Origin of the sequence: Chryseobacterium sp. 2TAF14 (genome assembly GCF_052115105.1) — a bacterium.
Taxonomy (GTDB): Bacteria; Bacteroidota; Bacteroidia; order Flavobacteriales; family Weeksellaceae; genus Chryseobacterium.
In genome coordinates, this window is the sequence record NZ_JBFRGA010000011.1 from 1 (window position 1) to 43,277 (window position 43,277).

The following is a 43,277-nucleotide window of genomic DNA, read 5'->3' on the forward strand; positions in this document are numbered from 1 at the left end:
CCGTAACCCCATGCATTGAATCCTAAATTAACTTTCTGATCCCCTTTTCCGGTATAAGCTTGTGCGCTAACTGCCATTCCGACAAAAACCATCAACATAAAAACCAATTTCTTCATAGATTTTTAATTTTAAATTATTACTAATGACAATTTGCAGCAAATATAAAACCGAAACCATTTAAAAGCTGTATTTTTATACAAGTTTTGAATTTGAAATATGAAAATTACAGGATTAAATCAGGATATTATCTGGAAAAATAAAACAGAAAACTTTCAATTGATTGAAAAACAGCTACAAAATCAAGAGGCAGATTTATTTCTTCTCCCGGAAATGTTTTCTACAGGCTTTTGTATGGATGCTGCTGAAGTTTCAGATAAAAATGAAGAATCGTTGGAGTTTTTAAAGAAAATTTCAAAAGATAAAAATACAGCATTCTCAGGAAGTGCTTCTATAAAAGTGGGTGATCAGTTTTTTAACAGAATGTATTTTGTGAAACCTAATTCTGAGGTGACATTTTACGATAAAAGACATTTATTTTCCTTTTCAGGCGAAGATAAAATCTATACACCCGGAAAAGAGAGAGTAATTGTAGAATATCTTGGAATTCGTTTTCTGTTGCAGGTTTGTTATGACTTGAGATTTCCTGTTTTTGCGAGAAATAATGATGATTATGATGCTATTTTATATGTTGCCAACTGGCCTGAAAAGAGAGTCGGAGCATGGGAACATTTATTGAAAGCTCGCGCAATTGAAAATCTATCGTATGTTTTTGGCTTAAACAGAATCGGAACCGATGGAAATGATCTTTTTTACCAGGAAAGTTCTCATTGTTTTTTTGCTGACGGTAAAGAAATTTCTCAGAAAAAAGGCAATTTGATTTCAGCCGAATTAAATTTAGATGAACTTAAAGATTTCAGAAATCATTTTCAGTTTTTGAATGATCGGGATACTTTTGAAATTAAATAATTTAATCTTTGGTTAAGCGCAAAGAAAAACGAAGATTATTGATAATATATTGAAATTAAGTTAAACAAAGGCGTTTCACTTATTTTCGAAAAACAAAGACAAAATATAGCTTAAATTTTAATTATTAAAAACTTCTTTTCGCTTTCTTAATTTCCGCAATGCTTTTCTCCCTAAAATTACAATAACAACTATCGTTACAATTGCCAGAAAAGCAGCAATTATCGGAGCAACCATTGCTAAAGTTGCCATAATTCCTGCTCCTGCAGTTTCCGTAGTTCCTACGATGGGATTTCCTAAACCGCCTGTTGTCGCTGTAGAAGCTGCTCGAATTCCTGCAAATCCGGAACTGATTGTTGCTGCCATTCCTCCTCCTGCAATTAAAGCCAATCCCCACTGTGGAAATACTCCCAAATCAGCAAACTGACTTGCAAAAAGTACAGAACCAGCAATCGTTGCCATCGGAACAGAAACCGTATCAAGCAAATGATCTACAATCGGAATATAATAAGCTAAAATTTCCGCTAAAGTGGCAATTCCTGTCGTAATCAGCGCTGGAAGACCAGAAAGCCATTCAAAACTTTCATGAGTGGGAATCCATTGAAAATAAGATGCTAAACTCACCGCAAACATAGGCAAGAAAACTCTAAAACCGGTTGCTGCAGCAAGCCCGATGCCAATAAAAGCACTCAAAACATACGGAAAATAGGGAATTTGGTCTAGCATAAGTCATCAATTGTTTGCTTAAAGCTACAAAAAATATAAACACTTATTATTCAAATTTTTAAGTTTGATGTTTGTATGAGAATGAATGAGGTTCGGCTCCGAAGAGCCGAACCTTTGTAAAAAATATTAAAAAAAAGATTGCGCTCCTCCGGAGCGCAACATTTATAAGAAACAATAAATTATATTAAACCTTACTAAGACTTTTTCTGAGCGTTACAAAGTTTAATAAACTCCTCTTCAACATCCTGAAATTTTTCAGGCAACTCATTTGAAATCCAGAACAACATCGCAATCGTCTTTTCACCAAAACTTTCTTTAAAAAGATCTTTATTTAAACGGTAACATTCTCGCAAAAGCCTTTTCACACGATTTCTGTACACTGCTTTTTTAAAATATCTTTTAGAAACCGAAACTCCTAGTTTTACGTTTTCGGCTTGTAGATCAGGATGATTTTTAAGAATAATAATGCGCAGATTCCCACAACTTTTCCACTTACCTTTGGCAAAAAGTAAAGTGATCTCATTATCTTTTTTAAGTTTTTCTTTGGTTGGGTATTTAAAATCAGACATTAATCTTTTTTCACAAGATGATTGATAACTTCTGCGGCTGCGTACAATCCGAAAATGGCAGGAAGAAAACTTATAGTTCCGTAGAAAGATCTTTTAAAATTGCTTCCGTCGGTCATTTTTAAGCTTTCTTCGTCCTGAATTTCATCTGAAAAAACACAACGGATTCCTTTATCTATTTTTTCTTTTTTCAGTCTTTTCCTGATTTGCCTTGCAAGATGGCAATGTTGCGTTTTGCTGATGTCTCGAACTATAACTTTAGAAGGATCAGATTTTCCGCCCGCTCCCATTGAGCTTACGATTCTTATTTTTCTGCGCTTTGCAGCAATAATTAACGAAGTTTTCGGACTAACACTGTCAATACAATCAAGCACGTAATTAAAACTTCCTGCATCAAGAACTTCTGCCATTCTTTCAGGGCTTAAAAATTCATTGATTTTTACCAGTTCAAGATTCGGATTAATATCCATTAATCTTTCGGCAACAACATCTACTTTGTGCTTTCCAACGGTAGAATGCAAAGCAGCAAGCTGTCTGTTAATATTCGTAATATCTACAGTATCACCATCTACAATCGTCATTCTTCCGACACCCGCTCTTGCTAAAAACTCGGCAGCAAAAGAACCTACTCCACCTAAACCTACAACCAGAACTGCGGCTTTGTTTAATTTTTCGACGCCTTCTTCTTTTATCAGTAATTCTGTTCTTTCAAGCCAAACTTTATCCATGTTGAATCGTTTCTAAATTTTCTAAAATCCGTTCGTTAAGTCTTTCTAAAGAAATCCCTTTTAATTCTGAAACTTTTATATATAATTCTTCGATATTAAAATCTTCATTATCGGTTTCCAGAAATATTTTATCTAAAGGAGTTGTCTTCAAAACGTTCTGCAAAGATAGATTATACAAAACAGGTTTTCCAAAACTCAAATAAAATTTATTTTTAAGCAAATCATCGGCGACACTTTGTTTTTTATTAAACCCATGAATAATCATTGGCTGATTTGCTATTTTCCTGAAAGAAATCACTTCGTAGAATTTTTTTACGCAATGAATAATTAAAGGTTTTTTAAAGTCATTTGCGATATCAATTTGCTTTTTGAAAACTTCTTCCTGAATTTTTTGTTCTACAGAAACCAATCCGTCAAGACCGCATTCACCGATTGCAAAACAATTTTCAGTAAAATTAGATTTCAACCAACCAAATTGCCTTTCAATATTTTCTTCATTAATATCTTTCGGATGAATTCCAATAGAATAAGGAAAATCGGCCGGAATCTGCTCAATATCCAGATTATAGATTCCGTTACTTTTATATTTCTTATGATGATGAAAATCAAAAAAATCCATATTCAAAAATACTACAATTACTGTAAGACTGAAAATTATTAAACATCTGTTTACAGATATGTTAAAAATATCTTAACTTTACTAAAAACCTACTCATGGGAAAAAAATTTTCTGAGAAGCAAATTCACATTCTTGATATTGCCGAAGAACTCATCGCTAAGAAAGGATATGAGGGAACATCTGTACGAGATATTTGCACAAAAGCCAATATTAATGTCGCAATGATTTCGTATTATTTCGGTTCTAAAGAAAAAATGATGTCTTATCTTTATCAGTATCGGGTTCTGAAAACCAGAGAAAATTTCTCCGAATTTGCAGACACCATTAAGGACGGCAGACCTGAAATGCAGATGAAAGAAATGATCAAATATATTGTGAGTCAGCTTTTCAGATACAATTATTTTCATGGTTTTGTCACTCAGGAACTTCGTCATACCGAGAATCTTAAAGATGAGCTGCTCGATTTTTACCAGCTTTTTGTAAGAAAATTGGATGAAGTAATTAAAAAAGGGGTAACATCTGGGGTTTTTACATTTACGCCAAAACCGGAAGATATTCTTACCACAATTATAGGTTCTACTTTATTTGTTATCCGAAATAAAAATTTCTATGAACTGTATGTACCCCATAAAGATGAAGAATCATACGCAAAAGAAGCCGAAAAAAAGGTGAGAATGAATCTCTTAATGAATGTTTTTGCTGTTTTGGGATACGCAGCAGACTAATTTTACGTTAAATAATCATAAAAAAAAATCTTTTAGCAAAAAAGTTCTATTTTTGCAAATTAATAGTTCGGTAAACCCGAAAACTGTTACATTTTATATGAAAAAGTATATTTTAGGTATTTTCGCTATTGCTGTTTTGGCATCTTGTAAAAGTCAGCAGGAAAAAGCGTTGAGAAGTGCAGACAAAAACTTTATTCTTAAAGCTGCAAACGAAAATTTTGCTAAAAAGAAGTGGAAAAATGCATTGGCGCTTTACGACAGGCTTCCCAATCTGGTTGCAGGTACAGATGATGCACCCAATGTGGTATTCAATTCTGCTTATGCCAATTATTATGATAAAAACTACAGACTGGCCGGAAATCAGTTTAAAAACTTTTCGGTAAGCTTTCCGCAGGATAACAGAAAAGAAGAAGCGGCATACATGTCTGCATTGTGCTACTACAACGGTTCTATGGATTATAACTTAGATCAGTCGAGTACAGAATTGGCAATCAATGAGCTTCAGGAGTTTTTAAACACCTATCCAAATTCTGAAAGATCAAAAAACATCAATACCATGATTGATGAGCTTTCTTATAAACTGGAATTTAAAGCTTACGAAAATGCTAAGCAATATTACAAAATGGCAGATTACAAAGCTACTGTAACGACTTTCGAAAACGTGTTGAATGATTTTCCAAGCACCAAGCTTCGTCCGAAAATCTACGATTATATAATGAAGGCGCGTTATTCTTTGGCTGTAGGCTCAACCTACGAATTAAAAGACGAGCGTATAGAAAGTGCTTTAGCTTTTACCAGACAGGTTGAAAAAGAGCTTCCAAATACAGAATATTCTAAAACCGCTTTAGACTTAAGACAAAAACTTGAAAAAGAGAAAAAGGATTTTGTTGTCGCTAAAAAGCAGATGGACGAAAAAATTGCAATACTTACCGCAAAACAGAAAAAGATTGCAGATAAGCTTGCAGAACAGACTAAAACAGAACAGCAAATAAAAGATCAAATCTCTAACGAGAAGAAAGCAATGCAGATGCAGAGGGACAGTGCAGCGTTACAGACACCTCCACCTGCAGCCACTTTCAAAATCCAAAGATAATTCGTAAATTTGCCACCTTATAAATAAAATAATTTTCTCAAAATGAGCGTAAAAGATACAAAAGCAGAAGTAAATACGATTACTTACGATAAAGATAAGATTGAAGATAAAGTAGGCTCAATCTATGAAGCTATTGTGATCATGGGGAAAAGAGCAGAGCAGATCAATGCAGAAATCCGTACTGAATTACACAATAAATTAGACGAATTTGCTGTTCACAACTCTACTTTGGAAGAAGTTTTTGAAAACAGAGAGCAGATTGAAATTTCAAAACACTACGAAAAGCTTCCGAAACCAACATCTATCGCAATCCAGGAATGGCTTGAAGACGATGTGTATTTCAGAAAAACTGAAGACAGAAAATAATAAATTTTATTTTTATAAATCTAAGGTCATAGAAGATTCGGTTCTTTTATGACCTTTGCTGTTTTGATGTATAAGATAAAGTTTTTTATTGAACCATTAAGATTGTATGAAGGAGTTAGAATATGAAGTTGAGCGCTTTTTTAGCTGTTTTACTTTTTAAAAATCTATTTGATTTTTCTTAAAAAAAGCTGAACTTCTTAAATTATTTAATGGTTTCGAATATTCAATCAAAATATTTAATTCAAAAGAGCTTCTAAGAAAAAATAAGTAAATTAGTACTTTAAAAAAATTTACATGAGTATTTCCGGGAAAAAGATTCTCATTGCCGTTTCTGGCGGAATAGCTGCGTACAAAATACATTTCCTCATCAGAGACTTGGTAAAAAAAGGCGCCGAAGTTCAGGTAATTATGTCTCCAGATGCAGAACATTTTGTAACCAAACTCAGTCTTTCAACGCTTTCAAAAAATCCTGTTTATACAGAATTTTACAGTGATAACGGAACATGGAACAGTCATGTTGAAATGGCACTTTGGGCAGATCTGATGATTGTTGCGCCTTGTACAGCAAACACTTTGGCAAAAATGATCCACGGCATTTGCGACAATCTTTTGATCGCAACGTATATGTCGGCAAAATGCCCGGTTTTTATCGCTCCTGCGATGGATCTGGATATGTACCAACATCCTTCAACCAAAAATAATCTGAAACTTGCCGAAGAATTTGGTCACACTGTAATTCCCGCGGAAAGCGGAGAATTGGCAAGTGGCTTAATCGGACAAGGAAGAATGGCAGAACCGGAAACGATTGTAAAAAACATTGAAGAGTTTTTTAATTCTGATCAAAAAAAATCTTTAGAAGGAAAAACGGTTTTAATTACAGCCGGACCAACCTATGAAGCCATTGATCCCGTTCGTTTTATAGGAAATCATTCTTCAGGAAAAATGGGCTTTTCTTTGGCCGAAGAATCAGCTAAAAGAGGAGCGAAAGTGATTCTGATTTCAGGACCAAGTTCTTTAAAATCCAAACACGAAAATATTGATTTACATCGAATTACCTCAGCAAAAGAAATGCTCGATAAGGTTTTTGAATATTATGACAAGATCGATATCGGAATTGCAAGTGCCGCAGTTGCAGACTATGCTCCGAAAATAATCGCTTCAGAAAAAATTAAAAAAAATGAAGATACTTTTTCTATTGAATTAATCAAAAATCCGGACATTCTTAAAACAATGGGCGAAAAAAAATCGCACCAGTTTTTGGTAGGATTTGCTTTGGAAACTCAGAATGAAGAAGAAAATGCGAAGGGAAAACTGGCAAAGAAAAATCTGGATATGATTGTCCTGAACTCGCTGCGTGACGAAGGTGCAGGTTTTAAAAATGATACCAACAAAATAAAAGTATTTACCAAAACAGAGAAAATGGAATTTGATTTAAAATCAAAAGAAAATGTCGCCAAAGATATTCTCGATTGCATTGAAGCTCAGTATTTAAAATAAATGTTATAAATTTCCGTTTTCAATTTTTAATCTGTCAAATGAAAAAAATAATCATCCTCTTTTTTCTGATTGTCTTCAATTTCGGTTTTTCTCAGGAAATTCTGGCTACCGTTCAGGTAAATTCCCAGAGCTTAGGCGGAAGTAACACCCAGGTTTATAAAGCTTTAGAAAAAAGCCTTAGAGATTTTATCAACAATACTAGCTGGACCGGTAAAAAGCTTCAGAATTTCGAAAAAATAAAATCAAATTTTGCGATTGTTCTCAGTGAACGAGACGGAAACAGATATAAAGGAGCAATAGTTATTCAGGCGGTTCGTCCTGTGTTCAACAGCTCCTACGAATCTCCTCTTTTGAATCTTAAAGACAACAGATTTGGTTTCGAATATGCCGAAAATGAAAATCTTATCTTCAACGAAAGACAGTTTTCAGGGAAAAACCTGATTGATGTGATCAGCTTTTATGTTTACCTGATTTTGGGTTACGATGCAGACAGTTTTCAGTCGATGGGCGGAACTCAGTGGTTTTCAAAAGCTCAGCAGATTGCGCAAAATTCTCAAAACAGAAATTACGAAGGCTGGAATCAGATCAACGAGCCGAGAAGCCGTTCTATTCTGATCGGAGAAATTCTTAATCCGAATATGAGCCAATTGCGTTCTACGATTTACACTTATCACAGAGCCGGTCTAGACGGTTTATTCAATCAGGATCAGACGCAGTCTAAGAAGATTATCTTTGATGCTTTAATGCAGCTGAAAACTTACGAAAACTCTTTCCAGCAGAATTATTTTTTCAATCTTTTTATCGATAATAAGGCCGATGAAATATTCAATATTTTCAGTTCCGGAAACAACGGTGCGGTAAACATCGGTACTTTGAAGCAGCAAATGATTATTTTCTCTCCAAAAAACACAGATTCTAAGTGGAATAAGTGGAAGTAACAGGCATAATTCTTGAATTCTGATTTCTAAATTTTATATTTGCAGTAACAAACGTAATCTGTTTCTGATCTATGCTTTCAAGAATTTACATTAAAAATTTTGCGCTTATTGATGCTCTCGAAGTATCCTTAAAAAACGGTTTACAGGTAATTACCGGTGAAACAGGTGCGGGTAAATCGATTATTCTCGGTGCGCTTCGATTGATTTTGGGCGAAAGAGCAGACATCAAATCAATTTCAAAAACAGAAGAAAAAAGCATTGTTGAAACAGAATTTGAGCTGAATAACCAGTTTAAAAAATTCTTCATCGAAAATGATCTCGATTATGAGCATCAGACGATTATCAGGCGTGAAATTTTACCTTCAGGAAAATCACGAGCTTTTATCAATGATGTTCCTGTGACTTTAGATATCCTGAAAGAACTGACTTCTCAGTTGATCGACATTCATTCCCAATTTGAAACCTCCAATCTTTTTACTTCAGAATATCAGTTTAAAATCATTGACGGGCTTTCAGAAAACAAAAAACTGATCGAAGATTATCAGCAGGATTTTTATGAGTTTCAGACTTTAAAAACGCAGCTTAAAAAGTTTCAGACGCAGCTTTCAGAAAATACCAAAGAAAGCGATTACAAACAATTTCTTTTGAGCGAGCTGGAAGATTTGAAAATGGATGATGTAAATTATGAAGATTTGCAAAACCAGCTTTCCGTACAGGAAAATGCCGGAATGATCTCAGAAAATTTAGGTCAGCTTTTATCCAGATTTCATCAGGAAGAAATAGGAATTCTTTCCTTTTTTAATGAAGCAAAAACTAAACTTTCTAAAATTGCCGAAGTTTCCACCAGTTTTGCAGAGCTTAATGAAAGGTTTGAAACTTCTTTTGTAGAAATTAAAGATATTCTTTCAGAGCTGGAGGATGAAGCTGATAGAATTGAAATAAATCCCGAAACTTTAGCCCAGCTTTTAGAGTTCAATAATAAAATAAATACGCTGTTTCTTAAACATAATGTTTCTGATATCGAAGATTTAAAAGAAATCAGAGATCAGCTTTCGGGCGAACAAAGAGGAACGGTCGAAATTGAAGCTTACATCGAACAAATTCTTGAAAATATTTCTAAAAAAGAAAAAGCCCTGGAATCTTTAGGCCAGAAACTTTCAAAGAACAGAAAAAAAAGCATTCCGGTTTTCATTAAAAAAGCTGAAGATTTACTTAAAAAACTTGGACTTGAAAAAGCAAAAGTTGATATTGAAATTACGGATGCTTCAGAATTCAACCAATTCGGAAAAGAAAATATTCAGTTATTATTTCAGGCCAATTCAGGATTTCCTTTAAAGCCTATTCAGACAGCTATTTCAGGAGGTGAAAGATCGCGTGTAATGCTTGCCGTGAAAAAAATTATTGCAGAAAGTGATGAGCTTCCAACCTTAATTCTAGACGAAATCGACACCGGAGTTTCAGGAAAAGTAGCCGAAGAAATAGGAAATCTGATGCGCGAAATGTCTGAAGACATGCAGCTTATCGTAATTTCTCACTTGGCGCAGGTTGCCGCAAAAGGAAATAACAATTATAAAGTAGTGAAACAGGATATCAACGGAAAAACGCAGTCAACCATCATCCCTCTCAACGACGATGAAAAGCTGAACGAAATTGCGCAGCTTCTTTCCGGAAGTAAAATTACCGAAGCCGCATTAACCCAGGCAAAAGAATTGATCGGATAATACTAGTTTTTAGTTGCTAGTTGCTAGTGAAAGAATTTTCTTAAAACAATCTCAATTGCTGTTCTTTCGTACCGGTAAAACCTTCGGTGGAAAGCTTGGGAAATTCTTTCCCGTCAAAAAATTTTTTTCTTCCGATTTTGAAAGTATTATGAATCATTTCTGCAATGTTTCCTTCGCCTTTTTGTCTTTCAAATATTCTTTTGTCACCCAGTTTTCCACCACGCATCGAACGTATTAAATTTAAAACCTTTTGTGCTCTGTCCGGAAAAGCAGCTTCGATCCATTTTACAAAAACAGGTTCTACAGTGTCATTTAATCTCACTAAAGTATAGCCGAAACTGTGAGCTCCCACATCAGAAATTGCTTTTAAAATCGTCAAAGGCTCATCGCTGTTCAACCCCGGAATAATGGGTGCGACCATTACGTTAACAGGAATTTTATTTTCAGAAAGTATTTCTATTGCTTTGAGCYTATTGTTTGCCGTACTTGTTCTGGGTTCCATTTTCCTGCGCAAATCTTCATTGATTGTAGGAATACTTAAAGAAACAGAAACCAAATTCTGTTCTGCCATCGGTTTCAGAATATCGAGATCACGGAGAACGAGTGCATTTTTTGTAAGAACATTTACGGGATGCCTGTAAGCGAGACAAACCTGCAGTAATTGCCTGGTAATTTCAAATTGTCTTTCGGCGGGCTGATAACAATCGGTGTTTCCGGACATCAAAATTGGTGCGGGTTTGTAGCCTCTTTTTCTGAAAAATTTTTCTAATAATTCCGGAGCATTTTTCTTAACCATAATTTTTCTTTCAAAATCGATTCCGGCGCTGTAACCCCAATATTCATGCGTTGGTCTTGCAAAGCAGTAAGAGCAGCCGTGCTCGCAACCCTGATAAGGATTCATGGAATATTCCATCGGCAGATCTTCGCTTTTCACCTGATTTACAATCGTTTTGGGAAACACTTCGGTGAAAGAGGTTTTGATCAGTTCGAAATCTTCATCTTCAGGCTCAAAAGTATATCTGTCGAAACGGTTGATTACATTTCGCTGAGCACCTTGTCCTTTTATGATATTTTCGTTCTGCATTTCTGATGTAAAATTATAAACCTTTATGATGAAAATAATAAGTTTTAACACTAAAGTTTTCCACAAAAAAAATCCAGCATACTAATTTAGGATGCCGGATTTTTTTTTAAAATCTATCTCTATTTACTACTTATTTCTTCTTTACTTTAATGCATAAAACTCGATACCATGATCGTCTTCAACATTTTTTTTATCAAAGTGTCTGTGATAATCTGAATAGTAATCGTTATATTTTTTACTTTTTTTACCYAAAATTTTCTTTACGCTTAAAAAACTTAGCACTGCCAAAAGACCTACTCCTCCTGCCAGTAAAACTCCTACTTCTTTTTTCATGTTTTTTACGATTTTGTATTGTGTTATATCAAATAGTGTACCTTTTTACAGTTATGTAATAACAAATTTTGTTAATCTATGCCCTGTTTTTGTTAAATCTGAATTAAAGTAAACTTACTAAATTATGGTTTAATAATTGTAGTATCTTATAAAAATATTATTATGGAAAATCCCGACAACATTGACAGAATGACCACCTTGAGCCAGGTAATGGAAACACTTAGAAAAAGAGGTATTCACAAAGAATTCAGAATGAATGAGGCATGCGAAATGAAGTATGAAAATTCGGAAAAAAATTATCTGCCGCACGAATTGACCATTCTTAAAACCTATCGCTTCGAAGGCGACAGCAATCCTGCAGATAATGTCGTTTTATATGTCGTACAGGCAGATGATAAAAATTTCGGAATTATTATTGATTCTTACGGCGCAGACAGCAATTACCCGGGTCCCGAGTTTGATAATTTCATACGAGAAATCCCGATTCAGGAAAGCGACGAATATTAAATTGGAATCGTCAATCTACACATACAAACTCCCGAAATCATTCAGTTTTGGGAGTTTCTTTTTTCTTGAATATTTTTTTGAACAGACCTTTCTTTTCTTTTGTCTTTTCAGGCTTTTTTTGCTCTGTTGGCGTGTTCTTGGTCGTTGGTGAAGCAAGCTCTTTCGAAATATCTTCTTTTGCCTGCTTTACAGATTTTTTCACATCCTGTACTCCGCTTTTTACATCTTTCACAGTATTTACAGCTCCTTCAACGGTCTTTTTCGTTTTATCGACATTTATCCCGATCAATGTTTTCTTTAGACCGTCTTCCACACCTTTCCAGAACATATTAAAGAAAGATTTTGTAGGATCTCTTTCTACATCTTCTACAATTACAGACTCGGGAAACTTATCAGAATCTGTTTTAATAAAGACATTGGCAACAGCGCTTAAAAAACCTTTCTTCTCCTTGCTTTTTTTGTCTAAAATAGAAATTTTCAGATCTTTATGTTTTATATTAAATGTTCCACCAATTCCTTTCGGGTTCCCTTTAAAATTAAAAAGCATCTGCTGAATCGTACCTGTTGCAGAAATGCTCATGTAAGGAACTACAAAAGCATTCAGAGCTGTTGCAGGAATATTATCCAGGTTTCCGGCAATAGTAAAATGATCACCCTGATCTGCCGTATTGAATCCCCAGTTTACCGAAAGTGGCGAAGATTCCATAAACGTTGTGTTGATTTTAATTTTTACCTGTGTAGGTTTTCCTTTCATCTTTGCAGAATTCAGGTTTTGAACATTCATGTTAAAGTTGCTGAAAGTCAGTTTTCCGGGACCGCTGCTTTTGGGTGTATCTTCTTCGTATTCTAAAAGAGAATTTTTCAGATGAAGATTGGCAACATACATCGGGATTTTGATCGATCTCAACATTCTCGAATACAACGGTTTTATTTTCGGATCATCTGCAGGAATTTTAGACCTGAAAATATTGGCATCTGCAGAATTTATGATAACATTTGTTGCCATGATCGATTTGTTTTCAGAAAAAAGATCCCAATTTCCCTGAGCAGAAATCTGTTTTACTTTAATATCATACAAATCACTTTCCACAGGAATCATTCTGATAAACTGCGACCTTGAAACCAAAGGCGTCATTGCAAACTGATTGATCTCAATTTTATTCTTATTTAAAGCTAAAGCTGTCCCATCCATTTTGTAGAACTTTGTTTTGTAGGCAAAATTCTTTGTGGAGAGCGCATAATCTTTCACCTTTACTGCAATTCCGTTTTTTGCGGAATTTTCTATCAATTCCAGTTGATTGACCGTTGCATTGAGATCGTTAAAAGTTAGAGGCTGGTTTTTGCTTTCGTAAGTAATATTTGAATTTTTAACTGAGATTTTTCTCACTACAATCGGAAACTGAATTCCCGTTACGGCAGCTTTTTTCTTCGGAATAACTTTCCCGGCTGTAATTTTACCATCAATCCTGTCAAACAAAACATCTTTAATGTCGAGATTTAATTTTTTATCAACAAATTTAAAATCATTGATATTAAATTGTATCAGACTGGTTTTAAAATCCATTGCCATTCCCGGCGAATTTGTAGGTTTGGCAACAACATTTCTTATTTGCCCGCCTTTAGGATTGAGATGAAAACTTCCAACGGAAATATTTTGTTTGTCATTATAATAAATTCCTCTTCCTGCAATTTTAAAATCTTTGTAAAGCACAGGAATAACTTCCTTAGAGCTTTCTTTTGTAAACTCCAGCTTATTGATATTTACACTCAGGTCTTCAGCAAAAAACAAATCGGTTTCATTGGGTTTTATGATCTGGATTTTAGCATTACTCAGTTGAACATCATCTAAATTAAGCTCAAAATTTTGTTTTTTTTCTGCCTTTTTAATTGCAGAAACTCCGGTTGTATAAACTTTCACAAAAGGTTTTTGAAAATCTGCATTAGCCAATGAAGCTTTATTTTTCTTCAGGACAACATCCTTAAAATTCATTTTAGGAATGCTAAATTGATACATCTGTGTTTTTTTAGGATAAGATTTTTTAAACTGTTCAAATGAAATTAGCGGTGTAAGCTGGAAGTTTTCAACCGACATCTGCCCGTTTGTTGTGGTGATCTTATAGATTTTTAAAGTATAAATATCGTCCGGCTGAAAGAAAAAATCTTTCCCGCGAATACTGTAGCGATCAAAAACCACAGGAAGTTTATTTTCAACAGATTCTTCGGTCATCTGCAGATTTTCTACATATAAATCAAGCTGATCGACGCCTACAAACTTCTGTTTTGTATGTTTAAAAATATTAATTGTTCCTTTATTGATCCTGATATTTTCAAAATTGACCGGGTTTGTCTTCTTCCCGGTTTTTTTATCGACAGGTTTTGCCAGAATAATATTGAGATTCGGCTTTGAGAGCAGTAAATCTGAAGAGCTTATGGTTTTATTAAACAATGCATCATAAATTCCGAAACGGCTGATCTTTAAAGTATCGATTGTTCCCTGAAGCCCGATTACATCAGTATTATTGGGATTTTTATTGTTGACGGTGATTCCGGTCGCCAAAATATTTCCTGTTCCTAAATCTACATCCAGAGATTGGTAAGAAACTTTGTAATCTGTATTTTTTTTGATATAACCAGGAAGCTGGGTTTTGAGCCAGATATTAAGTCCGAAATTGGCGATCAAGACGATTCCAAATAAAATTCCGAGACTTATTAAAAGCTTTTTAACCCAAGGTTTCTTCATGATTTTACATTTTTAAATTAATTTTTCACAGCCAGCTCAATTACATAACCTTCATGTGCTCTTACATTCATAAAATTTCCGCCTTCAAAACTCAGATATTGACCTTTAATACCATTCAGCACTGCGCTAAATTCAGGTTTTTTATCTAAAGAAATGGAAGCAATTTTTTCAGGTTTTGAGAACGGATAATCGAATTTCCACATTTCTTCACCTTCAGAATAAAATTTCTGGAAATCATCAGGAAAATATTCTCTTATTTTCTGCTGAAAATCTGCCAGATCAACTTCGTCTTCAAAATCATCCTGCAGCATCTTTCTCCAGTTGGTTTTATCGGGAAGATGTTCTTTCAGGGCAACTTCTATCATTCCGGCTTCGTATCGGTTTTCTGTTCTCGCAATTGGCAAAGCAAATGTTGCGCCCTGATCGATCCAACGCGTCGGAATTTGAGTATTTCTTGTAACGCCCACTTTCACATCGCCTGTATAAGCTAAATATACGGTATGCGGCTGCAATTGGATTTGTCTTTCTATTTCCAGATCTCTTTCACCAATTCCCAGATGTGCTGTAGAAAGCTCCGGACGAATGATCGTATCACTTGCATAAGGACTTTCGAAAAAACAGCTTTTGCAAAAGCCCATTCTGTAGACGGTTTTATCCAATCCACAGTTTACACACTGAAAACCCGTATGTTTAATGGTTAATTCTTTACCAAACAGCTCATTCATATGGATAAGATCTGAAAGATTGAGATAATATTGGATCGGCTGATCGTTGAAACTTGTCATTTTTAAAATTTGCCCCTGAAATTGCATGTTAAATAATTTAAAAGTAAAAGTACAAAAACATGAAATATTGACATCATGGTTTTTGAATGCTTTTTAAATTGTAATTAAATATTATTTAGCCAAGTCTTTAAATATTATCTATTTATTAAAAGAAAGAAATTCTTAAATTTATACTTTTGTGTAACTAAAACACTCAGATGACATATCTCGTAACAGGTGGAAGCGGTTTTATTGGTTCTCATTTAATAGAAAAATTATTGAAAGAAGGACATTCTGTCATAAACATTGACAATTTTGATGATTTTTATGATTATAAGATAAAAATTAAAAATACTTTAGAATCTTTAGAAAAAAACATTGAATTTAATTTTTCTGAAAAAGAGAAAGATATTCAAAACCTAATTTCTATTTCAAAATCAGAACATTATACCTTATATTTCCAGGATATCAGAGATCAGAATGGTTTAGAAAAAATATTCCGGTCTCATCAGATTGATCTCATCATCCATTTGGCTGCTCTTGCTGGAGTACGACCTTCCATTGAAAAACCTCTGGAATACGAAGAGGTGAATGTACGCGGAACAATGAATCTCTGGGAACTGTGCAATCAATTCAATATTAAAAAAATAATCTGCGCCTCATCATCAAGTGTTTACGGAAATAATGAAAAAACACCATTTTCTGAAACCGACAATGTAGATCAGCCCATTTCACCGTATGCAGCGACAAAAAAAAGCGGCGAAATTTTAGGACATGTTTACCACAGTTTATACAAGATAGACATGATTCAGCTGAGGTTTTTTACCGTTTACGGACCGAGACAAAGACCAGATCTTGCCATTCATAAATTCACAAAACTTATTTCGGAAAACAAAGAAATCCCTTTCTACGGCGACGGAAATACAGCAAGAGATTATACTTACATTGACGATATTATTGACGGCATCTTAAAATCAATCGATTATCTGGAGAAAAATTCAGATGTATATGAAATTATCAATTTAGGTGAAAGCGAGGTTGTCACATTATCTGAAATGTTGTCAGAAATTGAAAAGAATCTCAATAAAACTGCCATCAGAAAAATTCTGCCACTACAACCCGGTGATGTGCAGAAAACCAGCGCAGACATTACAAAAGCTAAAAATTTAATAGGTTATAATCCCGCCACAAACTTCCAAAATGGCACAAAAAAATTTGTGGAATGGTTTTTGAGAAAATGACATCAATCTGCTGTGACTGTGCTTATAAAGCCATCTGCAGTAAATTATAGACAAAATTTAATAAAAGAATTGAAAATCAAGTCATAAAAAAAGTTTATAATATAACCTATTTTTATACTTTTGCAAAAAAATAATAAATTATGTACTGGACATTAGAATTAGCTTCATATCTAAGCGACGCACCTTGGCCGATGACAAAAGCAGAACTTATCGACTACGCAATCAGAACTGGTGCACCAATGGAAGTTGTAGAAAACCTTCAGGCTATCGAAGATGAAGGAGAAATTTATGATGCTATCGACGAAATATGGAGCGACTATCCAACAGATGAAGATTATCTTTGGAACGAAGACGAATATTAATAAAAAGCACTGAGCTTTAGGTGGTTACTTAAAGCTTTTTTAAATATACAATACACACCTAAACGTGTAATTTTAATATGCTTAAAGCAATAAGCTTTGAGCTTAAATCAAATTCTATGAGTTTTTTAAATAAAGTTCTTAAAGGGTTTTTGGGAGACAAAAAAGCGCAGGACCTAAAGGAAGTAAAAAAAGTTGTAACAAAAATCAAAGCTGTTGAACCAAGCATCGGAGAATTATCTGACGATGGTTTGAGAGAAAAAACTGCCGAGTTCAAATCTAAAATAAAAGAAGCGACAAGCAGCATCACAGCGCAGATAGAACAAATTAAAGAGCAGATAAAAAACTCTACCAATGTTGATGAGAAAGAAGCGCTTTTTTCTAAAATAGAAGCTTTGAAAAAAGATTCTTACGAAATTGAAGAAAAAGTACTTTTGCAAATTTTGCCGGAAGCTTTCGCCTTGATCAAAGAAACATCAAGAAGATGGGCTCAGAACGGAGAAATTCGTGTAACCGCAACAGATTGGGACAGAGAACTTGCCGCTGCCGGAAAAGATTTTATTGAGATCCAGGGAAATCAGGCAGTTTGGAAAAACTCATGGAACGCAGCCGGAACACCTGTAGTTTGGGACATGGTACATTATGATGTACAGTTCATTGGTGGTGTAATTCTTCACAGCGGAAAAATTGCCGAAATGGCAACCGGAGAAGGTAAAACTTTGGTGGGAACGCTTCCTATTTATTTAAATTCACTTCCTGAAAGAGGAGTTCACGTTGTAACCGTGAATGATTATCTGGCGAAAAGAGACTCGGCTTGGATGGGGCCATTATACCAGTTCCACGGAATGTCTATCGACTGTATCGATAATCACCAACCGAATTCTGACGGAAGAAGAAATGCATACAACTCAGACATTACTTACGGAACCAACAACGAATTTGGTTTCGATTACCTGAGAGACAACATGGTAACTTCGCCTACAGAATTGGTGCAGAGAGAATTAAACTTTGCTATTGTGGATGAGGTAGACTCTGTATTGGTAGATGATGCAAGAACGCCGTTAATTATTTCAGGACCTGTTCCTCAAGGTGACAGACAGGAGTTTGATGTACTAAAACCTTCTATCGACAGAATCGTTGAAGTTCAGAAAAAAACTGTTTCTGCCATTTTTAATGAAGCTAAAAAATTAATCGCTGCAGGAAATACGAAAGAAGGAGGATTCAAATTACTTCAGGCTTACAGAGGTCTTCCTAAAAACAGACAATTAATTAAATTCTTATCGGAAAGCGGAAACCGTGCATTGCTTCAAAAAACTGAAGCACAATACATGCAGGATAACAACCGTGACATGCCGATTGTAGACAAAGATCTTTACTTCGTAATCGAAGAAAAAAATAATCAGGTTGATCTTACAGACAAAGGTGTTGAATACATGTCTCAAGGAAATTCTGATGCCAACTTTTTCGTTCTTCCGGATATCGGAACTGAAATTGCTGAAGTTGAAGCTAAAAATTTATCTAAAGAAGAAGAATTTGAAGCTAAAGAAAAATTGTTCTCTGAATTTGCTGAAAAATCTGAGCGTGTTCACACAATGAGCCAGTTATTGAAAGCGTATACATTATTCGAAAAAGATGATGAATATGTGGTCATTGACGGTGAGGTAAAAATCGTTGACGAGCAGACCGGCCGTATCATGGAAGGTCGTCGTTATTCAGACGGTTTACACCAGGCGATTGAAGCTAAAGAAAGTGTAAAAATCGAAGCGGCAACGCAAACTTTCGCTACAGTAACTCTTCAGAATTATTTCCGTATGTATAACAAACTTGCGGGGATGACAGGTACAGCAGAAACTGAAGCGGGTGAACTTTGGCAGATCTACAAATTAGATGTGGTGGTAATTCCTACCAACCGTCCTATTCAGAGACACGACAGACAAGATTTGGTTTTCAAAACCAACAGAGAAAAATACAATGCAGTTATTGAAGAAATTGAAAACCTAACTTCTGCAGGAAGACCTGTATTGGTGGGTACAACTTCGGTTGAAATTTCACAATTGCTTTCAAAAGCACTTCAGCTTAGAAAAATTCAGCACCAAGTGTTGAATGCAAAACTTCACAAAAAAGAAGCAGAAATTGTTGCAGGAGCAGGTCAACCAGGAGTTGTAACCATTGCAACCAACATGGCGGGTCGTGGAACCGACATTAAGCTTTCTAAAGAAGTAAAAGAAGCCGGTGGTTTAGCAATTATCGGAACCGAAAGACACGATTCAAGACGTGTTGACAGACAGTTGAGAGGTAGAGCGGGACGTCAGGGAGATCCTGGAAGTTCGCAGTTCTATGTTTCTTTGGAAGACAACCTGATGCGTTTATTCGGTTCTGAAAGAATCGCTAAAATGATGGACAGAATGGGTCATAAAGAAGGTGAAGTAATTCAGCATTCTATGATCTCTAAATCTATTGAAAGAGCTCAGAAAAAAGTAGAAGAAAACAACTTCGGAACAAGAAAGAGACTTTTGGAATACGATGACGTAATGAATAAACAACGTGACGTAATCTACAAAAGAAGAAAGAATGCTTTGTTTGGAGATCACCTGAAGTACGATATTACGAATATGATCTTTGATGTTTCAAATTCTATTGTAGCTAAAGGAAAAGCATCCGGAAATTATAAAGATTTCGAGTTTGAAGTAATTAAAAACTTTACAATGGAATCTCCGGTTTCTGAAAATGATTTTAAATCGAAACAAATTCCGGAACTTACCAATATTCTATTTAAAGCAGCTCAGGACGATTATAACATGAAGCTGAATTTGCTTAAAGAAAAATCGTTCCCGATTATTGAGAATGTATATCAGAATCAGGGTTCTATGTTTAAAATGATTCAAGTTCCTTTTTCTGACGGTGTAAAAACTTTAACCATCGTTACAGATCTTAAAGAAGCTTACGAATCGCAATGTGACAGCTTGATTAATGATTTTGAAAAGAACATCACTTTATCAATCATTGATGAAAACTGGAAACTTCACCTTCGTGAAATGGATGATTTGAGAAGATCTTCTCAAGGAGCTGTTTACGAGCAAAAAGATCCTTTGGTAATTTACAAGCAGGAATCTTTCCACCTTTTCAGCGAAATGGTAGACAAGATGAATAAAGAGATTATCTCATTCTTATACAGAGGAGAAATTCCCGCATAAGAGACAAATTATAAATTTCGCAAAACCCGCCTCATTTGAAGCGGGTTTTTTGTTATTTACAGAACAATACTTATTAAATAAACATGACAAATATCAATCAAGTAATTTATTTAGAATAATTAAAAAGAATATATTTGCAAAAAAATTAGGTATTACAATGAATAAATTATTGATCTCTGCTTCATTACTGGCAACTGCATTTGCTTTTGCACAGGAAAAAGATTCTGCAAATTCTAAAAATATAGAAGAAGTTATCATCAATAGAATGGTGAAAAAACTCGATACTGAATCTTCTAACAAAATGCCGGTGAAGTTCATAGAAAATCCACAAGTTTATTCTTCTATCGATAAAGGAATTTTGGAAAATCAAAATATTTTTACTGTAGACGACGCATACAGAAACGTAACTGGTTTACAAAAAATGTGGAATCCAACAGGAAGAGCCGGAGACGGTGGTTCATTTTTCGTTTTGAGGGGATTCCCTTCTCAGGCTTCTACAAGAAACGGTGTGGTTGCTCCGGTTACTTCTACCATTGATGCAATTAATGTTGAAACTTTAGAGTTTTTGAAGGGACCAGTAGGAACGCTTTATGGAAGTAATGTAGCTTCTTACGGTGGTCTTATTAACAGAGTTACAAAAAAAACCCAGCAAGATTTCTTTGGTGCAGTTTCAGCTTCTGCAGGAACTTATAATACCTACAGAGCAACTGCGGATATTAATGCTCCAATTACAAAAGATTTACTTTTCCGTGTAAATACTGCTTATACAAATGAAGGAAACTTCACAAAAACAGACGCTAAAAACCAATATACAACATTCGCTCCTAGCTTGACATGGAATGTTTCCGATAAACTTCAGTTGAATGTAGACTATGAATTATTCAGAAACCGGGTTACTGCAAATCCTTATTTCTTCTACCTTTCACCAAAAACCTTAAACGGAATTGATAATATGAAAGATTTGGAAAGAGTAGCAGGTTTAGATTATAAAGAATCTTACACCGGAAACGACTTGTATATGACCGCAAGAAATTCTAATATTTTCGGAAACGTAAAGTGGAAAATCAGCAATAACATCACCTCAAATACTTATATCAATAATTCTGATTCTTATTCAGATGGTTACAATCCATATTTTTCGATTGCATACGATACAGCATCTTCGTCTTACAACGTAGCAAGAGCAGACCAATCTACAAACGGTAGTAAAAAATCTTGGTTCCAGATTCAACAAAACTTCAACTTTAATTATGATTTTTCAAACGGAATGAAAAACAGAACGGTTGTTGGTTTCGATTATATGAGAACAACGGAAAGATTGCGTTACAAGTACCTGAATTCTAATTTTGATTTTTATACAAATCCTTTATTCCCTTATGTAACAGCTTCCGGAGGTAATTACTCAGATATGAATGCAGACGCATTATCTGCACTTTATGCTAATCCTGCAAACGTTTCTACCTATAATTATTTGAGTGATAAGAATACTTATTCAGGATATATTTCCAACTTGTTTACTCCAATTCCCAAACTGCACATTATGGCAGGACTTCGTTATGAAAACAACGACTATTTGGGTGGAAGTGTTGGATCAGATACGAATCCTACTCCAAACTCTGCATATAATCAATCTGCGTTTTCTCCAAAAGCAGGAATCGTTTACGAAATTATTGCCGAGAAATTCTCCGTTTTCGGAAATTATCAGAACTCTTTTAAGTCTAACGGATATTATACCTATAATACGGCAGGAGAATTGGCTTTATCAGATCCTGAAAGAGGGAATCAGTTTGAAGGAGGTTTTAAAGCAAGTTTATTTAAAAACAGATTAAATGCAACGGTTTCTTACTACAACATCAAGGTGAAAGACCAATTGTTATATACTGGAGAATATGCCCCAGGTTTTATTTCTGTTCAACAGCAAGCAGCTTCTACACTCAGCAAAGGTTTTGAATTGGAAGTTAATGCATATCTCGTAAAAGGTTTCTCTTTAGTAGGTGGTTTGGCTTATAATGATACCGTAGATGAATCTACAGATTTAAGACCTACAACAGCAGGTTCTTTTTGGAATGCTAACTTCAACTTAGCTTACCAATTTGTTGACGGAAAAATAAAAGGTCTTGGTTTCGGATTTGGAGGAAATTATGCTAGTGATAATAATGTAACAGGAGATTTCATTCTACCAAAATATTTTGTTTTGAATGCTAATGCGTTTTATGATGCTAAAAAATTCAGAATCGGAGTTAAAGTTGATAACTTTACAAACGAACATTACTGGACAGGATATTCTACTGCCAACCCACAAATGTTGGCAAACTTTTTAGGAACATTTGCTTACAAGTTCTAATATAAAATACATCAAAAGCTAACCCCTCAAAAGGTTAGCTTTTTACTATGAAGAAAAAGCATCACCACAAAAAGAAACCTTCTTTCATAAAAAAATGGTCATCAAAACTGCATTTGTGGTTTGGCTTATCTGTAGGGCTCATCGTTTTTATTGTTTCATTATCAGGATCGATGTATGTTTTTAAAGATGAAATTCAGAATCAACTTAGAAAAGAAGCCATTTATGTAAAGGCTGAAACAATACGTGAAAAACCGCTGTCTATTGAAGTCTTAAAAGAAAAAATTACTTTGGAACTCAATGAGAAGTTCCCGGTAAGCTCGGTTGAAATTTCATTAGGAAAAAATAAATCTTACAAGTTTCTTTTTTATGAAAAAGACAAAAAAGCGTGGAATTATTTTGATGAAGTAAAAATCAACAAACTCATTTATGTCAATCAGTACAACGGTAATATTTTAGGAATTTATAACGAAAAATATGACCTCTTCCCTATTCTGAAGTCCATCCACTGGAGTTTACTTTTAAAATCTGACTGGGGGAAATATGTAGTCGGAATTCCGGTTATTTTATTTATCATCATGCTCGTTACAGGAATTATTCTCTGGTGGCCAAAAAATAAAAATGCACGAAAAAGCAGGCTTTCTTTTGACTGGAAAAAAGTAAAATCCTGGAAAAGAAAAAACTACGATCTTCACAATGTCTTAGGATTTTATGCCTCATTTATTGCTTTATTATTAAGTCTTTCAGGATTATATTTTGCGTATTCTTGGGTGAAAAATTCATTTAATTTTGCGTTATCCGGTTTGGCAGAACTTCCAAAAGAAAAGGAAATTAAATCCCCAGATTCACTTTTAGCAAAAAATAATTCGGTTTTTGATCTTACAATTCTTCAGACTCAAAAATTATATTCAAAATCATCAAGCTTCAGAATTCCTTTAAATGGAAAAAACAAAAAAGGAAAAGAGCTTGAAAACATTCCCGTTACCGCTTATGGTAAAAACGGTAGATTCAGTGAAAGAAACCAGCTCATCTACGATAAATATTCGGGAAAACTATTATCAAATAAACCTCATCAGAAATTAACAAACGCAGAAAAATATGCCAATGCCAATTATGACGTTCATGTTGGCTCATATTTCGGGATTTTCGGAAAAATCTTATGGTTTTTAACAGGATTGATATGCGCTTCATTACCAGTAACCGGATTTTTGATATGGTGGGGAAAACGTAAAAAACAAGGAAAGAAAACATTATGAAAAAGGCTCTTTTATCAGTAGCTTGCCTTAGCACAATTGCTGTTTTTGCACAGGAAAAAGACAGTTTAAAAGTAAAAAATGTAGATGAAGTGGTACTTACGGCTTCCCGAAAAAAGGAAAGCATCAAAGAAATCCCAAGTTCTGTTACCATCGTTAGCGAAAAACAGATTCAGTCGCAGTTGACTGTTAATTCAGACATTTCTAATATTCTTCAATATACCGTACCAAGTTTAGGACCAAGTTCGGGGCAGACTTCCAATTCGGGGCAGACTTTAAGAGGGCGACAGGTTTTGGTACTTATTGATGGCATTCCACAGTCTACTCCGTTAAGAAATGGTGCAAGAGACATCAGATCAATCGATCCTTCAGCTATAGAAAGAGTTGAGGTGATAAAAGGAGCTTCGTCAATCTACGGAAACGGCGCAGATGGAGGTATCATCAATTATATTACTAAAAGAAACAAAACAGATAAAAAAATATCGGGAATTTCTCAGGTAGGTATTACGGGGCAACCTTACGGCGGAACTTTAGGCTTCAGAGCAAGCCAACTTTTATCGGGTAAAATCAAAAAATTCGATTATGTCGCTTCTTTGGCGTATGAAAGAACGGGTGATGCAAAAGACGGAGAGGGCGTATTTTTAAGTCCTACTTACAGCACAGCGCAGATGAATAATTATAACGGATTGCTAAAGCTGGGTTACGACATTAATGACGACCAGAGAATCGAGGTTTCTTACATGGGTTATGCATCAAAATCTGATTTAAATTTAGGTATAAAAACTGGAAAATACGGCGTTACACCAACTATTGGTGAAGGTGAAGGCAAAAGTCTGGAAACGACTCCGCAAGGAACTCCACGAAATCATAATTACAGAATAAACTACGACAACAAAAATCTTTTCTGGGGTTCCACTGCTTTGAATGTTAACGCTTACATGCAGGATTTCAGAACGGTTTACGGATATAGCGACACATTTTTGGGAGGCGGACAATCGAATATTATTTCTAAAAAAATGGGAGCCAGAATCAATTTTGATACCCAGCTTTGGTCTGCCAATAATTCTCAGGCGGAAGTAATCTATGGTCTGGATTTACTCAACGATAAAACCGTACAAAAGCTTGAAGATGGACGTTACTGGACTCCAGATATGGATATGATCAATACCGCACCTTTCCTTTTATTAAAAATTGATTTACTGAAAAAATTAACGATAAAAGGAGGCTTGAGATACGAAAATATGACGGTAAATGTGGGCGATTTTAATACGCTTTCTTCAGTAAAAAGCGACGGAACCTTCACTCAAAGTATTTTTGTAACCGGAGGAGACTTAAAGTACAACGCTTTGGTGGGGAATATTGGTCTTCGTTATAATATCAATAATCAGATTAATCTTTTCGGAAGTTTCTCTCAGTCGTATTCTATTAATGAAATCGGAAGAATTTTAAGAACTTCCACACAAAGCAATCTTGCCCAGATAGAAGCCAAGCCAATTATCGTCAACAATTATGAATTAGGCGCTACAGGACAGATTTCTAACTGGCTGAATTATGAAGTAACTTCTTACGTAAGTACTTCAAAATTAGGAGCTTCTTTTGTTCAGGGACCAGACAGAGCGTTTACCATCCAAAGATCGCCGGAAGTTGTCTACGGTGTTGAAGGTTTCCTGCATTTCACTCCTGTAAGATGGATTAATTTCGGGGGAAGCTACAGCTGGTTAGAAGGTATTACTTCGCTTAAAGACGATGGAGACTATTCCGCAAAAGTAAACAACAGCAGAATTGCAGCACCAAAAATTTTGGCTTACGTTCAGGTAAAACCTACCCAATCGCTTTCTTTAGGTCTTGATATGCTTCATTCTTTTGAGCAAGACAGATTCAGCCCAAACCCAACTACAGGTTTGTATGCTTATGGTGAAGGAAGAGTTCCTGAATACACGATTTTTAATTTTAAATCAAATTATGAGATCAACCAAAACTGGAAGCTTTCTTTAGGAATAGAAAACCTTTTCAACACCACTTATCAGCCGGCAATTGCCTGGTGGAATGCCAGAGATTCTGAGTTTGTAAACGCTTTGGGAATGAGAGGAACTTTTATGATCGAATATAAATTTTAATTGATCTAAATAAACTTATTTATATTTGCACTTTCTAATTTTCTATGAAGAAGAAACATCACCATAAAAAAAAACCGGGCCCTTTTAAAAAATGGACAGGCAAACTGCATCTGTGGTTTGGTCTGTCGATAGGCTTGATCATATTTATCGTTTCAATTACCGGAACTTTGTTTGTATTCAAAGACGAAGTTGAAAATTTCACCCGTAAAGATGTTATCTATCACAACGAGCAAAATATTGCACAAAAGCAGATTCTGCCAATTCGTGTTTTAGAAAAAATGGTAGACGACCAGCTTAAGGAAAAATATAAAATCCATTGGGTGAATGTTCCTATCGACAAAAAAATGTCTTATCAGTTTTACTGGTACGAGCACAACACCGAAGCCTGGAATTACTTTGATGAATTTCCAATCTATAAAGTAGCTTATGTAAATCCCTACACCGGAAAAGTCCTGAAAACGTATGACGAGAAAAACGGCTTTTTCAATATTGTAAAATCGATACACTGGAGCTTTTTGCTAAAACAGGACTGGGGAAAATATGTGGTGGGAATTCCTGTAATAATCTTTGTGATTATGCTGATCTCAGGGATTATTTTGTGGTGGCCTAAAAATAAATCTGCCAGAAAACAGCGCTTTTCTTTCAAATGGAAAAACATTAAAAGCTGGAAAAGAAAAAATTACGACCTACATAATATCTTGGGCTTTTATTCTTCTATTTTTGCTTTGATCTTTTCGATTACAGGTTTATTTTATGCATTCTTTGTAGTTCAGGCGATGATCTATTTTGTTTTTTCAGGAGGAAATACCGTTTACCCGGACTTTTCGCACATCACGACCAAAGCTTCGATAGAACTTAGAAACGAAACAACTTTAGATAAAGTTATTCATACCGTTCAGGCAAAATATCCTAACTCTTTTGGGTTTGCTATCGATCTTGGACATCCGCACATGGATGATCATGAACATCCCAACTTCTCTGTTTTCGTAAAGCATCTTTCTTATTCTTATCACAAAAACAGCAGTTTGATTTTTGATGAAAATTCGGGTGAGCTTTTGCACACGTATGACCATGAAGACAAAAACTTCGGTGAAAAAACGGTGGCTGCCAATTATGACATTCACGTAGGATCTATTTTAGGATTGCCTACCAAAATCATTGCTTTTATTGTAAGCTTAATTTGTGCTTCACTTCCCGTAACCGGTTTTTTAATCTGGTGGGGAAGACGGAAGAAAACTAAAAAAGCGGTTTTAGCTGTCAAATAAATCGGCTTTACTAAGTTTAAGTACAATCTTTTTTATAAATTTATTGCCTCGAAATTATACAATAAGAAAATGTCAGTAGTAGATTTGTCAAAACAGGTTGCATTAGGTATCGATATCGGTGGGACCAATACAAAATTTGGTCTCGTAAATCACAGGGGAGAAATTTTAACGAAAGGTTCTATCTCAACAGACCAATACAGTACACCTGAAGCATTTGTAGATGCACTTTATGAGCATATACAACCTATGATTGAAAAGCATTGTGAAGGTGGAATTGAAGGTATAGGTGTAGGAGCTCCCAATGCAAACTACTACAGAGGAACGATCGAATTGGCTCCCAATCTTCCATGGAAAGGAATTATCAATTTTGCGGACTTAATGACTGCTAAATTCAACAGTCCCTGCAAAATGACCAATGATGCAAACGCTGCAGCTTTAGGTGAAATGATGTACGGTGATTCTATGCTTAATCAGTTTCCTGAAGAGGCAATCAATTCTAAAACTGTACACGAATGTGCATTAAAAGAAGATCCTGTAGCGATTGAGGTTTTCAGATACACCGGTCAGAAATTGGGTGAAGCTTTGGCTAATTTTGTGATGTTTTCTTCACCGGAAGCTATTTTGTTATTCGGTGGAGTGATTAAAGCCGGAGATTTCATTTTAAAGCCCGCAAAACTTCACATGGAAAGAAACCTTCTTCCTATTTTCAGAAACAAAGTAAGATTGGTTTTCAGCGAGTTAGATGAAGCAGATGCTGCCATTCTTGGAGCGAGCGCTTTGGTTTGGGAAAAATAGTCTGAATTAAATTTAAAATATGAGCATCCTTTTTGGGTGCTTTTTTTGTTTTTGGTTCCCGCAGATTTCACTGATTTACACAGATTTTATATTTAAAATTTTATTCTACATTTAATTTGCCACTAATGCACGAATTTTACTTAAAAGAGAATTATCTCTCGCAGGTTTTAGATTTAGCAGATAAAAATATAAATAAATCTGAGAGATCAGCAAAATCTGCGAGATAAATTTTTAATATTTAAAATTTAGGTATAGAAAATTCGTGAATTCGTGGCAAATAAATTTTGGGAAATTATATTTGTGAAATCTATTGTAATCATTTGTTCTTAAAGACCAAAACCTTATGCAAATGAGAAAGTTTTTCATAATTTTGATTTCGCTTTTCAGGCTTATTAAAGTGTAAAAAAAGCAATTATCAAACAAATAATCAATTTAAAAATGGATAACAATAATCTACAGCAGATCACTTTCGGTGGCGGATGCTTTTGGTGTGTAGAAAGCTGTTTTAATATGCTGAAAGGGGTAGAATCTGCAGTTTCAGGATATTCCGGCGGTCATAAAGATAACCCAACCTATGAGGAAGTTTGCACGGGAGAAACCGGTCATGCCGAAGTGGTGCAGATTACTTACGACCCGGCAATTATTTCTTATGAGCAGCTAATGGATGTATTTTTCTTCCTTCACGACCCTACTCAATTAAACAGACAAGGAAACGACATCGGAACTCAGTACCGTTCTGTCATTTATTATAAAGATGAAGCTGAAAAAACAAAAGCCGAAGAAGCGATCAAAACTTCTCAGGAATCGGGAAGATGGTCGGGAACTTATGTTACAGAATTGGCGCCTTTTGAAAAATTCTGGGCTGCGGAACAGTATCATCAGGGATATTATAATGAAAACCCGACACAGCCATATTGCAACGCTGTTGTAGGACCAAAGATTCAGAAATTCAAAAAACATTTTGGAGAATTGGGAATGCTGGAAACAGATTCACTATAAAAATAAAGCGGAGATTTTCTTCGCTTTTTTTATTGCTCTTCTTCCTGAATTCCGCCGTATTTATCGATAATATATTCTGTTGCTTTTCTTAATTCTCTTCCGTTATTCGGATCGATTCCATCATTTGTAAAAAATTCGACTTCCCCGTTATATTTAGAATACCAGACTTTCCCAAAAGCGTTGTCTATCGTCAACGTATCTTTTCTTTCAATTCTTTTAAAATATTCCATTTTTTCATAATCAAAAGGAATTCTGTGACTGTAAACCGGGCTTTTATCCTGACAATCTACCGGTTTGTATTGGCTTTTGTCCCAGTACATGCAATTGGTATCAGTCTTTAATATTCCTTGAATTTGTGTGTTCGGTTTCTTCGAAAAAGCAATACTTCCTGTTGTAAAACATGCCAAAAGTATAATTTCCATAATTCCCATTCCGTTTTTCTTCATGAACTCGGGCATTTTGAAATTTTGCTCATTTGTAATGATAATATTAATTATTCTATCTGTTAAAGACATTTCGTTTTCATCAACAGATACTTTAACTGTTGTCTTATTGGTTTCATCATCTTTTTTTATAAAGGTTCTTGAGAAATCTGTAAAATCTTCATACCCTAAATATTTACTCAACTTATCAAAAACATCAGGATCAGGATTCATTTCTTTTCCTCTCTCGAGTATAAATGCATCATAATATCTTACAAATGTCTTCTCATCAAGAAATAAACTAAAAGGTTCAAGATTTACTTTTAAATAAAGAGCCAAGCTATTTTTTGATGTTCTTCCAGATTCTCTTTTAGCTTGTTCGAATACCTCATTGATTAATAGTTTTCTTTTGGACATAATTAGTTTTTAAAGGCATTACAAATTAAATGATTTTCAAGCACATAACATTATGGTTTCCCGTAATATAAATATGCGCAATCGATGTCCATCGATGTCCATACTTTGTCTAACACTTACCTTCTTTTCTACCCCATCTTTGCCATAGAAATCAGTGACAAACTAACAATTACAAAAACAAAACATTTAATCTGATTTCTAAAATCACCTGATAAGACGGAAGAAAACTCCGGGTTGGGAAGCAGATGTTTCTCTTCCGTTTTTGAAGGTTTACTTCCCAAAAATTTAGAAGCGCTTCAATTTTTTTAATCGTGTACCACTGCTTGTGATCGGTTTCGCAAGGAAGAACACTCATGCAAATTTTAAATTTTTAAAACAATGTTACAACTACTATTGATGCTACTGGGATTAGCATTTTCAAACGGAAATACAACAAACTGCAATAATAACGATCAAAATCCTATAACCGTGCAAGACACAGGAGGCGGAAGTAACAATCCGGGAACGGGAATAGGTGAAGGCGGCGACGGAGGAACAGGTGGAAACACCGGACAATTACCTCCTCCTTTTACAAATCCATAACAGGAAAGGGCAGATTTTAGTAATCTGTCCTTTTTTCTTATTTTGCAGAAAACTGTTACCATGAAAAATTTTTTAATCTTTATTTGCATAATTTCCTTGTTACAACATTGTAAAAAAGACACTAAAGAAGATGAAGTTCTAACATCAAATCCAAACTTTGAAAAAGCAAAAAAATTTAAAAACATAAGTGTAGATTCTGCATTTGCCTATTTTAATATTGCTAAAAATGATTTTCTGAATAAAAATGATTCTGTTGGCGCAGCAAGGTCTTTGATAAATATGGCAATTATACAATCAGATACCGGAGATTTTTACGGAAGCATAGAAACCTCTTTAGAAGCTGATAAATATTTAAAAACTGCTGTAAAAACGGAGTTTGTTAATAATCTCTATTCATCAAATTATAATAATCTTGCCATATCTTCAAAGTCGTTAAAAAATTACAGTGATGCCGAAAAATATTATCAAAACGCATTAGAAACTACTGATAAGCCAGAATACAAATCTGTTATTAACAACAACATTGGTGATGTTTTAATTCTACAAAACAAAACTGATCCAGCTATAAATCTTTTAGAAGGACTTTTAAAAACAAGAGACAGCATTAGCTACGCTCGCGTCTTGAATAATCTAGCAAAAGCAAAATTTTTAAAAAATACAAATTATAATGCCGTCCCAGAATTACAAGAAGCTTTACAGATCAGGAAAACACAAAAAGATTCTTTGGGCATAAACTCCAGCTTCGCAACTCTGGCAGATTTTTTTAAAAGTAAAGATAAAACCCAATCATTATTTTACGCCAAGTTAATGTTGGAAAGGGCTGAAAAAAACGAAAGTCCGGACGATCAGCTTGAAGCGTTGCAGAAAATTATTGAGTTGGATGAAAAAAATTATTTAAAATATTTTAATCAATTTCAAAAGTTAAATGACAGTACTCAAACTGCAAGAAACAAAGCCAAAAACCAATTTGCAATTGTACGATATGATGTTGAGCAAAAAAATGCTGAAAATCAAAATTTAAAACTTAAAGATGTTGAAAATGAAATTAATATCATATATCTAAGTTTTGGTTTAGGGATTTCTGCTTTAACTTTAATCATTGGTTTCTTTTGGAATGAAAAAAGAAAGAAAAATATTCGCCGCGAGAAAGAACATGAGAAACAAATTGAAGTCAAAAACACCGAATTAAAATATTCCAAAAAAGTACACGACGTCGTTGCCAACGGAATTTATCAGGTGATGACAAAAATTGAAAATCAAAATGACTTCAATAAAGAACAGGCGCTTGACGAGCTGGAATTTGTCTATGAAAAATCCAGAGATATTTCCTATGAAAATCCGGATTCTCAGGATGAAAAATTTCACGAAAAGATCTCAAAACTGGTAGCTTCATTTAAAAATGATGAGGTTAAAACCTTTACCGTCGGAAATCAGGAAGAAAACTGGGAAAATGTAACAGCTTCTACTCAAACCGAGATTTACCAGATCATTCGAGAGCTTTTGGTCAATATGAAAAAGCATAGTAAAGCAAGCAATGTGATTTTCAAATTTGAAAAAATAAACAACCTCATCTATATCAATTATGCAGATAACGGAATTGGGATTGCTGATGAACTAATTTTTAAAAACGGCTTGTCGAATACGGTTTCCCGTATAGAAAACATCAACGGAAAAATTACTTTTGAAACCAAAACCGAAAAAGGGCTGAAGATCAATATTTCATTTCCYGTTTCTTAAAAAAATAAAAATGTTTAAAAAAATTCTAATTTCCGAAGACCACGAAAGCATCAATATTTCAGTACAAAAAACTTTAGAAGATCTGAAGTTCGACAATTTTGAGTATGTTTATTATTGCGATGACGCATTAGCAAAAGCCCGGAAAGCCATCCGTGAAAAAAATCCTTACGATCTGCTTATCACCGATCTTTATTATGAAGAAGATCATCATCCTCAAAAGCTGAAAGATGGTCGCGAACTGATTTCGGCAATCCGGCAAGAGCAGCCGGATCTGAAGATTATCGTTTTTTCGGCAGAGCATAAATCCGGAATAATAGATTCTCTCTTTAATGATTACGGAATCAACGGATACGTGCGGAAAGCAAGACACGATTCTAAAGAACTCAAAAAAGCAATCGCCTCGGTTTACAACAATGAAAATTACCTCTCGCTGGATCTTAAGCAGGATGTAAAAAAGCTGAATAATTATGAATTTACAGCCTATGATATTACTTTAGTTTCTTTGCTTTCACAAGGCGTTTTACAAAAAAACATTCCGGTATTCCTGCAAAACAACAATATAAAACCCAACAGCTTGAGCAGTATCGAAAAGAAACTCAACAACCTGAAAGAAGAGCTGGAAATAAGCAACAACGAACAATTGGTTGCATTCTGCAAAGACTTAGGAATTATATAACTTCATTTAATTAACCATTCTGACCTTTCAAAATTTTGAAAGGTTTTTTGCTTTTACGGTTTCCCGTAAGGTTTGATTTTGAAAGAGTTATACTTTTGGAGTGTTAAACAATTTAAAATATTTATTTATGGAAAAGTATGGAAATAAAAATGGAGACTCTGGCGTATCTGGATTTGAAATTGGAACAAATTTTATTCGGATTGAATTCTCAACAGGTAGTATGTATGAATATACAATTCAAGTGCAGGAAAAGACAACATTGAAACAATGATAAATTTAGCAAGATCTGGAAGCGGATTAAATAGCTTTATAAATACTTATGTTAAGTTTAAATATTCGAGAAAAATAAGATAAAAAGTTATGGAATATAAAGTCGTACCCTTTGTTGCAACTGCAAATCAACAAAACATGAGCTCAACCACTATTGCTCAGCAATTAGAAAATTTAATTAAAGTTCACTCTGAAAATGGTTGGAAATATATGAGATTAGAAAGTGTTTCTACTTACATTCAACCTGTAGAAGGTTGTTTTGGAATAGGTCAGCAAAAACCTGGATATATGACATCGTATCAAGTAGCTGTTTTTATTAAAGAAAAAAATGAAGTATTTTCTGATCTTACTCATTAAAGCTTATTGGGTTACAATTCCCGCTTCAAGAAGAAGAAAATGTATTTTCAGGAAAAGCTGTTCAAAATATGTTTATGAGGAAACGATAAGCAAAGGAATGATTTCAGGATTAAAAGCTTTAAAATTCAGATTTAAAAACTGCAGATCAGGAGCTCAAATTTTTGAAAATCCAATAACAAGAAAAATTCAAATTATTTTACCAAATAACAAGGTTCTTGATGAAAAAGACATATCAGAAAGATTTATAAAAAATAATAATTAAACAAATTAACAACCATGAAAAAACTACTATTTACAAGCCTTTTAGGTCTAGGCTTATTATTACCTGCAAACTTTTTAGCAGCAGAAAACTCAGCAACTGCTAAAACCGAATTTTCAAATACAAAACCAAAAAAGAAAAGCAAAAAAAGTAAAAAGGCTAAAAAGAAAAGAACTACAACAGCATCCAAAAGTCAGGATTGTACGTATAATGGACATAGTTTAAATGTTGGTCCGAGAGGCGGCTGTTATTATTACACCGGAAGCAGCAAACAGTATGTAGACCGATCTTATTGCTCAGGTTGTAATTAAAATAAAACTAAAAACACATTCCATATATTACTAAAAGGCGAATTTTACATTCGTCTTTTTTGTTGAATTTGAAATCAAAAAACAGAATCTTCCGTTTATAATCTTTTTCCTATTTTTGTGAAGTTCACTACTTTTTTATGAAAAAAATTGTTCTGATTGAGGATGAAACCAGTGTAGTCTCTTTTATTAAAAAAGGACTTCAGGAAAAAGGATATGAAATTTCTGTAGCTTTTGACGGTCGCACCGGTGTCAATCTGGTGCAGGAAAACGATTTCGATTTGGTGATTCTCGATATTATGCTTCCCGAAATGAACGGACTGGATGTCTGCAAAGAAATCAGAAAAACCAACAAAAATGTTCCTATTCTTTTTTTAACAGCTTTGGGAACTTCAGAAAACATTGTTTTAGGTTTGGAAAATGGCGGCGACGATTACCTCGTAAAGCCTTTTAAGTTTATCGAACTGGTTGCCCGTGTAAAATCTCTTCTGAGAAGAAGCAACCCGATCAATACACCAGAAGCCACAGAAAATGAAGTTGATAACGAGCATGTTTTCCAGATTTCAGATTTAATTGTGAATGATTACACCAAAAAAGTCATTCGAAATGGCGAAGAGGTTTCTTTAACTTCCACAGAGTACAAACTTCTGATGTATTTCCTGAATAATCCCGAAAAAGTTATTTCAAGAGCCGAAATTTTAGATGCAGTCTGGGGAGTCAACTACGAATTGGGAACCAATGTTGTGGATGTTTACGTTAATTATTTACGAAAAAAAATAGACAATCAAGAAGACAGTAAGCTCATTCATACCGTAATAGGAATGGGGTATGTTTTAAAAAAACCTTAGAAAATGTTTAATAAAGTCATTACCAATCAAACCAAAACGATGGTGCTTCTGATGGTTGTTTTTACAACCGTTATTCTGATTTTTGGCGGATCGGTATACTTTTCTATTGTTAATTTTTCGCATCAGAGGTTTTATGAATTACTGAAAATCCGTACCACAACGATCGTACAGATCGAGAAAAGTAAAGAGCACCTCGATCTTCCGGAAAATTATATCCTCAACAACGGCAATGACGAAGAGCTTCCGATGGAAAGAGACTATGTTTTTGCGGTTCCTTCAGATTCTAATTTCAAAAAAATTTCACACGAAGTACATATTCCCGATACTTTTTTTAAAAATATCGTAAGATCCGGTGAAGCCAATTACAACGATTCAGAATTTTATTACATCGGGCAGACTTTTAAATATCAAAACAAAGATTACATCGCCATTGCTTCGGCAAAAAACCATTATGTCGTACATTATCTCGGATTTTTAAAAAGAACATTGATTACCTGCATGATTCTTTCGATATTTTTCAGCATGATTTTTTCTTTTTATTTGTCTAAAACTCTATTCAAACCTATTTTAAAAATCACCGGAAAAGTAAAAGAAATAAGTTCTGAGAATTTACATTTAAGACTTGAGCCTCAACCAGATAACAAAGAATTAAACGAACTTATTGAAACCTTCAACACGATGCTCACAAGAATTGAGACTTCTTTTGAAACCCAAAACCACCTGATCGGAAACGTTTCGCACGAGCTTAGAACTCCGCTCACTTCGATTATGGGTGAAGCTGATGTTGCCCTTTCTATTAACCGCAATGCCGAAGAATACAAAGAGACACTCGAAATTATTTTAGATGAAGCCGAAAAACTCGATAAAAAGATAAAAGCGCTTTTATTGATTGCACAAACCGGGTTTGACGGAAAAATTACAAAAATCGATAAAGTAAGGATCGACCAGCTTTTGTGGGATGTTATCGAGACTTTAAGAAGAATCGACTCCCGAAACAATATTTACCTCGACATCAGTATGCTTCCCGATAATCCTAAAAAACTAAAAGTTCAAGGTAATGAGCAGCTTCTTCATCTTGCAGTTGCCAATATTATCAATAACGGCTGTAAATATTCAAATTTCCAACAGGTAAAAGTTTCCTTGGGAGCGACAGATACAGATCTTTATATCATCATAAAAGACAACGGCATCGGAATCCCCGAATCTGAAATGAATAAAATCTATGATCCCTTTTTCCGTGCTTCCAATACCCGGAACTATGAAGGTTACGGTATTGGTCTTCCGCTTGCCAGAAATATTGTGAGAATGCATAACGGCGAACTTCTGGTAAGCTCACACGAAAATCAGGGAACGACTGTACAAATGCGTTTTCCTACTATTTACGGTACTCAGAAGGAAGAAAACCTATCTTAGCTTCAAAACGAAGCGTTTTTTAAAATGAAATTCTAATCTCATTTTAATCTTTTTAATTACATTTTAATTTCGTTCCAAAGAGCTTTTAATTTGGCAGGTATAGTTTTGTATCATCAAAAAGATGTTATACAACTAAATCTAACGATATGACCAAAACCATTTTAATAGCAACAGATTATTCTCTTGAGTCGCTGAATATTTTAAAAAGAGTTTTAAAAGAGAAAAACGCAGAAGAAAATGATACGCAGTACAAGATTTTGCTTGTATCGGGTTATGATATGGGAGATTCTATCAGAGATCTTCTTTTTACCACAAAATCTACTATTTTCAGCAAAATAAGAAGCAAAGAGTTTTGTGACGCTTACGGAATTATTGTAAATAAATATCCGCATCTGGTTGATAAAATTGTTTGCGATGTTTTTTCAGGAAGTTTCCAGAGAGCATTCAACAATTATGTGAAAGCCGAAGAAATTTCAGAAGCATATTACTCACCTTCTCTTAAAAATAAAAATACCAAAGGAAAATTTGACCTGAATCCTTACATCAAAAAGTGTAAAGAGCTGGCTTCATATGAAATGGTATTGGAAACTCCTCAGTTTATGCCGGAAAAAGGCAGGCTTGCAGAAGTTTTCGTAGAAGTTTAATGACTTTAGATAAACTATTTAAAATTTAAGTAAAATGTTAAGAAATTATAGTAACAGCAGGACGTTGGGAGACAACATAAAACTGGGGACGCTGACTGCCTTCACGGCAGGAACTATAAATATTGCATCTCTATTGATATTTCTCTCATTTACCTCAAACGTAACGGGACATTACGCTGTTTTTGCAGCAGAAATAAGCAAAGGAAACTGGAATCAGGTTGCCGTTGTCGGAGCATGGATCTTTTTATTCTTCTTCGGAAGTTTTACCGCCAACTTTTTCGTTATTAATTTTAACAGGAAAAGTAAATACTTCGCACACGCAATGCCATTGGTTTTAGAAATCCTGTGTTTGTTGGCTGTTGGTATTTACGGGCATCATTATTACCGGAAAACTTTGGAAGAAGCAGAAGTTCTTGTAGGATTGATGCTGTTTGCGACCGGTTTGCAGAATGGTTTGACGGCAAGTATTTCCAATTTCCTGGTTAAAACGACCCACCTTACCGGAACAACAACCGATCTGGGAATCCTGATGTCGATGTTTACGCATAAGAAATACAGAAAAAATCCGGAGTTGATCGCAAGAGCAAAGCTTTTATCAAGCGTGATGTTTGCTTATGTTTTGGGAGCCGTATTTTCAGGGTTAACTTATTATTATCTGGAATTCAGTGTATTTTATGTGATCAGTGTTTGTTTGGTGGTGGTGATCGGTTACGATTTCTACAAAATTCACCTGAGACATTTTTACACCAATTACAGATATACGAAGATCTATCAAAAGCCCAATCTGCTTTCTGTAATTTATGATAAAATCCACGGGAGCGCAGAAGTGGTGGGCAAACAAAAAAGGCAGGAAAAATCTAAGCTGGTCTTAGAAGAAAAAATGATGTAAAGGTATTAAAAAAATGGCAGCAAAAATTGTATATACTTAGTTTGGAGTCCTTGTTTGTTTTTTCAGACAGGGGCTTTTTTTAACCGGATTGTGCAAAAGTTTGGGATAACTTAATATTCAATTCATTAGTTTATTATTTTAAATCTTATTTGCTTTGCCTATTTTTGTAAGTTCATTACTCATTTATGTCAGATATTATTCAGCTTTTACCCGATCATGTAGCCAACCAAATTGCAGCAGGTGAAGTGGTGCAGCGCCCTGCTTCTATTGTAAAAGAACTTTTGGAAAACTCTATCGATGCAGGAGCTACAAAAATAGAGCTGATCATAAGAGATGCCGGAAAAAACCTTATCCAGGTTGTTGATGACGGGAAAGGAATGTCTGAAACCGATGCAAGAATGTCTTTTGAAAGACACGCAACATCAAAAATACGTGGGACTGAAGATATATTTAAAATTGCAACCAAAGGTTTCCGTGGTGAAGCGCTGGCTTCGATTGCAGCCGTTTCTCAGGTTGAATTAAAAACCAAAACCAAAGATGCTGCTTTAGGAACCAATATCTACATTGAAGGTGGAGTTTTTCAGTTTCAGGAACCGGTGCAGACTTCGGAAGGATCTAATTTTTTAGTTAAAAACCTATTCTACAATGTTCCTGCAAGAAGGAAGTTTCTTAAAAATAATAATATTGAATTTCGTCACGTTATTGATGAATTTCAGCGTGTTGCACTGGCTCACGAAGGGTTAGAGTTTTCTCTTTTCCATGATGACGACCCTGTTTTTAAACTGAGAAAAGGAACGCAGATGCAGCGAATTGTCGATATTTTCGGAAGAAAACTTCATCCGCAACTGATTCCTATTAAAGAAGATATTATCTGGTGTAAACTTCATGGCTTTGTAGCAAAACCTGAAGGAGCAAAGAAAACACGAGGCGAACAATTTCTTTTTGTAAACGGAAGATTTTTTAAAAGTCCGTATTTTAATAAGGCAGTTCAGGAAGCTTTTGAAGGATTGCTTTTACCGGGATATATTCCTACATTTTTTCTTTTCCTTGAATTAGATCCTGAAAAAATCGACGTTAATATTCATCCGCAAAAAACGGAAGTAAAATTTGAAGATGAGCATCTTATTTTCGCTTTGCTTCGTTCTACGATCAAACGTTCTTTGGGAATTTATAATATCGCACCAAGCCTGGATTTTGAAAGAGATCCTCAACTGGACGAGATCATGCAGAAAAGCTTTCCGAGCAAAAGCAATACGGCAAGTATCAAAATGCCGGAAATTATTGTTGACCGCGATTACAATCCGTTTTTGGAAGAAAGACAGACTTCAAAAGCAGAGATTCAGAATTTAGCGGAGATGTATCATCAGAATATTTCTGCAGAACCGTCGAAAATCAACCTTTTTGAGGATGAAGATTTTGATGAAGATCTAATGCGCCTTCCGAACGGATATTGGCTTTTCAACAAAGGAGACAGCACCTTGATGCTCGATTTAGGCAGAATGCACCGTCTTCTGGTGACAGAAAACAATAAAAAATCTAAGAAAAACACAAATAGCCAGTCTCTTCTGTTTTCACTAGAATATCACATGAATGAGATTGAAAAAAGCAAGTATAAATCAATCAAAAAATATCTTCCTGAACTAGGTTTTGAAATGACTGTGGCACATGAAAATGTTTTGAGAATCGATGCCGTTCCGGAAGGTCTGAAAGAATCTCAGGTAATGAAATTTCTAGAGAATCTTTTTGATGTTTTAGAGTATAAAACAGAGGAAGAGTTTATGCAGTTTTACCAGAATCAATGGAATAAAATGCAGTCTAAATCACGCTTCGATTTTATCTATAAAATAGATGCAGAACAATTGATTAAAGATTTTACAGCGCTTGGTTTCCCGGAGTTTTTACCAAACGGAAAAAGATGTTTTTACGAAGTTCCGTTTAATGATTTTAAAAATAAATTTTAAGTAGATGTTTAATAATATACCGCCGCTTACAAGAAATATTATAATCTTAAATATAGTAGTTTATGTTGTAACTAATTTTTTCTTTTACATTTTACAAAACCCCGATTTATATAATTCATTATCTGCGTTTTATCCTTTTTCACCCAATTTCAAATCTTGGCAAATCATAACTCATATGTTTATGCACGCTCCATTTGATGACGGAGTTGGTGTCATGCATATTTTATTTAATATGTTTACTTTATACAGTTTTGGCCCTATCCTAGAACAATCTTTAGGAGATAAGAAATATTTAATTCTATATTTTTTAAGTGGTTTAGGAGCTTTTGTTTTATTTAATTTATGGAATTTTATTGAAATTCAACAAATTACGAGCAATTTACAAGAACTCGGCGTTGATATAAGTGAGATTTACAGACAGGCAGATGTAAATTATTCGGGAAATATTCTTCTTAATAATAAAACGCCTGAAATTTTTGAATTATCTAAAAAACTTTTGATTGATTTAAAATCACCTATGCTTGGTGCATCCGGAGCAATTTTCGGAGTTATTGCCGCATTTGCAACATTATATCCTGAAGCAAGAATTGGAATTATGTTTATCCCAATTCCTGTAAAAGTAAAATATGTGCTTCCGATTGTTGTAATTGGTTCAATCTATTTAGGAATTAGCGGAAACGGCGGAGGAATTGCTCATTTAGCTCACGTTGGCGGCGCCATCGTAGGATATATTTTAGCTAAAATCTGGAAAAAACATTTATACAGATTCAAATAATTTATTGTGAAAATTTTCAGATTAATAATTTTTATCCTGCATTTAGGTATATTGTTTCTGTTAACAGGAGTTCTACTGAATGCGTATATTCCGCCAAAAATTTTCCCTTGGTTTAATTTATTGTCTTTGGGTTTTCCGATTTTAGTGATCGGATATATTTTGCTCACTTTTTTCTGGATTTTCAGCTGGAAAAAAAGAGCATTTGTATTTATGTTTCTGGGGTTATTTTTCTTAAACCCTGTCAAAAGATGGATCAATTATTCTTCTGAAAATAAAGAAGCAGCGAATCTTAAAATCGTTTCATTTAATATAAAAAGCGGGAAAGCAGGAATTGATAAAATAAAAAATTATCTTGACCAACAAAATGCAGACATTCTATTTATTCAGGAAGAAAATGGTCAGTTAAAAATAAATAATCTGGAAGGAGAATACAGTCTTCCTGTAATTCGCCTTTATTCAAAATATAAAGTTGTTTCCCGAAAAAACCTTTTTGAAAATCTTTCTGATGGAGACATCACCGCACAATGCGAGCAAATAGACCTCGAAATAAAGGGAAAAATCTATCGTGTTTTTAATGTTCATTTAGAATCTTTCGGGGTTGTAAAAAGCATGGTTAAGCTTAACGGAAGCAGCGAAGAAGACGAGCAAAAAGTAAAAAATGTTGTCAAAAAATTAATTCCGACTTTTAAGTCGCATCAGGAGCAGGTGCAAATTCTCAGGAAAAATATAGACGCCTCTCCCTATCCTGTAATTGTTGCAGGAGATTTCAATGCCGTTCCCAATTCTTACGAATATTATAAAACCTCAGAAGGATTAAAAGATGCTTTTTATGAAGCAGGAAGAGGCAGCGGAACCAGCTTTCACGATTACAAATATCCTTTAAGAATAGATTATATTTTTACTTCAGAATCTATCAAACCGGTTAGCTATAAAGTTGACCATGATGTAAAACTTTCAGATCATTTCCCCGTGATTGCTACTTTTAAAATAAATTAACATTAAGATAATTTCGTAAAACGCTGATTGGCAGAGTTTTTGTTACTAAACAAACATTTGAATTCCATGAAGCGGTTTCCTTTTTTACTATTTATTCATTTGGTCGTTTTAGCACTGTTAATCAGCACGTTTGCAAACGCATGGATAGCTCCCAATTATTTCAGTAAGCTCAATCTTCTTTCGTTAGGTTTTCCTTACTTACTTTTAACGCATCTTTTGCTTACCGTTATCTGGATGATTAAAAGAAAAAAAATTGCCTTCGTTTTTATTCTTTCAACATTTATTTTTTACAATCCTGTAAGACGATGGGTAAATTTCTCGCCTCAAAACAGCAGTGTGGATTCTGTCAAAGCCGATTTAAAAATTTTAACCTATAATGTAAAATACGGAAGCTCGGGCTGGAATAACGTTAAAAAATATATCAAAGATCAAAATGCCGATATTATCCTGGTTCAGGAAAAAGACACCAACAGAGCTCTCAGAAGCGATCTGGTAAAATATCCTTCGGTGATACTAAAAACCAAACACAAAATTTTAAGACAGGCAGATCTTATAAACGATGCTTCCAAAGGCAATTCATTTTTTGCAGATATCGACATCAATGGTAAAATCGTAAGGGTTGTAAATGTTTACCTGGAACCTTTCAGACTTAATAAAAATATGCTCGGAATGGAAGACGAGCATTCGGATAGAAAAGAAAATAATAAGCTTGAAGCTCTTTATTCGAGGCTGATTCCTACATTTAGAGCGCACGAAGAGCAGGTAAAAAAAATCAGAAAAGTGGTTGACAATTCACCTTATCCAGTAATTCTTGCCGGAGATTTTAATTCGGTTCCGAATTCCTGGGAATATTACAATTTGGGTAAAAATTTAGATGATGCCTTTGTAAAAGCCGGAAACGGAAGTTCTACTAGTTTTCACGATTATAAATTTCCTTTAAGAATAGATTATATTTTTGCATCGAGCAGTATTATTCCCAAAAGCTATAAGGTAGATTATTCCGTAAAATTATCAGATCATTATCCTGTAATTGCTGAATTTCTATTAAATTAGTTGCATGAAAAATGTGATTTTTGCAAGTGCGGTTTTAGCTTTATCAACGGTTGCGTGCTCCAAACGTGAACCGGTTGCAGACAATGTTCAGGAAATAAAATTAAAATACGACACCACAGCAATCGATTCTTTTTCGCCGGGTGCAACATCGGTTGATATTGCAAGGCAGATAAGAATGTCGTCACAAAAATATCAGGATTCTTTGAAAGAGGCTTTAAAATTGCAACAGGAAGAGAAAAGAATTACCGAAGAACTCGAAAAGGAAAATAAAAAGAAGGCTGAAGCAGAGAAAAAGCTAAAAGCGTCTGAAAACACAGCAGAATCTAAGCAGGAATAATTCAGAGTTTTTAAAAAAAATTTTCAAAATATTAGGCGTTATAATTTCTGAACTACTCATTAAAACATCTCAACTTAAAAAAAATATACATAATGAAAAAGCACATTTTAGCAGCTGTAGCAGCATCTACATTATTTGTAGCATGTACAAAGTCTACAACAAAAACCGAACAAATTGAAAATCCCGACGGGTCTGTAACAACAACTACGACAACCGAAACAACTACAGGATTAGGATTGGATACATCCAAAGTAGACAAAGCCAAAAACGACATTAAAAATACCGTAGATAAAGCAGGAAATAAAATCGAGACAGCTACTGAAAAAGCTAAATCTGATATAAACGAAGCCGGAAAAGACATTAAAGAAGGGGCTCAAAACGTTGGCAAAGATGTAAAAG

The 43,277-nt window shown here is 34.6% G+C and carries 44 protein-coding genes; 34 read left to right on the forward strand and 10 right to left on the reverse strand.

All coding sequences use genetic code 11. The features are described from left to right. Positions 1-216: 216 nt before the first annotated feature. The gene (locus tag AB4Y90_RS02760) at positions 217-966 is read left to right on the forward strand and encodes a nitrilase-related carbon-nitrogen hydrolase (protein ID WP_441555792.1); all 750 of its coding nucleotides are present in this window, start codon (positions 217-219) and stop codon (positions 964-966) included. 117 nt (positions 967-1,083) lie between these two features. Here AB4Y90_RS02760 and AB4Y90_RS02765 read toward each other — a convergent pair whose 3' ends face one another. The 4 genes from AB4Y90_RS02765 to AB4Y90_RS02780 all read right to left on the reverse strand — a co-directional run bounded on the left by AB4Y90_RS02765 (position 1,084) and on the right by AB4Y90_RS02780 (position 3,602). Further along, positions 1,084-1,689 (reverse strand): DUF4126 domain-containing protein, encoded by a 606-nt coding sequence (locus AB4Y90_RS02765; protein ID WP_441555794.1) that lies wholly within the window; start codon positions 1,687-1,689, stop codon positions 1,084-1,086. 194 nt (positions 1,690-1,883) lie between these two features. Further along, positions 1,884-2,258, reverse strand: a complete 375-nt coding sequence (gene rnpA / locus AB4Y90_RS02770; protein ID WP_441555796.1) for a ribonuclease P protein component — start codon at positions 2,256-2,258, stop codon at positions 1,884-1,886. Next, positions 2,258-2,983 (reverse strand): tRNA threonylcarbamoyladenosine dehydratase, encoded by a 726-nt coding sequence (locus AB4Y90_RS02775; RefSeq protein WP_441555798.1) that lies wholly within the window; start codon positions 2,981-2,983, stop codon positions 2,258-2,260. Before AB4Y90_RS02775 ends, rnpA begins: the two co-directional genes overlap by 1 nt. After that, positions 2,976-3,602, reverse strand: coding sequence for a TatD family hydrolase (locus AB4Y90_RS02780; protein WP_441555800.1), 627 nt, complete (start codon positions 3,600-3,602; stop codon positions 2,976-2,978). The genes AB4Y90_RS02775 and AB4Y90_RS02780 overlap by 8 nt, the downstream gene beginning before the upstream one ends. Before the next feature lie 95 nt (positions 3,603-3,697). Between AB4Y90_RS02780 and AB4Y90_RS02785 the strand changes: the two genes are divergently transcribed. The 6 genes from AB4Y90_RS02785 to AB4Y90_RS02810 all read left to right on the forward strand — a co-directional run bounded on the left by AB4Y90_RS02785 (position 3,698) and on the right by AB4Y90_RS02810 (position 9,942). Then, on the forward strand, positions 3,698-4,327 hold the full coding sequence (locus AB4Y90_RS02785; RefSeq protein ID WP_441555801.1) for a TetR/AcrR family transcriptional regulator: 630 nt from the start codon (positions 3,698-3,700) through the stop codon (positions 4,325-4,327). A 97-nt stretch (positions 4,328-4,424) separates the two neighbouring features. Next, positions 4,425-5,420: an outer membrane protein assembly factor BamD gene (locus AB4Y90_RS02790; protein ID WP_441555803.1), complete on the forward strand. Its 996-nt coding sequence runs from the start codon at positions 4,425-4,427 to the stop codon at positions 5,418-5,420. A gap of 42 nt (positions 5,421-5,462) precedes the next feature. Continuing rightward, positions 5,463-5,786, forward strand: a complete 324-nt coding sequence (locus AB4Y90_RS02795; protein ID WP_408089235.1) for a DNA-directed RNA polymerase subunit omega — start codon at positions 5,463-5,465, stop codon at positions 5,784-5,786. A 294-nt stretch (positions 5,787-6,080) separates the two neighbouring features. Further along, positions 6,081-7,283, forward strand: coding sequence for a bifunctional phosphopantothenoylcysteine decarboxylase/phosphopantothenate--cysteine ligase CoaBC (gene coaBC / locus AB4Y90_RS02800; protein WP_441555804.1), 1,203 nt, complete (start codon positions 6,081-6,083; stop codon positions 7,281-7,283). 38 nt (positions 7,284-7,321) lie between these two features. Continuing rightward, the gene (locus AB4Y90_RS02805) at positions 7,322-8,221 is read left to right on the forward strand and encodes a DUF4835 family protein (RefSeq protein WP_441555806.1); all 900 of its coding nucleotides are present in this window, start codon (positions 7,322-7,324) and stop codon (positions 8,219-8,221) included. 71 nt (positions 8,222-8,292) lie between these two features. Beyond that, positions 8,293-9,942: a DNA repair protein RecN gene (locus AB4Y90_RS02810; RefSeq protein ID WP_441555807.1), complete on the forward strand. Its 1,650-nt coding sequence runs from the start codon at positions 8,293-8,295 to the stop codon at positions 9,940-9,942. Between the two features lie 40 nt (positions 9,943-9,982). Here the strand turns inward: AB4Y90_RS02810 and AB4Y90_RS02815 are convergent, their stop codons facing one another. Together AB4Y90_RS02815 and AB4Y90_RS02820 are read right to left on the reverse strand one after the other, a co-directional pair. Further along, positions 9,983-11,026 carry a PA0069 family radical SAM protein gene (locus AB4Y90_RS02815; protein ID WP_441555808.1) on the reverse strand — a complete coding sequence of 348 codons (1,044 nt, stop codon included), beginning with the start codon at positions 11,024-11,026 and terminating at the stop codon, positions 9,983-9,985. Between the two features lie 141 nt (positions 11,027-11,167). Beyond that, complete coding sequence (locus tag AB4Y90_RS02820) at positions 11,168-11,359, reverse strand: hypothetical protein (protein WP_441555809.1); 192 nt, start codon at positions 11,357-11,359, stop codon at positions 11,168-11,170. 162 nt (positions 11,360-11,521) lie between these two features. Here AB4Y90_RS02820 and AB4Y90_RS02825 point away from each other — a divergent pair, with 162 nt between their 5' ends. Next, the gene (locus AB4Y90_RS02825) at positions 11,522-11,866 is read left to right on the forward strand and encodes a hypothetical protein (protein ID WP_441555810.1); all 345 of its coding nucleotides are present in this window, start codon (positions 11,522-11,524) and stop codon (positions 11,864-11,866) included. A gap of 37 nt (positions 11,867-11,903) precedes the next feature. Here the strand turns inward: AB4Y90_RS02825 and AB4Y90_RS02830 are convergent, their stop codons facing one another. Further along, positions 11,904-14,606: a hypothetical protein gene (locus tag AB4Y90_RS02830; protein ID WP_441555811.1), complete on the reverse strand. Its 2,703-nt coding sequence runs from the start codon at positions 14,604-14,606 to the stop codon at positions 11,904-11,906. A gap of 17 nt (positions 14,607-14,623) precedes the next feature. Continuing rightward, a complete protein-coding gene (locus AB4Y90_RS02835; RefSeq protein WP_441555812.1) occupies positions 14,624-15,418 on the reverse strand; it encodes a DUF2797 domain-containing protein in 795 nt (264 codons plus the stop codon). Positions 15,419-15,588: 170 nt separating this feature from the next. Between AB4Y90_RS02835 and AB4Y90_RS02840 the strand changes: the two genes are divergently transcribed. The 9 genes from AB4Y90_RS02840 to msrA all read left to right on the forward strand — a co-directional run bounded on the left by AB4Y90_RS02840 (position 15,589) and on the right by msrA (position 28,934). Further along, positions 15,589-16,611, forward strand: coding sequence for a GDP-mannose 4,6-dehydratase (locus AB4Y90_RS02840; protein WP_441555813.1), 1,023 nt, complete (start codon positions 15,589-15,591; stop codon positions 16,609-16,611). Positions 16,612-16,751: 140 nt separating this feature from the next. Continuing rightward, positions 16,752-16,973, forward strand: a complete 222-nt coding sequence (locus tag AB4Y90_RS02845) for a DUF2795 domain-containing protein (RefSeq protein WP_027382805.1) — start codon at positions 16,752-16,754, stop codon at positions 16,971-16,973. 116 nt (positions 16,974-17,089) lie between these two features. Continuing rightward, positions 17,090-20,164 carry a preprotein translocase subunit SecA gene (gene secA / locus AB4Y90_RS02850; protein ID WP_441555815.1) on the forward strand — a complete coding sequence of 1,025 codons (3,075 nt, stop codon included), beginning with the start codon at positions 17,090-17,092 and terminating at the stop codon, positions 20,162-20,164. Positions 20,165-20,321: 157 nt separating this feature from the next. Beyond that, a complete protein-coding gene (locus tag AB4Y90_RS02855; RefSeq protein WP_441555816.1) occupies positions 20,322-22,508 on the forward strand; it encodes a TonB-dependent siderophore receptor in 2,187 nt (728 codons plus the stop codon). 47 nt (positions 22,509-22,555) lie between these two features. Beyond that, positions 22,556-23,761, forward strand: a complete 1,206-nt coding sequence (locus AB4Y90_RS02860; protein ID WP_441555817.1) for a PepSY-associated TM helix domain-containing protein — start codon at positions 22,556-22,558, stop codon at positions 23,759-23,761. Then, positions 23,758-25,875 carry a TonB-dependent receptor gene (locus AB4Y90_RS02865; RefSeq protein ID WP_441555818.1) on the forward strand — a complete coding sequence of 706 codons (2,118 nt, stop codon included), beginning with the start codon at positions 23,758-23,760 and terminating at the stop codon, positions 25,873-25,875. Before AB4Y90_RS02860 ends, AB4Y90_RS02865 begins: the two co-directional genes overlap by 4 nt. Positions 25,876-25,919: 44 nt before the next feature. Continuing rightward, the gene (locus AB4Y90_RS02870; protein ID WP_441555819.1) at positions 25,920-27,140 is read left to right on the forward strand and encodes a PepSY-associated TM helix domain-containing protein; all 1,221 of its coding nucleotides are present in this window, start codon (positions 25,920-25,922) and stop codon (positions 27,138-27,140) included. Between the two features lie 69 nt (positions 27,141-27,209). Then, positions 27,210-27,935: an ROK family protein gene (locus AB4Y90_RS02875; RefSeq protein ID WP_441555821.1), complete on the forward strand. Its 726-nt coding sequence runs from the start codon at positions 27,210-27,212 to the stop codon at positions 27,933-27,935. A 438-nt stretch (positions 27,936-28,373) separates the two neighbouring features. Further along, positions 28,374-28,934, forward strand: a complete 561-nt coding sequence (msrA, locus tag AB4Y90_RS02880; RefSeq protein WP_441555822.1) for a peptide-methionine (S)-S-oxide reductase MsrA — start codon at positions 28,374-28,376, stop codon at positions 28,932-28,934. A 29-nt stretch (positions 28,935-28,963) separates the two neighbouring features. Here msrA and AB4Y90_RS02885 read toward each other — a convergent pair whose 3' ends face one another. Both AB4Y90_RS02885 and AB4Y90_RS02890 read right to left on the reverse strand, forming a co-directional pair. After that, a complete protein-coding gene (locus AB4Y90_RS02885) occupies positions 28,964-29,773 on the reverse strand; it encodes a hypothetical protein (protein WP_441555823.1) in 810 nt (269 codons plus the stop codon). Between the two features lie 169 nt (positions 29,774-29,942). After that, entirely contained in the window at positions 29,943-30,128 is a 186-nt protein-coding gene (locus AB4Y90_RS02890) for a hypothetical protein (RefSeq protein ID WP_441555824.1), read from the reverse strand. A gap of 23 nt (positions 30,129-30,151) precedes the next feature. On the opposite strand from AB4Y90_RS02890, the gene AB4Y90_RS02895 reads away from it, so the two are divergent. From AB4Y90_RS02895 to AB4Y90_RS02975, 17 genes are all read left to right on the forward strand, one after another. Continuing rightward, positions 30,152-30,355, forward strand: coding sequence for a hypothetical protein (locus AB4Y90_RS02895; protein ID WP_441555825.1), 204 nt, complete (start codon positions 30,152-30,154; stop codon positions 30,353-30,355). Positions 30,356-30,415: 60 nt separating this feature from the next. Continuing rightward, positions 30,416-32,092 (forward strand): tetratricopeptide repeat protein, encoded by a 1,677-nt coding sequence (locus AB4Y90_RS02900; RefSeq protein ID WP_441555827.1) that lies wholly within the window; start codon positions 30,416-30,418, stop codon positions 32,090-32,092. A 10-nt stretch (positions 32,093-32,102) separates the two neighbouring features. Further along, complete coding sequence (locus tag AB4Y90_RS02905; protein ID WP_441555828.1) at positions 32,103-32,768, forward strand: response regulator; 666 nt, start codon at positions 32,103-32,105, stop codon at positions 32,766-32,768. A 127-nt stretch (positions 32,769-32,895) separates the two neighbouring features. Beyond that, positions 32,896-33,039 (forward strand): hypothetical protein, encoded by a 144-nt coding sequence (locus AB4Y90_RS02910; protein ID WP_441555829.1) that lies wholly within the window; start codon positions 32,896-32,898, stop codon positions 33,037-33,039. A gap of 89 nt (positions 33,040-33,128) precedes the next feature. Beyond that, the gene (locus AB4Y90_RS02915) at positions 33,129-33,395 is read left to right on the forward strand and encodes a hypothetical protein (RefSeq protein WP_441555830.1); all 267 of its coding nucleotides are present in this window, start codon (positions 33,129-33,131) and stop codon (positions 33,393-33,395) included. After that, entirely contained in the window at positions 33,367-33,657 is a 291-nt protein-coding gene (yidD, locus tag AB4Y90_RS02920) for a membrane protein insertion efficiency factor YidD (RefSeq protein ID WP_441555831.1), read from the forward strand. The genes AB4Y90_RS02915 and yidD overlap by 29 nt, the downstream gene beginning before the upstream one ends. Before the next feature lie 14 nt (positions 33,658-33,671). Continuing rightward, the gene (locus tag AB4Y90_RS02925; RefSeq protein WP_441555833.1) at positions 33,672-33,965 is read left to right on the forward strand and encodes a hypothetical protein; all 294 of its coding nucleotides are present in this window, start codon (positions 33,672-33,674) and stop codon (positions 33,963-33,965) included. Between the two features lie 137 nt (positions 33,966-34,102). Beyond that, positions 34,103-34,810: a response regulator transcription factor gene (locus AB4Y90_RS02930; protein ID WP_441555834.1), complete on the forward strand. Its 708-nt coding sequence runs from the start codon at positions 34,103-34,105 to the stop codon at positions 34,808-34,810. Positions 34,811-34,813: 3 nt separating this feature from the next. Beyond that, positions 34,814-36,223, forward strand: a complete 1,410-nt coding sequence (locus AB4Y90_RS02935) for a sensor histidine kinase (RefSeq protein ID WP_441555835.1) — start codon at positions 34,814-34,816, stop codon at positions 36,221-36,223. A gap of 146 nt (positions 36,224-36,369) precedes the next feature. Continuing rightward, positions 36,370-36,867, forward strand: a complete 498-nt coding sequence (locus tag AB4Y90_RS02940) for a hypothetical protein (protein ID WP_441555836.1) — start codon at positions 36,370-36,372, stop codon at positions 36,865-36,867. 34 nt (positions 36,868-36,901) lie between these two features. Then, positions 36,902-37,756, forward strand: coding sequence for a YoaK family protein (locus tag AB4Y90_RS02945; RefSeq protein WP_441555837.1), 855 nt, complete (start codon positions 36,902-36,904; stop codon positions 37,754-37,756). A gap of 185 nt (positions 37,757-37,941) precedes the next feature. Continuing rightward, a complete protein-coding gene (gene mutL / locus AB4Y90_RS02950) occupies positions 37,942-39,717 on the forward strand; it encodes a DNA mismatch repair endonuclease MutL (protein ID WP_441555839.1) in 1,776 nt (591 codons plus the stop codon). Between the two features lie 4 nt (positions 39,718-39,721). Beyond that, a complete protein-coding gene (locus tag AB4Y90_RS02955) occupies positions 39,722-40,492 on the forward strand; it encodes a rhomboid family intramembrane serine protease (protein WP_441555840.1) in 771 nt (256 codons plus the stop codon). 6 nt (positions 40,493-40,498) lie between these two features. Further along, positions 40,499-41,488, forward strand: a complete 990-nt coding sequence (locus tag AB4Y90_RS02960) for an endonuclease/exonuclease/phosphatase family protein (protein WP_441555842.1) — start codon at positions 40,499-40,501, stop codon at positions 41,486-41,488. Between the two features lie 66 nt (positions 41,489-41,554). Continuing rightward, entirely contained in the window at positions 41,555-42,541 is a 987-nt protein-coding gene (locus AB4Y90_RS02965) for an endonuclease/exonuclease/phosphatase family protein (protein ID WP_441555844.1), read from the forward strand. Positions 42,542-42,545: 4 nt separating this feature from the next. Continuing rightward, positions 42,546-42,878, forward strand: coding sequence for a hypothetical protein (locus tag AB4Y90_RS02970; protein ID WP_441555845.1), 333 nt, complete (start codon positions 42,546-42,548; stop codon positions 42,876-42,878). 92 nt (positions 42,879-42,970) lie between these two features. Then, on the forward strand, positions 42,971-43,277 hold a 307-nt coding region (locus AB4Y90_RS02975), incomplete at its 3' end, for a hypothetical protein (RefSeq protein WP_441555847.1).

Excerpts from the sequence above, each read along its gene's own strand:
- AB4Y90_RS02760 (WP_441555792.1), top strand. The coding sequence starts at position 217 with ATGAAAATTACAGGATTAAATCAGGATATTATCTGGAAAAATAAAACA.
- AB4Y90_RS02765 (WP_441555794.1), bottom strand. The coding sequence starts at position 1,689 with ATGCTAGACCAAATTCCCTATTTTCCGTATGTTTTGAGTGCTTTTATT.
- rnpA (WP_441555796.1), bottom strand. The coding sequence starts at position 2,258 with ATGTCTGATTTTAAATACCCAACCAAAGAAAAACTTAAAAAAGATAAT.
- AB4Y90_RS02775 (WP_441555798.1), bottom strand. The coding sequence starts at position 2,983 with ATGGATAAAGTTTGGCTTGAAAGAACAGAATTACTGATAAAAGAAGAA.
- AB4Y90_RS02780 (WP_441555800.1), bottom strand. The coding sequence starts at position 3,602 with ATGGATTTTTTTGATTTTCATCATCATAAGAAATATAAAAGTAACGGA.
- AB4Y90_RS02785 (WP_441555801.1), top strand. The coding sequence starts at position 3,698 with ATGGGAAAAAAATTTTCTGAGAAGCAAATTCACATTCTTGATATTGCC.
- AB4Y90_RS02790 (WP_441555803.1), top strand. The coding sequence starts at position 4,425 with ATGAAAAAGTATATTTTAGGTATTTTCGCTATTGCTGTTTTGGCATCT.
- AB4Y90_RS02795 (WP_408089235.1), top strand. The coding sequence starts at position 5,463 with ATGAGCGTAAAAGATACAAAAGCAGAAGTAAATACGATTACTTACGAT.
- coaBC (WP_441555804.1), top strand. The coding sequence starts at position 6,081 with ATGAGTATTTCCGGGAAAAAGATTCTCATTGCCGTTTCTGGCGGAATA.
- AB4Y90_RS02805 (WP_441555806.1), top strand. The coding sequence starts at position 7,322 with ATGAAAAAAATAATCATCCTCTTTTTTCTGATTGTCTTCAATTTCGGT.
- AB4Y90_RS02810 (WP_441555807.1), top strand. The coding sequence starts at position 8,293 with ATGCTTTCAAGAATTTACATTAAAAATTTTGCGCTTATTGATGCTCTC.
- AB4Y90_RS02825 (WP_441555810.1), top strand. The coding sequence starts at position 11,522 with ATGGAAAATCCCGACAACATTGACAGAATGACCACCTTGAGCCAGGTA.
- AB4Y90_RS02830 (WP_441555811.1), bottom strand. The coding sequence starts at position 14,606 with ATGAAGAAACCTTGGGTTAAAAAGCTTTTAATAAGTCTCGGAATTTTA.
- AB4Y90_RS02835 (WP_441555812.1), bottom strand. The coding sequence starts at position 15,418 with ATGCAATTTCAGGGGCAAATTTTAAAAATGACAAGTTTCAACGATCAG.
- AB4Y90_RS02840 (WP_441555813.1), top strand. The coding sequence starts at position 15,589 with ATGACATATCTCGTAACAGGTGGAAGCGGTTTTATTGGTTCTCATTTA.
- AB4Y90_RS02845 (WP_027382805.1), top strand. The coding sequence starts at position 16,752 with ATGTACTGGACATTAGAATTAGCTTCATATCTAAGCGACGCACCTTGG.
- secA (WP_441555815.1), top strand. The coding sequence starts at position 17,090 with ATGAGTTTTTTAAATAAAGTTCTTAAAGGGTTTTTGGGAGACAAAAAA.
- AB4Y90_RS02855 (WP_441555816.1), top strand. The coding sequence starts at position 20,322 with ATGAATAAATTATTGATCTCTGCTTCATTACTGGCAACTGCATTTGCT.
- AB4Y90_RS02860 (WP_441555817.1), top strand. The coding sequence starts at position 22,556 with ATGAAGAAAAAGCATCACCACAAAAAGAAACCTTCTTTCATAAAAAAA.
- AB4Y90_RS02865 (WP_441555818.1), top strand. The coding sequence starts at position 23,758 with ATGAAAAAGGCTCTTTTATCAGTAGCTTGCCTTAGCACAATTGCTGTT.
- AB4Y90_RS02870 (WP_441555819.1), top strand. The coding sequence starts at position 25,920 with ATGAAGAAGAAACATCACCATAAAAAAAAACCGGGCCCTTTTAAAAAA.
- AB4Y90_RS02875 (WP_441555821.1), top strand. The coding sequence starts at position 27,210 with ATGTCAGTAGTAGATTTGTCAAAACAGGTTGCATTAGGTATCGATATC.
- msrA (WP_441555822.1), top strand. The coding sequence starts at position 28,374 with ATGGATAACAATAATCTACAGCAGATCACTTTCGGTGGCGGATGCTTT.
- AB4Y90_RS02885 (WP_441555823.1), bottom strand. The coding sequence starts at position 29,773 with ATGTCCAAAAGAAAACTATTAATCAATGAGGTATTCGAACAAGCTAAA.
- AB4Y90_RS02890 (WP_441555824.1), bottom strand. The coding sequence starts at position 30,128 with ATGAGTGTTCTTCCTTGCGAAACCGATCACAAGCAGTGGTACACGATT.
- AB4Y90_RS02895 (WP_441555825.1), top strand. The coding sequence starts at position 30,152 with ATGTTACAACTACTATTGATGCTACTGGGATTAGCATTTTCAAACGGA.
- AB4Y90_RS02905 (WP_441555828.1), top strand. The coding sequence starts at position 32,103 with ATGTTTAAAAAAATTCTAATTTCCGAAGACCACGAAAGCATCAATATT.
- AB4Y90_RS02910 (WP_441555829.1), top strand. The coding sequence starts at position 32,896 with ATGGAAAAGTATGGAAATAAAAATGGAGACTCTGGCGTATCTGGATTT.
- AB4Y90_RS02915 (WP_441555830.1), top strand. The coding sequence starts at position 33,129 with ATGGAATATAAAGTCGTACCCTTTGTTGCAACTGCAAATCAACAAAAC.
- yidD (WP_441555831.1), top strand. The coding sequence starts at position 33,367 with ATGAAGTATTTTCTGATCTTACTCATTAAAGCTTATTGGGTTACAATT.
- AB4Y90_RS02925 (WP_441555833.1), top strand. The coding sequence starts at position 33,672 with ATGAAAAAACTACTATTTACAAGCCTTTTAGGTCTAGGCTTATTATTA.
- AB4Y90_RS02930 (WP_441555834.1), top strand. The coding sequence starts at position 34,103 with ATGAAAAAAATTGTTCTGATTGAGGATGAAACCAGTGTAGTCTCTTTT.
- AB4Y90_RS02935 (WP_441555835.1), top strand. The coding sequence starts at position 34,814 with ATGTTTAATAAAGTCATTACCAATCAAACCAAAACGATGGTGCTTCTG.
- AB4Y90_RS02940 (WP_441555836.1), top strand. The coding sequence starts at position 36,370 with ATGACCAAAACCATTTTAATAGCAACAGATTATTCTCTTGAGTCGCTG.
- AB4Y90_RS02945 (WP_441555837.1), top strand. The coding sequence starts at position 36,902 with ATGTTAAGAAATTATAGTAACAGCAGGACGTTGGGAGACAACATAAAA.
- mutL (WP_441555839.1), top strand. The coding sequence starts at position 37,942 with ATGTCAGATATTATTCAGCTTTTACCCGATCATGTAGCCAACCAAATT.
- AB4Y90_RS02955 (WP_441555840.1), top strand. The coding sequence starts at position 39,722 with ATGTTTAATAATATACCGCCGCTTACAAGAAATATTATAATCTTAAAT.
- AB4Y90_RS02965 (WP_441555844.1), top strand. The coding sequence starts at position 41,555 with ATGAAGCGGTTTCCTTTTTTACTATTTATTCATTTGGTCGTTTTAGCA.
- AB4Y90_RS02970 (WP_441555845.1), top strand. The coding sequence starts at position 42,546 with ATGAAAAATGTGATTTTTGCAAGTGCGGTTTTAGCTTTATCAACGGTT.